Source organism: Planktothrix mougeotii LEGE 06226, from assembly GCF_015207485.1.
GTDB lineage: Bacteria > Cyanobacteriota > Cyanobacteriia > Cyanobacteriales > Microcoleaceae > Planktothrix.
On the sequence record NZ_JADEWU010000036.1, the window covers coordinates 1 to 52,550 of the forward strand.

Here is a 52,550-nt window from a genome sequence, read left to right on the forward strand (position 1 = left end):
CTTGTTGTCTCCTCCTAGCTGCTGTAATTAATTCAGCTTTTGTTTTAATGGGACGAGTAAATTTTTCATCCGTTAGGGCAAATAATACTTCCCAGGCGGCATCTTCGTTTTCTTGACCACAATCTTGAATTACCTGTTCAATGGAATGTTTAATTAATTCGGCTTTGGGATTAATTCCTAATTTTTGATAAGTCGATAAGGTGGTAATTCCATGTTCTCCTTCTTCCTGAAGTTGAGCACCCACAACTTGCAATTCAATGGGTCTAACTTCCTGACGTTCATCTGCTAAATCGGTGACTAAGGCATTAATTAAAGCGGGTTCTAATTTTAATTTAGCCCGTTGGGTTAATCGGTCAATTACTGTTTTTGCTTCGGCTAAAGTAAAATCCCGCAAATGATAGCGTATTTTCTTATCCAGAATGTTATTATTAATGGCTTCTAAATTTAATAAATAATCACATTCCAAAAGATAGTGCAGATAATCTTCCCGGATAGAAAAAATAATTTTGACAAAAGGTAAATCCAAACAAACTTTCAAAAAATCATAAAATATTTTTCTTCTAGTTTGATGATGAGAGACAAAAAAGAATTCTTCAAATTGATCAAAAATCAAAACCGTTAGTAAATTTCGATCCGCATTTTTATTCAGTTGTTTTAGAACAAAAGAAGACGAATTAAGAATGAAAGAATTAGCTGTTTCCGCATTTTTTTGGCAGAAATTTGTCGGTTTAGTTGAGGATTGAGCAATCACATTATACCAGAGTTTTTTAATTGATTCATCAGGATATTTGAAGGCATCACAATTCAGTAAAACATTGGCTAAACTGCGTTCTAATTCCCTAGCCCAATCCGTATAACCCTGAATTACAACGGGTAAACAACCTCTAGCACTAATCGCCGTATTCTTCAAAGCCGGAACTAAACCTGCATTCACTAAAGAACTTTTGCCCACCCCAGAACGCCCATGAACAATAATCAATTTGTGATCATCTCGACTTAATCGATTCAGCAAATTTTGAATATCCTGTTGGCGACAGGATGCCATCATTTCTTCCGCAATAGTTACGATATTTTCCCCTTTAAGACTAGAGGGATTAATTGCTTGTTTAGGCGGTTGAAGTTGGGCAGCCCCAATAAACGCTCGGAACCCATATTGATGCTCAAGTTCCCGTTGCTTTTTCTTGATTCTAAATGCTTGGCGATACCGACCTTGATGATAGTAAATATTCCGTAATTCTCCCAAAATATCCAGATACAACTGCGGATTATATTGAGGTTTTGTTTGCTCTAAAGCTAATTCTAATTCTTGCCGCGCCTGTAGCCATTCTCCCTGCTGTTGATAACAGCGTGCTAATAATAATAAACATTGTCCTCGACTCGCTGTTCGATTCAATTCGGGTAAAATTGTTAACGCCAATTGCGCTAAAGCAAGGGCTTGATTCCATTGCGACCGTCGTAACGCCACCTCTGCCATAAACCCATAATCTTGAGCGAGTTGGCTAGCAGTTCCATAAATCAGGTGCATTTTTAACCCAGAGATGGCTAATTCTTGTAACTCCTTCCATAATTGTAAACGTTGTAAAACTTCTCCTAAATGGGAGAGAACTCCTGCTGCTAAATCCGGTCGTCCAGCTTGTTCAAAAATTTGCTGACTTTGCTCAAAATAATTTTGGGCTTCTAGTAATAACGTGTGTTTTATCCCTGGATTTCTTGTGGCTTGAATCCAATAAGTTAAGGCAATATGAAAGAGAACAATTCCCTGACGGTTGACCGTGAACCAACACCCTACATCTTTTTGGATACATTCATGCTGTAGAAAAGCTAAACTTTGTTGATAATGTTGGCGAGCTTTTTCGCTGTGGTCATTAGCATCGCAATCTTGAGCGAAAATAAACTGACGAAACGCTTCTAAAGCTGGGTCTAATTCATAACCTCGATTTTGTAAATCTTGCCAATGGAGTTCAAGTTCTCGGCGACGATTAGAATTGATGGCAAAGTCAGAAGGATAACTCCGAGAAACGGAAGATTGAAAAGCTTGTTCTGTTTCCGGTTCCCAAGCTTTGATTTTGAGTTCTGCCAAGGTAAAAAGGGTATTGGCTTGTAATTTTAAATAATCTAATAACTCCGCCGTTGTTAATTGAAATTTAATCGTTGCAGCTGCCCAACTTTTAAAATCCGGTGCTAGACGAATTAACTGTGTCGCAATATCATCCGTAATCCATAAAATTACGGGGAAATTAAATTGTTTGCGAAATTCATCCCGAACCTGATTTGCTGAACTCAGAAGAGCATCGAGATTTTCAACGGTTTCTAACCCGAAAATCATCAATGCTGAAGGGGAATGGGTTTGAACGTATTCTGATAAGGTTGTATACAGGGTTGACGTTTGAGGAGAGAGGATAAGAAGTTCAATGGCAATTTCAGAATCAGCTTGTACAGCCTGAAGCACTTGTTGTCTGAGTTGACTAGAATTGCATCGCACTAAGACTAAGGAAAATTGCCCTTGAGATAGGGAAACCGAGCGTACTAATCGATGCAAACCTTGTTGATTCACTGATGCTACTGCTTGAGAATCCAATAATTTATTCATAGGAAGATTGCACACTGAGGGTAAAAATACTATATTGACGCTCAATCCTTAATTCTGTCGAAGTTTGGGTTTCTCCTCCCGAATTTTTTGCTTCCTATAAAACCCAAATTAACGAGTTAAGGAAACAATCGGTTAAGGAGGTGATTATCCATCAAAGCTCTGGGGGGTTTACTGGTAATATTATTAGGATTAAAACCCAGAAATACCCTAGAGTATTTCACCCTAGAAACCTAAAATTGCCCATCTCTGAAATTAGGTTTCTCTACATCCCGAAACTAGAGAGTTTGAAAAAATGATTGAGTGCATGGAAGTAATCTATACTTCATTATACTTTATTCCTATGAGTCTACTGTAGCGTAAATCATCACAATTGGAAAGAAAAAAACAAAAAAAGCTACATTAAGTTAAAATTAAACTAAAATTGGCCAGTTAGGTCGCTTTTGGGAAGGTAATTAAAGCCCTCTATGCTGACAATTTGAGCAAAAGTATATCATTATGAAAGACAAGAAGATATTGAGTATAAATTCAACTTTCCTTTACAATATTAAAAAAATATTAAAAAAAGTTATCAAAACAGAGATTCTGTTCTTCTCCCCAAAATGAATCAAGGAATGGGGCTCAAAAAATCACCTTTATCGAGACAGGAAGTACCGGGGAGTGGGATGTTAACCGTTGAAGGTGTTTACCCTGACACACCCTACACCCCCCCTAGCCTCTGACCCCCTAGGCTTGTTTCCAAATTTCTTGAATATCGGCGGGAAGCCACCCTGTAATTTCTTCAATACGTTCTTTAGAAAGTTCAGCTTTTGTTGCAGAAAAGACAGCTTTAATCACGGTTTCTGCATGGGTTGTTGGAGGTAAACCCCCTTCATTGGCCACACGAACTAAAAATTTTTCTGAATCAATTCCTGATAAACCAGGCCCTTTTAAAGGCGGACGAATCCGGCTTAAAAAACCGACAATCGGATTTGTATCTTCCCATAACTCAGCAATTTCCATTTGGAGTCTTTTATTAGAAGTTGGCATCACTTCTTTATGTAATTCTTCAGCAACATGGTCGGCGGTTTCTGTACTCATAACATCCCGCATCACCCGAAAGACAACTTCTGTAATATCTCTGGCATCATAGAGATCAGAAAGACCTCCTTCAGTCATAACTTTTTCTAAAAAGGGCTGATGTTTTTCTGAAATTTCAACATTCGCATCCGGTTGTTTTTGTTGAGCTTGTTGTGTCGTCATACTTTAACCTCTTTTAAAAGTTTAACTGTATTTAAGACAGTAGAGGAAAAACTGTAGAAGCGAATCTTTCAAAAGATAGGTGTATTAAATTTTTTTTTACAATTTTTATATCGTGCTACGCTGGGTCTGTTGCTCGGTTTTTCATCCCACCGTTAAGCAAAGCTGTAACTATAGTCCCTTCAAACCGAGATTATAGATAAATTCTCCTTAAGACATTGCTGTGTTCAGATTAATTTAAACGTTTAACAGCCTCTGATCAAATCATCGGAGGCTGTTAAACTTGGGCGTTTTTACTTTTAGGATTGAATATTTTAATCCCCTTTTATCAGAGGATTATTTACAAAGTTATTATACTGTTGGAATGTTTAATCCTTTCGGATTGCTTCAATTATAAGCATTAAAACTTGGGATTCCCCAGATTTCTTAATAAAAACTTTACCTTTTACTTAAGTTTACAATTACTTCAAACCCCTATGGATAATAGGGTGACAGGAGAATTAGCATAACTAATTCAATGATTTCAAAGCAGCAATCCAAGTGCTTTTTTTTCGTCAGATTTCCGTATTTTCTCGTAGTGTCCTCTCTTTGAATGCTACGGACATAGGATTGCGGAGCAAAAGTAAGCTTGAACCCGCACTCGGAAGTTAGGGTGTCTGAGGTGTCCGTGTTATCTACCGGAGGAGGGGGTGAAACCCTTGATAGATGGGCAACAGAAAGAAGCTGAACCAGAAAATGTAACAGAAAATCAATCCTGTAGAGGTATTCCTAAAACTTTATAAACATAGAATAATCAAGTTAAATCAAATTGATTGGCATTAATTGGTGAGTACCTTTCTTTACAATAGGCGCTTACCATTTCTTAGGGAAATAACTACAATTAATAAATATAATAAATAATGGGGCAACCCAAGAGTTGAGGTTCATGACCTAATGGAATTGAGTAGGATTTCAACTCCATAAAAAACCCTGGTTTGCCCTTTAAACAACTAACTTTGAAAGTTCAGGACTTAGGCTTCCCCATGTTCTGGGTAAAAATGACGAGTGCCTAACACTCTGCAAATAAACACTCGTCTTGCTACCACAATGAACATACGAAAGGATTGATTCATTATTTCATTTCTACAAGGTGGAAGACATCCCCCTAGAGTAACGATTTTCTGTTACATTTTTTGGTTCAATTTCCAATCAGGTCAAGATAAAATACGGGCAAAAATTATTCTGATGTCAACTCAGGAATAGTGTTCAATCTCAAACCCATAGGACTTACGCAAAAACCCGATTTCTGAACCCAAAATTAAGTTTATTGTTCGATTTAAAATAGCATATCTGAGATTAATATCAGAGAAAAACTTTATTTAAAGCAGCTTAATTGAGATTCGTTCCGTTGAGTTTGGCTCCTGTTAAATTCATTCTTAAAAGAATAGTTTCTATTAAAATTGAATCAGTAAATTTTCATCTTGCTGAAAGTTTCTATCAAGAGATAGAGGTAATTCTCAACTGATATTTTTATATTTAAAGATGATAAATAAAAATAAAAAATAGGAGAATGACAATGGGTTGGTTAAGCCGATTATTTGGTCGTCATGAAGAAGAAAAAGCTAAAACTACTCAACCTGTACAAAATGTTCAGGCGAGTGCTCCCGCAACAACAGCAACTGCTACAATTCCCCCTGAACGGATGGGTTTAGATGGCAAATATGATCAAAGTGGTTTAGCAAAACGAGTGGCTTATGCGTTTGATCAAGATTCTGAATTAGATGATATGGATAGCGTTTGGGTTGCTCAAACTGATAGTACAGTTGTGTTAAAAGGGAAGGTTCCCAGTCAACAACTGTTGAGTAGAATGGTGACAGTTGCTAAAGGTGTTAATGGAGCAACGTCAGTGGATACTAGCCAATTAACGGTTGGTTAATTCTTAATTTTTAAATTCCCAAAAGCAGCCAGGTTGAAGTAATACTTTAATCTTGTTGCTTTTCGTTTAAAAACAATTCGTTATTTTATGACTTCAGGAAGATTTTTATTGCTTTCCTCGCTGGTAATCTGGATTTGTCCAGGTAAAAAAAGAGATTAAACCGTGATTAATACGAGTTTATTCAAGGGTGCAAAACTCCGTAATCTGCAAAAAATTTCATTTTATAAAATTCTGAGCCAAAAACTATTCCCCTTAGTTTTATCTCGTTCATTCATTTTTTTAAGTCTACTTCAGGGTTTAGCATTGGTTGAGTTGATTACATTTTTGGCTTTAAATCATAATCAACCTAATGTGGGTTCAGAACAACCTATAACTGTTAAAATCGTATCCACTCCTGAACCTCAAAATCCTGTTAAAATCTCGAATTTTAAAACAGATGAATTATTTTTAACCCCTAATTCCTTGGGTGTGATTGCAATTGGATTAGCAGAAGGGACACGAACCGTTGAGGGAGGATTTACACCTGAATATTTTGGACATCGAGATTTTGGAAATGCTGCGTTAAATTTAGGAACTTTTGCTTATCAACATCAAGCTTCATCGCCTTTAGAAGCTGATTTAAAACAAATTAAAAAATTAAGAAAATCCACAGAGCGACTTCAGCAGGAAGCTAAAATTAAAAATTTGCAACTAGGATTATTTGAACTGTTAGCAGGGATTGATTTAATTAACCAATCTCCCGCAGCCGGGAAAGTTTATCTTTCGTCTCTTCAAGATTGTAAAACCCAATATCCCTTAGAATATGATGCTGTATTATGCGCTCGAATTCAATCCTATCGAAATCCCCATACAGGTGAGATAGAAGCGGCAGGATTTAACCATGATTTAGAACAGTTAAAACAAGATCAACAACGACGACTTCAGAGGATTTCTATTGTCCTATCTCAACACAATCTTAAACCCGATCAAAATTAAAATCCTTTCTAGTAAAAAGGTAACAAATGGCAGTATTATAGAGGCTGTCACCCGTGAATGATGAATTGAGTAGGACATGACTGAACCTAAAACTGAAAAGTTAACTCGTGCTTTAAATCAACTCATTGAGGAACATGGAATTAGAAGTGTTGTTCATTCTTTGACGGATCATTGTTTTAATGAAGCTGAATTTCTGCGTCAAGATCGCAGTACAGACCTGGCTCAAAATTGGCAAGAGATTGCTGAGGGATTACAACGGATCATTGATCAGTGGGAATCCTAAATTTTAAGAGACTAAAGGTATTTTAAAATCAAGCTTTTCAACATATCAAAGGGTGGTTTTATTCCTTAAACCACCCTTAATTTTAAATTAAACTTTAATGTTCTTCTCAGCCAATTTAACTCGGTTTATGAAAAAGTTTTAATCTAAATTTCATCTTCCATTTAGATAAGAATGCTAATCTAAACAATGGCGATCGCAGTTCAGAAGGAGTTAGCTCAAAGGCATATTCACTCGGTTGATGATAACTTTCAATAACTCCCATTTTATCGGTAATCATTCGCGCCATTGACTCCGCATCACTCAACCAAAACTGTTCCTCTATCCCTAAATCAGAATCATCCATTGTTACCTCCACTAAAAATTATTTGTTCTTCTTAATATAACTTTTATGAGTTAAATTTGATACCCTGACTATTAACTATTGTTTGCGTTCTCAACATTTATCTTGAATAAATTCAACGATTTTTGATAAAATATTGACATCTGTTAATAGTATTTTCCCTGATATACAATGTAACTTTTATTACCATTTAAACTTAAGCAACACTTGAGGGGGGTTTTTCCGCTTTTCTAAATCGACAAAATGTGACACTTTAAACAGAAGACTCAAAAACTCATACGGAATAAAAACTCAATCCGGTGAAATAATATAACTATATTTGCTCTCTCTTCCTTTCTTAAGCTAATAATATGACCAGTTCCCAACCTGTTTTTTTAGATATTACCCAGCATTGGGCACGTCCTTTTATTCAACGGTTACAAGCTCAAGGGTTAATTAATGGGTTTAAAGATAACACCTTTCGCCCAGATCAAAACCTAACTCGTGGGGAATTTGCGACTCTTCTAAAAGCTGCATTTCCTACTCCTGCTAAACGTCAATATATCCAATTTAGTGATGTTACAAAGGATTTTTGGGCGGCAAAAGCCATTCAAACGGCTTACGAATCTGGGTTTATTTCCGGCTTCCCTGATGGACGGTTTTATCCTCAAAATCCGGTGACTCGTTTACAAGTTTTATTAGCATTAGTATCAGGTTTAAACTTAGCCAAAGGTGATCATTTAAACTTAGAAGATCTTTATACTGATGCAGATATAATTCCGGGTTATGCAACTCAATCGGTAATAACCGCAACTCGTTCTCAATTGGTAGTTAATCATCCTAATCCTGAAGCCTTAAACCCTAATTTAAACGCAACGCGGGGAGAAGTCGCTGCGATTATTTATCAAGCTTTAGTATTACTCAAAAAAGCTGATCCGATTATTTGCCAATATCTTGTAGAATTATCAAAACCGGGAATTATCCGCACCGGAACTCATCTTTCTGTCAATGGTCGAAAATGGAAGTTACCCTGGAGTCAGTGGAGTTCAGGAATTGCGACAAATACCGGAATTAGTGATAAGGGAATTATGCAAGTTTTAGGGATTAATCCCTTAAATACAACGGATGAAAACTCGCAAACTGTCAGTTGGTTTTCTTCAACTCCCTATAAATTCAAAACAACTTGGGATGCAGAATGTCGCTATTTGAAAATTAATCAATTAGCAGAATTATCAGGATGGGATTTAGAAATACAAGATCAAACCCTCAATATTATTTCTAAATTGGGAACTGTCCCAGCTTTAACCTTTGAAGAACGCTCAAATAGTTCTCAAATGATGGTAACATTAAATCAACCCACACCTTGGGAACTTTATCAACAAAATACCCAATGGGAAGTTGTGGTTGATGCGGTCACTTCTGCGACTGTTGCTAAACCTTTTCAAGAACAATCTCAACCCACACCCACTTCAGGAACTTCTGAACAACAAAATGAAGGCGAAACCGCAGGAACAACTCAAAAACCCTCTCGACCTATTGTTAAAAATATTAATAATCAAACGGTAATTCAAGGAACTTTACCCGATGGTTATGGCGTGAAAGTTTCTACCTTAAATAATCCTAATCGAATTTTAATTGAACTCCGACAAGATGGGTTAATTGAACGGGATATTACTTGGACAAAAGGATTGCGTTGGCGACAACAATATATAACCTTAAATAATAGTCGTTTTCCGGTAGTTTGGTTAACCTTAAATCCGGGTTCAAGTTTAAATTTACGTCCGATTTGGGCTAATCTAACGGGAATGAAAGGGATTGACAGTTTACTCAAAACCGTAGATAATTGTCAATGTTTAGCAGCAATTAATGGAGGCTATTTTAACCGCAACAATCTCTTACCATTAGGGGCAATTCGGCGAGATGGGAAATGGTTTTCAGGGCCGATTTTAAATCGAGGAGCGATCGCTTGGAATGATGCAGGACAAACTAAAATTGCCCGTTTCAGTTTAAAAGAAACCTTAATTTCATCATCGGGACAACGGTTAGATTGTGAATTACTCAATACAGGTTATGTCAAAGCTGGAATCGCTCGATATACTCCCGAATGGGGCGAAAGTTATACCCCCTTAACGGCGAATGAAATTGTTATTCTTGTGGAAAATAATATTGTTAAACAACAAATTGAATCAACAAATACTACCTCTGGGATTGCAATTCCTAAAAATGGTTATTTGTTAACATTGCGATCGTTTCGTAGCGCCTTAAGTTCGTTTTCTGTGGGAACATCTATTACGATAGAATCCCAAACTACACCCTCGGATTTTAATTTATTTCCCCATATTTTAGGAGGGGGGCCATTATTATTACAAAACGGACAAGTCGTAGTTGATGCGGTTGCTGAAGGGTTTAATATTTGGTTTGCGGATCAATCTGCTATCCGTAGCAGCGTCGGAATTACCGCCAAGGGAGAATGGTTAATTGCCACCGTCCATAACCGTGTGGGGGGTGTGGGTGCTAAATTAACAGAAATGGCGCTGTTGATGCAGCAATTAGGGGCAACAGAAGCGTTAAATTTAGACGGAGGAAGTTCCACCAGTTTAGTTTTAGGAGGTCAACTGTTAAATCGAATTCCCGATACAGCCGCCCCAGTTCACAATGGTTTAGGGGTATTTCGCCGATGAAAAAGGATTTTAGGTTTGGTTACGGGTTTAACAGTGATAGTTTCTTCGATATTGTATCTCGACTAAATCCAGTTATTTTCTCAATGTAAGCTGTGTCTATAGTGCTACGCGCTAACTTTAGGACGTTTTTATAATGACCGTGTAGAGACGCGCCATGGCGCGTCTCTACATTATGTCCTAACAATAGCGCGTAGTGCTATAGCATTGTTGATTGTAATTTGCTTTATTAAAATGGTCAAGCATAAGGTTAAGGAAGAAGTTAAGCAACAAGTTAAGGAAAAGGAAGAGGATTAAAACGGCTATTATTTTGCCAATGGTCGGTCATAAAATCATCAATATCTTCTTGAAGCATATCAACAGAAAATAAGAAAAGACTTGTACAAACATCATTGGGGGACATCCTGCGAGGATATCGGTCATTCTCATAAGTTTTGGCAAAGATTTTAACTCTCCAGACCAAACCATTAGGAACATCAGCAATCATTTTATCTGGGACTAGCCCCATGTGAATAAATCCAGGTTGATTATCAAATTTCGCTTCAATAGAAACCTTTTCACTGCCATTAACAGTTACAAAACTACTCCTAACCGTTAATTCTTCTCCATTCCAAGCTGAATGTTGAGGTCGAGCAAAAGTTGTGTATTGGACTGCATAAATTGAAAGTAACCAAACTTTTCTATTATTTTTGGACTGTAATTCCTCAATAATTTCATCACAGAATAACAAAAATACTAAACTAGCAGTACCAGAGTTTGCTAAATGATTACTTCTCCAGTAAGCGGCTGCCCAAGTTCGGGGAGGATAAGGTTTTCTGAAAGGATTAAGAGTGTTCTGCATTATCTCTTCAGTTTGGGCTTTAAATTTAGCAGTAACTTCTTTGATTCGGCTATCATCTTCTGTCAAATTTTTATGATTGATTGCCTCCCCCATTTCAGTTCGATAAGCATCTCGTTCTCTTTTTGCGATCATATCTTGAATTTCATCTGTATAAACATTAGAAAATAAGGTAAAACGATAATCTTTTGGGGTAGTATCTTCCTTAAGATTTGGATATCTCCAATAACTATTAACTATATTTATTATTCGAGTCACGGTATCCGTCAGTGGAGGATTAGTCAGACAGGGACGGGTTAAATAACAATCATCAGATTTCAGGTCTTTGAGCCATTGAATATCAGCACCGGATTTATCAAGAAATTCCCTGACAACTTTTAGACCTTCTTGATTATTAGGATAAGCTGATTTGAAGCTATCAACTGCTATTTGCATCTCCTGGGCAAGAAAGTCAATTATTCTCATTTCACCTTCACCGGGAATATTGAGAACAATTAACTCAGCACCAATAGCTCTAGCTCGTCCCGTCAAACTACCAACAATACCAGCTAGATTATTCATTGAATTAACGGCAATTTGTTGAAGATTTCCTTTCAGCGCAACGTTAGGAAGTTTCTTGACTTTTGGAGGGCTATCCATCTCATATAAAGCAGCAGTAATGGATGGATATATTTGACTATTTATTAATTGAATATAATCGCCGTTGGCATCCCTACCAAGACTCAATAAAAGTTCACGAGTTGCCGCGAGGATTCCTTTAGTATTTTTGAAGTTCCCCTCATAAACATTATTCCAAAGTTGAACATTTCCCCAATGTTGTATTGGATTACCAAATACAATATAAGAGCCTTCTTTAAAACTTGCTGAACAGAAGATTTTGGGTTGATAAACAAAATCATTGCCATCAGCTTGTTGATATTTTTCCAGGTAGGTATCAGGAGTACACATAACAGAATAGAATCTAACCCCCGCAGCTTTAGCCAAGTTTTTCCACATCTCTTGAAGTCTAAATTTAATCTTTGAAAGAATGTATGGATGCAACAATAAAACCCCAGCTTTATCAGCTTTAATGATTTTAAGAACAACATCAACATAAGCTACTTCCGCATCAGGATTATCATCTAGGTTGGCTAATTCTTGTTCAGCTTCTTCTAAATCTACTCGTAGGATTTCAGCCAAACTCTGAATATTATCCAGGGCTGAACTAAGTTTATGACATTTCTCATGCAGCCTAGTAATTATTCCGTCTTGTTCAAGAGTCTCAAACTTGAACCATTGCCATAACATCCAACCGGGTTTGGCACGCCGTTCTTCTGCCTCATGAACTACACCAATTAGAACTTTACCTGTATGATTACCGAGTGCGGGTTTATTACCTTTAAAACAAGAGAGGGGAATCACTAAATCATAATCAGCAAAACGTTTATCTAATTCAAATTTAGGATGGTAGGAAGCGGTTCCTTTTGCCACCCATTCTTGAAATAATGCAGCACAGAATTGAACTGTTATTGGATGCTCAGGATTATTTGGATCAATATCAATTGGATTCCCAGGGTCAGTCTCAGTAGCTTCTAACAGGTATAGAAGACTTTTAGACATTTTGGCATGACAATCTCCAGAGTTCCAATGAACACCATTTACTCCATCATCTTGGGGATTCCCATCCCGATCTTGACGTTCATCATCAACAATAATGTATTTCATCTCCCGATAAAACATTCGATTGCATTCGGTATGTAAGATACTTCCATAAATAATTCGTTTCCAATCTTCGCTAAAATAATCTCTTCCGATTGTCCTGTTAGGAGTAAATAAAAATCTTCCATGTGTCCTTGAATTAGATGCTAAATCTAAGAAATAGGGCTCTTGAACCCCAGGAATTTCAAATGGGTCTAATAAACTTGGGTCTTTAGTTGTCTTGGGAATTTCCCCAATAATAAATTCTTTATAGGGGTACAAAGCCCCCAAGAGTGTATTCCTAAGAACTACTGGTGGTGCAGAAAAACTCTTTGTAATACAGATCCAAACAGAGAAAGTTGAAACTGTTTCTATCTGACCTTCACTGCCATCTTCTTTGAATTTTGTGTTCTTAAATACTGTTGGCATAATTCTCCTTAATAATTAAACTTAATAATTAAAATGGTGGTGCGTCATCATCAGTAAAGTGCTTGAACAAATCCCAGGTAGCTTTCTGAATAGCTTTATCAGAGATTTCTATTGGATTATTAACATCAGTTAGGTCAAACATTAGAGCAACTTCTTCATCATTGTTAATATTAAATGCCCAAAGATTAACATAACCTCTGCATAGTTCTCTAAGCATCTCTTTGGAAAATTCGATAATAAAATCTCTCATTTGCTTCTCATTCATATCATAGGTCGAGGCAAACCCGATACTTGGTCTACCACTAGGTTTAACTCCAAAAATATAGACAAGGTTCCCGAATTTCACTTTCTTATCGCTCCATTTGAGAGTAATTAAAATCAAACCAGCAATTAAGGAAATATAAGGGGCATAAGCCATCAAAACAGCCCAAGCTCCACCAAATAAAGTTCCGGTTGCTGACCCAACTGTCGGCACAAGTTGAGGTAAGGTTTTTAGAACTCCTGCTACTAAATATGGACTAGCACTGGCCCAGGCTGAACCAATAGCTTTACAGACTACTCATGTTACTGTATAGGTTAGCTCGGTGTTGTCGAAAATGGTAGCATCACTTAGGCTTCAATAGACAACCTAATATGAAGCCGATCTTCAAAGCACCGGGTTTTAAACCCATTTCGCCGATAAAAAACCCCAAGGTAGAGATAACTATGTTAAGCTATAGCACTAATATAGATTGCCAGTTTCTATCTCTCCTAGATCCGATGTTGATTTAAAAACTAGGATCAAAATTAGGAATAGAAAACTTTTTCTTTTCCAATCTTTAATGATAACTGCTAAATTCTTAATTGCGGACTCCTGCCATGATCACTCCGGGTGAATTGAATTACTACTATAAAGTTTTAGATCTTAAGCCTGGTGCCTCCTTAGAATTGGTGGATCAGGCTTATAAAGACTTGGCATTTATTTGGCATCCCGATCGCATTCCTGAAGAAAATCAACGATTAAGAAAAATCGCTGAGGAAAAACTCAAGGAAATTAATCAAGCACGGGAGAAATTACGTTCTTTATTGCGTCGTTCTTCATCGAATTCAACTCAACGCTCATCAACAGTTCAGCGTTCAGAATCCTATCCTAAATCCTCCTCTAATGGTGCAGGATATTCAACTTCTCAAACCTATCAACGTCCCGCTTCTTCTTATCAATCTCAGACCTATAAAACCAATGTAAAAACCTCTGAAAATGGCAATTTTAAGCGTCCCCCAACCCCAGTTAATTCTCAACCAAAAACACCTCCTTCTCCTCCACCTCCTCCCCCTAAACCCACAGAATTAAGTGGATTAAGCTTTAAAGGAGAAGACTTAAAAGAACGGGATTTTTCCAGTCGAAATTTAAGCGGTGCAGACTTCAGTGAAGCCAATTTAAGTGATGCGTTTCTGCATAAAGTCAACTTAAGTGGTGCCTGTTTATATAAAGCGAATCTATTTCGGGCTAATTTTTTACAAGCCAATTTAACCTATGCTAATTTACAAGAAGCTAATTTAATTGGGGCGGATTTAAGCGGGGCGGATTTAAGATGTGCTAATTTAACGGGGGCAAAAGTAGGAATAGGCGATAAAATTATGGTAAAATTAACAGGAGCTAAATTACAAGGTGCTATTTTACCAGATGGCAGTGTTCATCCTCAATAAGAATTTAACGATTAATAGGAATAACAGGACGTTGACCCTTTTGAAACTGTTTCCAAGCGGTTTTTACTTCGGTTGGGGCAGGATAATTTCGATCATAAATTACAATTACATTCGTTAAATTTCGCCCAGGATTAAGATAAATATCTCCGTGATAAGCTAACCCTTCTGATGCACCGCCATCTAAATTCATCGCTTCATAACATCCAATGGCTTTCATCACTTCCGCTTCTTGTTGCAACGTTAAACTCGCTAAAAAGGAAACTAAAAAGAGTTCTTTTCCGGTTTGAGAAAAGCCAATAGCGGTGCGATATCCTTTGTCTAAAACATGAGGATCATTAAACCCTTCTGTTTTGGGTGCTAACCAAATTTTACCTTGTTTAATTAACCGGGGGCCACAAGTTAAAGAAAACCAATGTTGATTCCATTCGGGTTTTCCTTCAAGTCTAGCGGTGATCATTTCCGGGCGATTTCCAGCTTTTAACCCTAACGTTGTCCCAAAATTTTCCCAACGACTATATTTTAAAAATTTGCCTTCCCCAACTAAATTTCCCATGACTCGTTTTTGATTATCTTTACTAAAAAAAGTGCCATTCGCAACGACCGCCGCCGGATACCGTTTGACAAAATTAGTAAAGGATTCATCACCGTAAGATTTTTGACTACTATTAGCTTGAGGCGCGTTATTGGCGAGTCCCATCGTGATTATATTTTCAGGATCAGTTAAATTAATAATAGTTTGATAAAAGGAAATTCCAAACAGATTTTTTTGCAAAATTTGTACAGGTTGTATGGAATTTAAGTTAAGGTTAGGAGAAGGAGAGTTTGGAATAATCAGGGGTTGGGATGTTGGAAGATTAAAAGTAGGCGTTTTAACAATAGTAGGGGGAGAAATTGCAGGTTGGGGTGTTGGAGAATTAACCGCAAATCGTTGTGAAAAATAGGTTTGTTTAATTTGGTTAATAAATTGTAACGTGCGATCGCGATTTTCAGCAATAGAGAAAAAACCTTTTAAACCCTTGAAAATTAAGAAACCCATGAATAATAAAAAGGTACGTCGCACCATCGTTTGACACCCTTTTTGTTTTTTAGCATTAGGCATATTTTTGAATCAGGTTTGAAAGTTACACCAGAACCCTATAATTTAATTATAAGGCTAAAAACAAAAATTCCCTTGATTTCTTTTGAAGTTTTAGATCCTCTCTAACTTTTCTTGGGAATGGTTTTTACCTACATTTGACCCCCCTACAGGGATCTTGTCTCTACGGTAGCAAGGACTAATCAAAAATGAACTCAACCCGTCGCCAATTTCTACAACAATTTCTCACAACAACGGCTACAACATTGATTTTACCGCCGATTTTTGATCAAATTTCTCAAGGTGAAACTTCCAACTCTTTAGAAAAAATTTATTCAGTTTCACCGACCGGAAATGATAATAATTCTGGCACATTAGACCAACCTTGGGCAACAATTCAAAAAGCAGCCAATACCCTCAAAGCGGGAGATAAAGTTTATATTCGAGGAGGAAAATATAACATTAATCAACCGATTCGTCCTCAATTTTCAGGACTTCCGAATCAGTGGATTATTTATGCTGGATACCCTGGAGAACAGGTAATCATTGATGCGGATGAGATTTTTGTAGAACCTCCAACGGGTTCCCCTCCCTATCCCCATGATCAAGGCGCGTTTTTAATTATTGATAAAAGTTATATTCTGATTCAGAATTTAACGGTGATAAATTCCCATAATGCCGGATTTACCGTTAGAAATAGTCACCATATTAACTTCTATAATAATACCACAATTAACACCTATTCTTCTGGGATTGCAATTTGGAATAACTGTTATGAACATCAAGTGATCGGAAATACGGTTATTAATGCTAATCGACTTAATCTCAGAATTCAACATCCTAATGTACCTCCTCGGCGACAAGCACCCCATGAAGCCATTACATTAGCAGGGGTGAAGGATTTTGAAGTCGCTTATAATCTCGTTTGTTATAGTGAAAAAGAAGGAATTGATTGTAAAGAAACCTGTGTGAATGGTCGAGTCCATCACAATTATACCCATCATTTAAAACGCCAGGGACTTTATGCCGATTCTTGGTTTGGAGTTTTAGAAAATATTGAGTTTGATCATAATATTGTTGAGGAATGTGAGACGGGGATTGCAATTTCCGCAGAAGATGGCCCCAGGATAGAAAATATTAAAATTCATCATAATTTAGTTTATAATAATCGAGCATCAGGGATTTTTATATCCCGATGGGGAAAGGATAGACTGAAAAAGAATATCCAAATTTATAATAATACTATTGTTCTTAATGGTTATGGAAAAATTGATAAACCTCAACCTTATTGGTTAACCGGAGGAATATATCTTTATTCAACTCAGGTTGAAGATTTGGTGATTGAGAATAATATTTTGAGTGAAAATAAATATTTTCAAATTGGATTTAGTCGAGATTTTCAGGAAAATGATTTTACCTTAAAAAATATCAAAATTGACAATAATTTAATCTTTCAATCTCAATCTGTGACCTATCCAGTTTATTTAGAAGAGTGGGCAAAAGATTATGTTTATAGTACAAAAGGTAATAATTTTATTGAAGCAAACCCTAATTTTCAAGATTCGCCTTCAGCTAATTTCTATTTACAACCGAATTCCCCTGCAATTACAGACGGAAATCCCCCTTATTTGGGGGCGTTTCCACCTGAACCCGAAAAAACGTTTTGGTGGTTGGTTGATTTCCCACCTCAATTTCAAATTTAAACTTGATTAGGATTGATTCAATATAATATCAATTTGTTTCTGAACTCCATCTAATTGTTGACGTTGTTGATCAATCCAAGCTTTTTCTGCTTCCCGTTGTTCTGGGGTTTCTTGTTCATATCGGTTTTGTTTTTCTAAAATATCATTGTAGAAAGTAATCATTTTTGTTGTTGTAGTCAAAGCAAAATCAAAGCATTCAGTAAATCTTGAAGCCATATTGTCTAATATAATTTTCTTGATATCATTAACAAAATTATTAAATTTCTCTCTTTTAATCAAAGAAGATCCTTCTTTTAAAAATGAGTCCCAAGTTGGTTTTATCCACTCTTGCATAAGATTACTACTTTGACCTTTTATGTTAATTAAATAGTTTTTTTCATAAAAATATAAACTAGGATTAATTGCAATATTAGCTTGCTTTTTGAAATCAAGTAAATCTATTATATTTAAGATATAATCAAAGCCTAAATCAGATATGACTTCACTTAAAAGATCTAAATTAGTATTGATTAGGCTGATCATCTTATTATTGATAACTTTTATTGCCTTATCTAACCCTTGAATCATACCATCTTTATCTGAATAACCCAAGTCTTTCTTATATGTTCCGCTTTTACTATCTTTAAACCACGTTTCCTTAAGCTGTTCACATTGATTTAACCATGAATTTTTAATTTCTGGAATTACTTCTGTCTGACATTTTTTCTGTAAATCCCGAATTCTAAAATCAATCGCTGTTAGTTTTCCTATTTCTTCCCACAGTTCAGACTTAGGGACAGAAATAATTCTAGGTTTACTATTCCAGACATCTTCAGCATGATCTAAATCTTTATAACTAACTGCCATTAACTCTTTTAATCTGGCTGCGGACTGTCTTAACTCCTCAGTACAGGATTGAATCGACTGATTTAACTTTGTTGCAGATTGTTTTAACTCGGAAGATTCACTTGGATTATTTTGTACAGAAACCGTTGATTCAGTAATAGACTCGAAGACTTTTAAAAATTCATTCATTGCAGCCAACCTCAATAAAGCATACAGTTCTACTGTACAAGATTAAGGATACAATTCCCTCATGTAGTAATAAATTATAACCTTTTGATCAGTATTTATACGGTTTAAGAAAAACAAATTTTCATATATATCAATTAATTTTCCCTAAAAATACTTAAATCATTGAAACAAAAATTTTACAACTTAAAATTTTAGCAATATTTGTTAAATTTTAGAGGATTATGAGTTTACAATAATTAAAGAGTTAGGTCAAAAATGATGTCTTTTTTCAGTCCTTCCATGCAATTTGTATTTCCCCCTGCAATTCAAGAAGGTTTAGCCAAGGGTGTCTATGAGTTAGTTTCTTCCAACTCAGGAGTCCCTTTAAGTATGGTTAGATGGGCGAAAGGAACAGCCAATGCGGGTCAGTTTGCAGGTCACGCCATTGGTACAATCATGAATGATAGTCCCCTAGCACCCATAACCGCACCTGTGGAAGTGGGTATGGGTTTAGCCCAAATGTATCAGGTTCATCGAGGATTTCAGAAAACCTATCAAGGAATTAACCAGTTACAAGCCAGTTTGGGAGTTCTACAATCAACAACTGCGGTTATTGGTGCGGGTGTGGCGGTAACGGGTGTTCTTACTGCGGTGAATTTATATCAAACTTTAAAGTTAAGAGAAGATATCAAACAACTGAAATTAACCGTAACGGGAGGATTTATTGATCTCAAATCAGCCTTAAAAGATCAGGGAGACAGTATTATTAAACGTATTGATGAAGTTGCAGAAGATATTAAATATAATAGCCATCGATTAATTTTAATACAAGCTTATGGCAAATTCATCATAGCCTTAGATCGGTTTAAATTAGCGATGAAATTTGAAGACATTAATGATAGAAATAATCAAATTCAAGGAGTTTTAAATACTCTCTATGATACTTTAGCTGACTACTCTAACCCCCATTTATTAGAAAATACCTGTGCTGCGGGTCAACTGCGTCGAATGGAATGCGCTTGGGCGATTGAACAAGCTATTATTGCCGCTTATCAAGCTCAAAATCAATTAACAGCAGTTAATGAACACCTGGAACAACTTCAAAATAAAATTCATCAAGAGTTAATAAATATTATTAATCAATGTAGTTCAGAGGAAGAACTTGATTTTCTCTTTCCTGAAATCGCCCGCATTAAAATTCATGATTGTACCGCCTTAAAATCTTGGCAAAATCATACCAATTGGTTTAAAAGTTTATCGGCTGATGAGCGAGAACAATTAGCAATGTTAGAACCTGGAACATCAGAAGCGGTTAATTTAGAATTACCGCAAAATGACTTAGCTGTAAAACCCTTAGAAATGCAAATCTATGAAGAATTAAAACAAAAATCTCACTATTCGGCTTTACGAGATCAATTAAAACTTATCGTTAAACCGGAATTACGCCGAGATTATGAATCTTATATTTTTAATAAAGCGATCGCCACAGGTTTAAATGGATTAGCCCCTAAAAATTGGGAAGAAGTACCCGATTTAACCGTTGCTAATCTTTACCATTATTTTCAAGTTCAAGCTTGAATTTTAATAATGATAAAAGTAATATTTCATGGTAGGGGTGGCGTCCCTCCCAACCCAGACCCTAGAGGGTTTGGAAACCAAAATTATATCAGTGCTTCGGGTTAATCTCCCACATTATCTCTCACCTAGACCCTAGAGGGTTTGGAAACCAAAATTATATCAGTGCTTCGGGTTAATCTCCCACATTATCTCTCACCCAGACCCTAGAGGGTTTGGAAACCAAACCCCTACAGTTATTTTTTAGTTGATTGATTTTTTAACCTAAATAAGCTTGTTTGACTCGTTCATCAGTTAATAGCTCAGAAGCTTTTCCAGTTAACGTTAAACAACCCGCTTCTAAAACATAACCTCGGTCGGCAATTTCTAAGGCTAAATTGGCATTTTGTTCGACTAATAAAATTGTAACACCGGATTGATTCAGTTGACGAATCACAGAGAAAATTTCTCGAACAATTTGGGGTGCTAATCCTAAACTGGGTTCATCTAATAATAATAACTGAGGGCGACTCATCACCGCACGGGCGATCGCTAACATTTGTTGTTCACCACCGCTTAGGGTTCCTGCTAATTGATGTTTTCGTTCTGCTAACCGGGGAAAGGTGATAAATTGTTTTTCAATATCTGCTTTAATTCCTAAGCGATCGCTGCGGCTATAAGCTCCTAATTCTAAATTGGTTAATATGGTTTGTCGAGATAGAATTCTCCGACCTTCTGGACTTTGGGCGATACCCATTTTCACCCCTTGATCAGGGCGGAAATTCGTGATATCTTTTCCTTGATAAATTATTTTTCCACGATCAGGATTAATTAAGCGCGAAATCGTTTTTAACGTGGTACTTTTACCTGCCCCATTTGCGCCAATTAAGGTGACAATTTCTCCTTGATTGACTACAAGATTAATGTCTTTTAAAGCTTGAATAGAACCATAATTAACAGATACATTCACTAATGCTAACATAATTTATTCATCTCCTAAATAAGCTTCGATGACCGCAGGATTATTTCTCACAATTTCCGGTTCTCCTAATGCAATTAATTTGCCAAAATCTAAAACCGCAATGCGATCGCACAACCCCATCACTAAAGGAACATGATGTTCAATTAAAATGACCGTTAACTGAAATTGTTTAGCAATTTGTCGAATTAAATCACTCAGTTCTTTTTTCTCGCTGGGGTTCATTCCCGCCGCAGGTTCATCTAATAATAACAATTTCGGTTCTAAGGCTAACGCACGAGCAATTTCTAAGCGTCTTTGGTCGCCATAGGCAAAATTACAAGCCTTTTGTTCAACTCGATCTGTTAATCCAAATATGGCTAATAATTCTCTAGCTTTCTCATAGTTTTTTTGTTCAATTTTAACCGCTTGGGGTAAACCAAAAATCCCTGAGATCAGATTAGATTTGTTGTGAATATGACGAGCGATCGCTACATTTTCTAAAGCCGATAAATTACCAAATAACCGTAGATTTTGAAAAGTTCTGGCTATTCCTTGTTCTGCAATTTGATAAGGTTTTAATTGAGTTATGGGATTATTTTGATAAATCAATGAACCTTTAGAAGGCGGAATTAACCCAGTAATTAAATTAAATAATGTGGTTTTTCCGGCTCCATTGGGGCCAATTAAACCGAATATTTCTTGATTTTGAACGGTAAAAGATACCTGATCAACCGCTAATAAACCGCCGAAATATCGGGTTAAACCTTGTACTTCTAAAATGGGTTGTACTGTTGATGAACTCATCGGTTAACCTTTAATGGATTGTTTGTTTAAAATTCCCCGAAACGGATTTTTTCGAGCGATTTTATTTAATAATTCCGGGGTAATTAAGCCTTGAGGATAAAAAATTGAACCCAAAACCAATAACACCCCAAAAATAATTAAACGACCATCCCGTAAAAATTGAGCTAACCATAGAGGTAAACTACTCATTCCCCCCATTCCCCGTAATACTTCCGGTAAGGCGGTGAGAATAATTCCCCCTAAAACTGGCCCCCAAAAGGTTCTTGACCCTCCAATTAACACAAAAGCTAAATAAATAATACTACTATCAAAGGTTCCTTGACGCGCATTCCAAGTATTGAGAAAATGGGCACTAATGGTTCCCACTAATCCGGCTAAAATTGCCCCTAAAGTAAAGGATAATGCTTTATAATAAGTGGGGTTAATTCCCATCGAATCGGCGGCTAATTCATCTTCTCGAATGGCACTAAACGCTCGTCCGGCTTTAATTTTTTCTAAGCGGTATAAAAAGACCATGCTCAGAATTAACAAGGGAATGGCTACCCATAAATATTCTAAGGGAGTTGCAAAGGGTTGAGGAATTCCAAAAATACCAACCGCCCCTCCGGTTATCTCTAAATTTAACGCTAAAACCCTTAAAATTTCGACAAAAGCAATAGTTGAAATTGCTAAATAAATCCCCCGTAATCTCAGCACCGGAATTCCTAATGCTATGGCTAAAACACCAGAAACTAGAGCCGTTATGATGAGTTCTAACACCAGAAATGGAAAAGGAAAAATAGTCCCCGTGAATTTAAAAACTTGAGTTGATAAAATCGCAGCAATATAACCCCCTAACGCATAAAATCCAGGGGTCGCTAAGGAAAGTTGACCCGCCATTAAGGGTAAATAAACAGATAACCCAAGAACCGCTCCAAATAGCATGGAAACGATTAAAAATCCATAGGTGTTGAAAAAATTAATCATAAATTTTAATTAATATTTCATCCTTTAATGTTTGCTACTAATAATTGTTCGGATAGCCAATTACTTTTTCCTATCCCCTATTTCCTATTTTCTTTTCCCTTCTGTTCCCTGTTCCCTGTTCCCTGTTCAATTATACCTTTTGAATCCGTTTACGTCCTAACAATCCTTCCGGTCGAACTAATAGCATAATAAACAGAATAGCAAAAGAAATTGCCTCTCGATACCCGGAAAAATCAGGAGGAACAAAGGCTTCTGCTAATCCTAATAATAACCCTCCAATTACCGCCCCCGGAATACTCCCTAACCCTCCTAAAACAATCACTCCTAACCCTTTTAACCCAAAACCAATCCCAAAATATGGCCCCGCAATACTAACACTAGACCCGACTAAGGTTCCTGCTAATCCTGCTAAAATTCCACTGACAAAAAAGGTTAATGTAATAAATTGTTCGGGGTTAATTCCTAATAAACTAGCGGTGGTTTCATCTTCGGCGACGGCTTGTAACGCTTTGCCAATTTTCGTTCCATTCACCAGATAGGTTAACAAAGCAACGATGACCGCACAAACTCCAAAAATAATCACTTGTACGGTTCTAATCATAATCGGTCGAGTCGCAGTTCCAAAATTAATAGCGGCGGGAATATTCCCATAAATATTATCAGGAAAGGTATAAATTTCTGCCCCAACTAAATATTGAATGACGTTGACAATTACCACCGCAGCCCCTAAACTAGAAACAAGGGTTAATAAGGGATCAGCCCCTCGAACTCTTAAGGGTTTAAAAGCTAATCGTTCTAACAGAATAGAGGCTAATCCCGCTAGAATACAGCCTAAAATTAAGGCTAGAAAAAAAGGCAATTGAAAGGGTAATTTTCCATTGGCTAATAATCCATTAAACCCAAAAACTCCCCCGGATAACGTATAGGTAAAATAAGCTCCCAAGGTAAAAATAGCCCCATGAGCAAAATTAATCACCCCTAAAATTGAAAAAACCAGGGTATATCCTAATGCAAAAATAGCGTAAACACTACCAATTGATAGACCATTTAAAAATAATTGCAAAAACAAATTCAAATCCATAGTTAGTTTTTTCTCTCGTTGTCTCGTTGCTATAGGTTCTACCTAGCAATGCTGTATTGCAGGCTCCGCCTGCTGGTTTATTATAGGAGGTAGAACCTCCTGAATGATGTTCCCTGGTAGAACCAGGGGAACGAGGATATCAGCGTTATTTTAAATAGGTGAATTTGCCATTTTTTCCCGTTTCATCCATTTTAATTTGGGCAACATAAAATTTTTCTTGTACGACTTCCCCTTCAGGCGTAAAGGAAATATTGCCTAAAACTGTTTCATATTTTCCTGATAAAATGGCTTGATTTAATTGTTCTCTTAGTTGTTCTAAAGATAAACTACTAATTTTATTTTTCTGGTCAACCGCTTTTAACGCTTCTACAAACACTTGAATTCCGGCGAAGGCTTGGGCGGTAAATTGAGGCGGTTCTTTTTTATTTTCAGCTACATAGGTTTCTCGGAAAGTTTTATTAATGGGATTATCAATTTCAGGACTATAAGCTTGAGCAATAATCACCCCATCACATTCTTTTTGACAGACGGGTAAAATATTAGAGGTATTTAAACCATTTCCGCCAATAATTAATCCTTGATAACCGAGTTGTCGTAACTGTTTAATTAAGTTTCCGCCATCAGCAGCGAGTCCAGAAATAATAATTAAATCAGGATTTAAGTTAATAGCAGCAGTGGCTTGGTTTTGAAAATCGGTGTCGGTGGTTTGGAATTTTTGAACGGTGACTAACTCTAGGTTTAAATCTTTAACGGTTTGTTGAAAGGTTTCTGTTTCTGATTTACTAAACGCATCATTTTGAGCATAGAAAACCGCAACTTTTTTTAAGTTGGGATTGAGTTTTAAAGCAGCTTGCACTGCGTTAGGAGCAACCACCGCAACGGGAGCAGAAACCCGTGCAATATAATCCCCAATTTGTGGAATTTTTTTCGCCGTATTAGAAGGGCCTAAAACCGGGACTTTTGCTCGTTCTGCAATGGGGTCAGCGGCAAACGCTTGTTGAGATAAAGAAGGGCCTAAAATTCCCACAACTTTCTCTTGAGTAATTAAAGTATTAAAGGCATTAATCGCGCTTTGTTCATCGCCTCCGCCATCTTGTAGTGCTAATTTAATTGGGGTTCCATTGACACCCCCTTGTTGATTAAAATACTGTTCTGCCATTTTCGCGCCAATCACTTGTTCTTGTCCTAATAATGCGGCGTTACTGGTTTGGGCAAGAACAACTCCGAGGGGAATTCCATTAGCATTTTGACTGGTGGTTGTAGTTGAATTGGGACTCGAAGTTGTGTTAGTTCCAGAAGGTTGAGAGGAATTACAGGCTACTACTAAAGAAAAGGTAATTCCTGATAAAAATAGAGGAATAAATTGGCGTCTTTTAATCATTAGGGTGCAAACCACACAAGGAATAAGCGATCTTGCACCCAGAATTCAACTCTTGAGTACAAGGGGGATGGCTGCCCATTATACAACTGTCTGGGAACGGAGACAAGTGAATTTCAAAAAAGCGATCACAACCCAGAAATATGACAATTTGATAGTCAAATCAATTTGAATGGCTGATTAAACTCATGATTTGATTTTTGGCAGCTTTTGAAACCTCTTATTCTGCGGTTTAATCCTGACTAGGAAGGTGAATTAAAGTCTGAAGCAAGAAGCTTTCGCTCTTTGACTATTTGTTGATAACAAATATGAGAAAAATAAAAAAGCCAGGTTACAATTCCCATCAGTTTACTGCCATCTTCTAATAAAAAAAACCAGTTACTTTTAGATCCATTATAATCAATATTAAGAGGTAAAATATCTATAAAAACAGAGACCCCGAAAAGAAGTAAAGCCGTTCCTAAAATCTGAAATTGAGTAGAGTTTAAGATGATATTTATATAGTAAATTAAGAGTAAAAAAAGTAAAGCAAACTCAACACCTAGAATAACATTTTCATGGACTTTCAAAAAGTAAGGAAGTAGCGCCTCATGTAACATCAAGAAATCATCCAACATGAACCAAAACGAAATTACCCCGGATAAGCCAATAAAATTTTTAAACTTTTTATCTTTGTTCTTAATCGGTGACAGAATAAAAAATGAAAAAATACAAATCACCCCACTACTACCCCAGGTAAAAACACTTAAATTTGAGATAAATCCCGTAAAAGGAGATAGGTTAGCAATCGCAAAAATATCTCTTGTTAATAGGGGAACAGGAATACGATTCTGCAACCCAGCCCCAATTAAAATGCTCAGGAAAGGAACATAGAACTTCAGCAAATTTAAAAAAGCTTGATTCCGTTTTTGGGGAGAAATATCCCTGGTCAACCCATGAGCAGGAACACTTTGTCGTCCTCTGAAACTCAAAAATTTATTAAAAAAGGGTACATAGGATTTGAGTAACGTTAATGTCGTTTGGGTCGGGATAATTTTTCTAAAATTAGACACAGTAAAATCTCCTGTCATGACAATAGCAGCAACGGAGGAAAGTGTTATAAAGGGTTCTCGAAAAGTAGAGATGCGTGTTTGCTGGTTGTACTCTGGCTTTGGAAGATCAACCTGATCTTAATCTTCTGTTTAACTGGTTTTAACTATTCTGAGGTTAATTTCTATAACAGAAAAGATAAATCCCTCTGTAGATAGAGATTGGGACTTTAACGCTAATATTTTAATTTGATGTACAAAATTTTATTTTTCTTGTTTTTTTGACAAAGTAATATTTATTTGATAAAAATAAAATGTTTACTTTCAGATCATAAATTTATAAAAATTACTAGGTATAACGGGGAAGGGGAGGCGGGAAGAAGTAAATTTATGTAAAAATATGATCGTTGTTTTAAAAAATATGCTTTAAAATAGAAATTATGCTAAGTTAACAGTCCTGTTAACAGCCTAAACCCACATCCCCAACTGCTACTGTTTATTAAAAGACTGATGAAATTTTACAACAATTTTATCGGTCTAGCATTATTGTACAATTCATTTTAGTGCCAGGGGGAAATATGGGTATAGGCAAGGTAATTTTAGGAGGATTAGCCGTTTTCGGTGTGACTACATTTTTAGGAATGCAATGGATTAACTCTCAACAAGAACAAATCATTACTCAAATCCAAACTCAAATCTCTGAACTTGAATCTAAAAAAGTGTCAGATCTGAATACTTTAAAAGTTGCAAAAAATCAACTCGCTGCGGTAAGTGAGCGTTTAGAGCATACACCCAAATTGCCAATTTTTCCTGAACCTTTCCAACTGCAAAACCTGCGATCAAAAGCAGAAAAACTTGAAACACAATTAAAACCTCAAACCCAGGCGTTAGAGAATTTAGAAACGGCTCAAAAGTTAGCCATGTCAGCTTCTGTTCTCGTTCAAAATCCTCCCCATCCAGCCCAGGTTTGGTTAGATGCTCAACAACAATGGCAACAAGTAATTGATTTATTAAAGGCAATTCCTAAAACCACCTATGTCTATCCTGAAGCTCAAAAAAAATTGATTAGTTATCAGCAAAATTATGCTATAATTCGTTATCGAGCAGAACAAGCTAATCAAGCCGTTCAACTGAATAACAAAGCTCTCAAACAAATAGAACTTGGTCAATATCAACAAGCCCTTCACAACTTAAACCAAGCCACAAAATTAAATCCAGGGTTAATCGAATCCTATTTGAATCGAGGGGCTGTTTATGCCCGATTAAACAGTCATCAATCGGCGATCGCTAATTTTAATCAAGCCCTTAAAATTAATCCTGAAAGTTCCGAAGCCTATTTATTGAGAGGAGAGCAATATTTAGGAAATAAAGATTATAGTCTCGCCCTATGGGATTATACTCAGGTGATTAAATTGAATCCCAATCATACCAATGCTTATTTAGATCGAGGCTACATTTATCGCGAATTAAATGAAACCGAAAAAGCGATCGCTGACTTTAAAAAAGCCTCGGAATTATTAGGAAATAGTGGAGATGCTAAGACGCAACAATTAACCCTAATTATTCAAGAATTAGAAGCTTCTCGCCCGGTCATTATTGTAGAAGAAGATGACGATGATGATGACTACAAGTTAAGACGGAAGAGAAATACTTCTTCTACAAGTTCAAGTCGGAGTCGAAGTCGGAGAAGACGATAATACACTTAAAACCCACAATTAGGGTTAATAGACAGTCGCCAAGTCCGGTTAAAACCTGAACCAAAGGTATCATAACTGTGACCTAATCGATAGGGAAAATGTCCCAAGGGAACCGTTTTAGGATCACCTTTCTCGTAGGTCATATCACGAGGATCAATGCGCCAACCTACCGCTTGTTCAAATTGTTCATAATGGTCTTCGAGTTTCTCCGAAGAATGACGGATGGATTTTAAAATTTTACCTTGAACACTTAAACCAAACCGCCCCTTAGAGTATTTTACCCATAGCTGATCAACCCCCTGGAGTTCAGAACAGGGAATTTCAGAAATTACCAACGGCGCTGGAACATGAGGAGAATTTTCAATTGGAATCCGGTACTTTTCAAACAATTCTAAGGTTTTTAAGTCTGCTTTAATCCATTGACCCGTCGCTAACGCATCAATAACAGCACAGTATTTGACTCGATGGGTAATTGAGGCGACCCCATTCCAAACCCCCCCACTGACCCCGTTTCCGGTGGTAGCAGGTAAATGTCCATCGGGGGCTCGATGGGAAAAATTCAGTTGATCATATTTTAGCCACTGACCCCCCCGACGCCAACCGACGCGATCGCCAAATTTCTCCGCCATCTCTGGGGTATAGTTACCAATTATTCCTCCTAAAGATGTCCAAATTTTTTCCTGTTGACTAAACCCAAACCGACCATCACTATAATAATTCCACAATCGATTTATGGTTTGTAAATCCTCACAAGCTAAACTTTCTACATCCCTTTGACTTAACCAACCTTCGGCTTGTCGGTTACTCAGTTTAAGTAAAATTCTAAAGGTTTCTTGATCCGCTTCTTTCCAGCGATACTCTGCTAATAATTGTTTGAGTTGTTGATAGTTTATATTGGCATTTGATGTTAGGTTAAAAACCGGATCGGGTTTAGGGGGGGGAGACAAGAATTGACAAGCCTGAAGACCCCAGGAAAACATAAGTACAATCCACGAATATCGCCAAACGGAAGATTTTTTTAACATATTTTCTAACTTTTTATCAACTATTTAATATAGCAATCCTATCTGATTTGTAAAAAATAACTGTAGGGGTTGGGGAACCCAGATCCCCAGAGGGTTTAGCAGGACATCACCCCTACAATAAAATATTACAATCTATTTAGGGTTGCTGTATAATGTAAATTATATGACAAATATCGACATTTTTAGATAAGAAAATTAATAAAAATCAGGGTTTAAATAGCTGGAATCATGATATTATCAAGAATAAGATTCAGGAGGTATTGAGTCAAGAATTATGTCTTTTTTCAGAAAAGGATTGATCTTTTTCCTGACCTGCTTAGTCGGTTTTACTGTTACCATTACCCATCATTTTCACTTTTCTCCGGTTTCCGCAACGGAAATAACCATTATTGCTCAAGTTCCAACTGTTAATTTAAGTCAACTGCCAGCAGAAGCCCGGAATACTTTAAAATTAATTGATCAAGGAGGCCCTTTCCCTTACCCTGAAAAAGATGGCTCAACTTTCTTTAACCGAGAAAGATTATTACCCAATAAACCCAATGGCTATTATCGGGAATATACTATACCGACTCCAGGGGAAAGAAGTCGGGGAGCAAGGCGCTTTGTTGTCGGTATTCAGGGGGAAATTTATTACACCAGCAACCATTATCAAAGTTTTTTTAGGGTTTTAAGACAATGAATCAAATATTAAACCTGATACAAGGTGAAAGTCAACCGAATATTTATCAGTTTCCCTTAGATATTTCGCCAGAAGAATTATCTCAATTTTGTCAAGAGTATGGCTGTGAGTTATTTTATTTTGACGGGGGTACAATTAACAATAAATCTGATTTTCTAAAAACAGCCAGCACGGTAATGAATTTACCTGAATATTTTGGCTATAATTGGGATGCTTGGGAAGATTGTCTAACTGATCTCAGTTGGTTTGAAGCTTCATCTTATTTGATTGTTTATGATCAATGGCAAAATTTCGCTGAGAATTATCCTGATGATTGGCAAATCTTAAATGATATTTTTTCAGAAGCGATCGCCTATTGGCTAAAAAGAAATAAGCGATTTTATGTATTATTAACCAGTCCTTAATTCTCCTCATCCCCTCGTTGCTAGGTGGAACCTAGCAATGCTATTTTGCAGGCTCCGCCTGCTGTTTTAACAAGAAAAACAACTCAAAAAAAGCTGTGCCAGTTGTGTAAGTCTCGGAGTTCTTAGAATGCGATCGCACCGTCATATCATCTCATATATGCCAAATAAGGTATATACTAAGATATGACTGATAAACCCATTCGCTGGATAGGATCATCCCTAGAAGATTTATCAAGTTTTCCAGAGTCAGCCCGTCGTAAAGCAGGTTTTCAACTTCGTGCTATTCAAAGTGGAGAGACACCTTCCGATTTTAAACCAATGTCTATTGTTGGTTTAGGAGTTGAAGAAATCCGTATTCGAGTTGATGATGCTTATCGCATCTTCTATGTTGCCCGGTTTGAGGAAGCTATTTATGTACTCCATGCCTTCCAAAAGAAGACTCAAAAAACCTCAAAAAGAGATATAGAAATTGGACAAAAGCGTTATCAACAAATGTTGCAATACCGACAGTTTCATAAAGAAGGAATGGACAAATGAGCCAGAATCAAGTTCCCGAAATTATTCAAGGTCACACTAATGTATTTGAAGATTTAGGCTTCGCGCCTGAAGAAGCTCTCAATCTCAAAATTCGTGCTGATCTCATGTTAACAATTAAACATTTCATTCAGGCAAAAGGATGGACTCAAAAGCAAGCGGCTGTATTTTTTGGTGAAACCCAACCTCGCATTAGTGATTTGATGAATGGCGATATCGAAAGATTTAGTATTGATAAATTAGTAATAATGATAGCTAAAGCAGGGATGGATATTCGTGTTGAAGTCAATATAAAAGCAGCCTAAAAGTTCTGTTGTCAATCCAGTCACCCCTTTAGACGTACAATAGAAGTAATAAACCAAAACACTAACACGGGGAAAGAATTGTCAAAATATCCTGACATTTTCCCCCATTTGTTGTGCTGTATCTTAATTGGAGACTTTAAACGGTGGTTGCACAATATCCTGACACTTACGAAGCCAAAACGCAAGAGATTGCTAAACAACTACTTGCAGCGACCCAAGAGAAAAAACGCTCATTGTTTGGTCAGTTACAAGACCAAATGCGCTTCGATGATAAACTCATGGACTGGGCAATGTCAAACCCCGGTTTACGAGTGCAATTGTTCCATTTTATTGATTGTTTACCCGCATTGCGAAGTAAACCTGAAATTGCAGCCCATTTACAAGAATATCTAACAACAGAAGAAGTTGAACTTCCTGATGTTCTCAAAAAATTACTCAATTTTGCTAACCCTGACTCCCTCCCCGGACAACTAGCGGCGACAACGGTAGCGCCTGCGGTAGAAACCTTAGCCCAAAAATATATTGCAGGTGCTAATATTCCTAAAGTCATTAAAACTTTAGAACAGTTACGCAAAGATAAAATGGCGTTTACGGTTGATTTATTAGGGGAAGCTGTTATTACTGAAACAGAGGCGCAATCTTATCTCAATAATTATTTAGAATTGATGGAAAGTCTCAGCGATGCGGCTAAAAAATGGTCAACTATTCCCCAAATTGATGAAGCTGATGGACAGCCTATTCCTAAAGTTCAAGTTTCCGTTAAATTAACCGCATTTTATTCTCAATTTGACCCCTTAGATGCAAAAGGAAGTGAAGAAAAAGTTGGTGAACGTATCCGAATTTTATTGCGTCGGGCGAAAGAATTGGGGGCGGCGGTGCATTTTGATATGGAACAATACGCCTATAAAGATTTAACCTTCAGCATTTTAAAAAATCTGTTGATGGAAGAAGAATTCCGCAACCGCACGGATATTGGCATGACGGTGCAAGCTTATTTACGAGAGTCTCAAAAAGATTTAGAAGGCATTATAGAATGGGTGAAATTGCGGGGTTATCCTGTTAGTGTCCGCTTGGTTAAAGGGGCGTATTGGGATCAAGAAACCATTAAATCTATGCAGAACGACTGGCCCCAACCCGTTTATAATGATAAAGCTGCAACGGACGCTAATTTTGAACGGTTAACCCAATTGATGTTAGAAAATCATCAATATATTTATTCGGCTATTGGTAGCCATAACGTCCGTTCACAAGCGAGAGCGATCGCCATTGCAGAAACCTTAAATGTACCTCGCCGTGCCTTTGAAATGCAGGTTTTATATGGCATGGGCGACCAACTTGCTAAAGCTTTAGTGCAGAAAGGATATCGGGTGAGAATGTATTGCCCCTATGGAGATTTATTACCCGGAATGTCCTATTTAATTCGGCGGTTATTAGAAAATACAGCCAATAGTTCTTTTGTGCGTCAAAGTTCAGAAAATCGCCCTATTGAAGAGTTATTATCTCCCCCCAAAGATAACCCAAATAGCAATATTTTTGAGACTTGGAAACCTGTATTTCCCAATGCAGCCGATACGGATTTTTCTAATGCTGCATTACGGGATAAAGGGTTACGGGCGTTAGAAATTGTACGTCAACAATTAGGACAAACCTATCAACCATTCATTAATGGTCAATATATCAATACCGCCCAAATGATAGACTCCTTAAACCCCTCTAACCCTTCAGAAATTGTGGGGAAAGTTGGGTTAATTAGCGTTGAACAAGCGGAAACCGCCATTCAAGCCGCGAAAGCTGCCTTTCCAGCATGGCGGCATACTCCAGTCCGACAACGGGCAGGTGTGCTACGCAAAGCCGCCGAACTATTTGAACAACGACGGGCGGAGTTATGCGCGTGGATGGCGTTTGAAGTCGGAAAACCCCTACATCAAGGGGATGCGGAAGTGTCCGAGGCGATTGATTTCTGTCGCTATTATGCCGATGAAATGGAACGGTTAGATCAGGGCTACCAGTATGATACTGCTGGAGAAACCAACCGTTATAACTATCAGCCGCGTGGCATTTCGGTGATTATTTCCCCCTGGAATTTCCCCCTGGCCATTCCCGTTGGCATGACGGTCGCATCTTTAGTCACGGGGAATTGCACGTTATTGAAGCCTGCGGAAGTGTCATCGGTGATCGCGGCTAAAATTACCGAAGTGTTAGTGGATGCAGGTGTGCCACCCGGAGTGTTCCAATTTGTCCCCGGAAAAGGTTCAACGGTGGGTTCCTACATGGTACAACACCCGGACGTTCACATGATTACCTTCACGGGTTCCCAGGAGGTGGGATGCCGGATTTATGCTGAAGCGGCACTACTCAAACCCGGACAAAAACACCTGAAACGGGTGATTGCGGAAATGGGGGGCAAAAACGCCATTATCGTTGATGAAAGTGCCGACCTTGACCAAGCAGTGGCAGGTGTGGTGTATTCTGCCTTTGGGTATACGGGTCAAAAATGTTCCGCCTGTTCCCGTGTGGTGGTGTTAGAACCTGTTTATGAGGCGTTTATCAAGCGGTTAACAGAGGCGGTGCGGTCTTTAAATGTGGGAAATGCGGTGTTACCCAGTACGCAGGTTGGCCCGGTGATTGATGCTAATGCTCAACAGAAGATTAAAGAATATATTGAGATTGGCAAACAAGAAGCAGAATTAGCGATCCAAGTTGCTGCACCGGAAACAGGTTATTTTGTGGGGCCAACGGTTTTTATTAATGTTTTACCGACGGCAAAAATCGCCCAAGAGGAAATTTTTGGCCCCGTTTTAGCAGTGATTAAAGCTCAAAATTTTGAGGAAGCGTTGGATATTGCCAATGGCACTAATTTTGCATTAACGGGGGGTTTATATTCCAGAACGCCGTCCCATATTCAGAAGGCAAAAGCTGAATTTGAAGTGGGAAATTTGTATATTAACCGAGGCATTACGGGGGCAATTGTTTCCCGTCAACCCTTCGGTGGATTTAAACTTTCGGGTGTGGGTTCTAAGGCGGGTGGCCCCGATTATTTATTACAATTCTTAGAACCCCGTCACATCACAGAAAACATTCAACGTCAAGGTTTTGCCCCCATTGAAGGGGTTGAATAACTGCACTTTAATCCTCTCTGTAGGGGCGGGGTTTCCCCGTCCTGACTATAGTGTGGTAGAAGGCGATCGCTTTTTTTAAAGGGCGATCGCGCTATAATCATAAAAAAACGAGGAAACCCTAATGAGACAAGTGATCATTAATAACTGTAAAGACTTGACGATAGATTAAATAAATGATAAAATTAAAAATTGTAGGTATCGACTACGAAGAACAGATCGTTTACTACAAATATTTTCTGACTCATGCCGAATATGATAAAGGCAAGTGGAAAAATGACCCTTACTATTGATAAAACTGTTTATAGCAATTTGTTAGCTGAAGTCACTCCTCAAGTGATTGAAACGGAGGAGGAGTATGATCGTATTTTAGCCATTGTTGAACGATTAACCTTTGCTAAAACTCGCACCCCTGAAGAACGAGCGTTATTAAAATTGCTGGTTCAGTTAGTTGAAACCTACGAATCAGAACAGTATCCCATCGATGAGTCTACACCCTACGAGATCTTACAACATTTGATGGAAATGAGTGGAACTTGTGAAAGCGATTTAGTTGGTGCTATTGGCTCAAGTGATGTTGTCTCTGAAGTTGTTAATGGTAAACGTTCTATTAGTAAGGTGCAAGCAAAAGCAATGGCTGATTATTTTCAAGTTTCGATCAACTTATTTATTTAATTAAATTTTAATTCAATCTTTAGTAGCCCTGAAGTGTGAAAACAAGGGAGCGATCGCGCTAGAATTAATATAAGATTATTGAGGAATTGAAAGAATATGAACCATAAACTCATCGATTCTTTAGTTCAAATTATTTCTTCATTAACACCAGAAGAAAGACAAAACCTAGACAAACAATTAGCGAGTCAACAACCCCCAATTCAAAAGTCTTTTATTTCTATTAAAGATGATCCTTGTGTGGGAATGTGGAAAGATCGAGAGGATTTACAGAATGGTAGTGAACCTAATACTCAAGAATGGCTTCATGCAGTTGCTAACAATCCCGCCTTTGACTTTCTAAAAAACCCTGAAGAAGATATTTACACCATTACTGATGGAAAGCCGTTTTATGACTAAAGGTAAAGTTGTATTAGTGCCTTTTCCATTTGATGATTTATCTGCAACAAAAGTCCGTCCTGCGGTTTGTCTTACCAATCCGATTGGGCAGTATAATCATATTATTCTAGCGTTAATTACCAGTACAATTCCAACTCATATAACAGAAACAGATATTGTACTAAATACTGATCACTCTGATTTTACGGCTTCTGGGTTACGCAAATCTTCAACACTAAAGCTAGATTTCTTGGTTACAGTTCGCTCATCTATTATCTTGCGTGAACTGGGTCAGTTGTCAGAAAATACACAGGATGAAATTAGCCGAAAACTTTGTAAGTTGCTGTCTGAATAACAAACAAGATATTTTGTAGATGCGTACAACGCGATCGCGCTATAATCCTAAAAAAGGAGGAAATTCTAATGAGACAAGTGATCATTTATCCGGGTGAAGGTGGCTATTGGGTAGTTGAATGTCCGAGTTTACCAGGCTGTATTAGTCAAGGAAAAACCAAAGAAGAAGCGTTAACAAATATTAAGGAAGCGATTGAACTTTATATTGAAGTGTGTCAAGAAAAAGGGCAACCTCTGCCAGAAGATCCCTTTGAAATTATGGTAGTAGCGGTATGAGTAAATTACCGATCATTTCTGGTCGAGAATGCGTGAGAGCATTGGAAAAAGCAGGTTTTTATATTGTGCGTCAGAGGGGAAGTCATATTTCAATGTTTCGAGATGATCCTGTAGCTCAGTTGGTTGTCCCTAATCATCAAGAACTTGATAAAGGAACCTTACGATCTATTATTAGATCTTCAGGTTTAACAGTGGATGAATTTATTAGCTTGTTATAAATTAAATATTAATTAGTGCTCGCTCTTTATTGAGAAGGGGCGATCGCATTCCAACACAGGAACCAATCAGAAAAGCGATCGCTCTTTTAAAAAGGGCGATCGCACTTTACTAACTATCTTTATTAAAGTGCGCTAGAATTCTGGAATATCTAAAATATTTGCTTGTGATAGTAACTTTCGTTCCTCAACTCGCTCTGGACGATTTATCTGTAACAATTTTACTGTCACTCGTCCAATCGCAGTTAACGGGATAATTTCACCTTTTTCTAATTTAAAATGGTCACGCCAGCGATCGCAACGAGGGTTATACAATCTTACAATTTCTCCATTCATGGGATCGATTGAAGCCAGATCGCTTCCTTTATATTTATTGCAGATTGTACAAGCCAACGCCAAATTATTTTCGTTCGTTTGTCCACCGTGCTTTTCCGCAATGATATGATCGATTTCATGGGGTACAAACACAGAAATTTCTGGCATCAAACAATACTCACAAGCAAAATTAGCACGATTACAAACCAAGCGTTTGAGAGCAGCAGAAACATAAGCCTTGCTCATGCTTTCGCTTCCTTAAGTTTCAGCAATGCTTTAGCCTTAGCTACCCGCACCAAATGTTCAATATATTCATATTGTTGCCATGATCGTTCCTCTTCAGCCGTCAACCCAATGGTTCTATTTTTTTCCAGCAAATTGTTAATATGGTGTTGTAATGTTTCCGACGGCTTCAACGCCAAAATTTCCTCTGGAGTGGGAAGATTTGCCAAGAATTCTAATACATCTGCCAACCCAGAAAATCCAGATTGAGCATCTGCACTCCACTCTCGCAAACCCAGTTCTAAAATTTGTGTTAACTGCTCTTGCAATGGATTTAACCGCATTGCCAATTCATCTGGAACTTCAACTTTAATCTGCATGATCGAACTTTGCAACACTTAAAGAGATTTGTGTTAATCGTAGCACTAATTTTTTAAATTGAGGTCACAAATGTTAGCCATAACGTAATATTATTATAGCATCTTAGTAAATTTTATAAGCTGCGATCGCATTCCAACACATGAACCAGTCAGAAAAGCGATCGCTCTACACCTAACAAAATTAATATTAGAATATCAAATATCTCCAATATTACTATCAGGATCATCATTACTATCAGGATCATCGACGAATAAAGCTGCAAAACCGCCAGGATCATCATTACTATCAGGATCATCGACGAATAAAGCTGCAAAACTGGCTATAGCCGTAGTTACAGATACCAGAAATTTTCCCCCTAATTCTAGGATTACATTGAATGGAAATAAAACCCTTAATAAAATAGCTCCTAGCTCATTAAAAAAGCCTCTTACAAAAGCAAGAATAGATTCCTTAGCAACTTTTTCAGGAAACTTATCGCTCATAATTACGCCTTAATATTATTATCGAACCTGTTTGAGTTTTGCATTTAATCACTGTATCAAAACTATCTGGTGATTTTTGTAAAAATCGATAATGTTTTGAATAAAAGCTATTTTTACCAAACTCTTTAATATATTAAAATATAACTCTGGCTTTGATCAGCCGTATAAATACGGAAATTTTTATGTTATCAGAAATCCGTGTAAATACATACATTTGCTAATACAGGTTGTATTAAAAGTTAAATCCTAAATTTACTTGACGTTTTAAGATTTTATAAATAAAATATAAATTGGCTTATGTTGATGATTAACCAGGGGTTCGATTATGAATGCTTTTATAAAATCTGATTTAAAATCTCTAAAAGACGAACAACTCAAAAATATTTTTAATAACCTTAATCTGATCAATATTAATATTTTTCCTACTGAGAGGCAGAAAATGATAGATACAATCTACAGTTTTCTGCAAAACCATACTAAGTCTGTAAAAGGTCTTAAAAAGGTTGATGATCAAGACATTATTGATTGTTGGCAGGGCTACATAACCTCTATTTTACAAAAAACACAGGAAAAAGATAATAATTTAAAGAGACAAAAAAACCTGATATTAGCAGAAATTTATAAGATTGATACAGCCCCAGAAATCAGTAATCAATTAGCCGCGATCTCACGCAGTATTTTACTGTTTGTATTTCAATCATTAGGAGAAAAAGAGAAACAACAATTAATCAAAAAAATTCAAGAGGAAACCTCAGTAAAATTCCATTTTAAGCTAACGGATAAAATATTAAATAAAGCTATGATAGAAGCTATTTTAGGTGGTGCTGCCCCTGTGGTTTTAGGTGCTGCACTACCAATAGTCGCTGGTTTGTTATTTAACTATTTAGTAACGGGTTTCTTATTTACTGTTGTACTACCAACCATTTTAGGTGTATTAGGCATAAATTTGGCTGCATTTCTAGGGGGTTTAGGAGTTGTAGCAGGCCCGATTGGATGGGGAATTGCTGGAGGTGTTGGTTTGGTTGCAACATTATTAGCAGGTTCTAAGTTTTTTAAGCAAAGGGATGAAGTGTTATTGGTGATGACAATACTTTTTATCTATACTAACATATCTCAAAATAAATTACCTAGATTATCAGGAAATCAACAGTATGTATGATCAGCTTTTAAAACAATTTCCTCAACTGAATTATTTAGGAGAGGTAACGATTAACTTTGCTAGTGGTATTGCTAGAAATACTGCTACTCAGGAAGTTATTGCTCACGCCGAGCAAATCTTAGCTTGTAGTGATGTAGCCACCTATGCAGAAATTGTATTATCGTCTGCTGGGACTGTTATTGTTAACTCGATTGATATCAAAAAAACTTTAACCCTTGTTAAACAGATTCATAGTTTATCTGCGATTAATATTGCTTTAGCAGGCGTTAATTTAGGCGTTAATTTAGTCGGTTATTATCTAATTAGCTCCAAGTTAGACAACCTTGACAAGCAATTATTTACTGTTCAGAATCAGATCGAAAGCTTAATTAAAAATGAACAGCGTAAACTTTTATCCGAGAGTAAACTCTTAATCAAACATTCATTAAGCTTGATTCAGCTTTTAGAAGATTATGGGTTTAGTGAAAATACAGCTTTAAGTATAGAACTATTATTAGATAAACAGGAAAATCATCTAAAAGAATTAATTAGCCTTCATAACAATCAGGAGCAAATCAGCTTATCCTTAGATCAGATTTACATTATCTACTCAGCTTATATCAATTTATTCAAAGCTTATCTAACAGCGATTTACTTAAAACAGCAAAATCTAACTAGACAAAAAAATCGGATTCAAGAATCTCATGAAATCAATAAGCTTTTATCATCTAAAGCTATTCTCTTTTTTATTTATCAAGAATGTTTATTTAATCCTCGAAGAATTTTAACTGAGTCAGAAATACAAGAAGTTATTAATCTGTATCAATTTTATACTCAGAGTTATAATGATAATCTCAAAAATCATTATGATTTTTTAATAACAACTCCTTTAGATAAGTATCAAGATTTTCAGCAAAAAACCAACAATGCTTATCAGCCTATGATTTGGATTAAGCATTGAGTTATTGCACAAACAGAATAACGATTAACCTTTAAGTTGATTCACCCCTTAACTGACTCTTTGTTTATACCCCTATGTTAAAATATTGCTACAGTTGAGTAATTAGCTTTTCTATGCAAACAATTTATCGTATTAACGCCAATGAACTCGATCAAAACTTTTTAGAAGGATTAAAAGCTACGTTTCGAGATAAAGAAATTGAGATTATTGTTTCTGAAGTTGATGAAACGGCTTATTTAATGGCTTCTCCTGCAAACCAAGAAAAATTATTGCAAGCGGTAGAGAATATTAATTCTCAGCAAAATCTTGTTGAGGTTAGCTTAGATAGTCTATGAAAAGGAGAGTTATGTTTGAAGCCTCTGCCTTTGAAGACTTCAATCAGTGGGCTTCTTTAGATAAAAAAATGTATGCAAAAATTATTGAGTTAATCAAAGATATTGATCGCTCTCCTTTTAGGGGTTTAGGAAAACCAGAACCTCTAAAACATGAATTAAGTGGATTTTGGTCAAGATGAATTAATGATGAACACCGTTTAGTTTATAAAGTAACAAACGAAGAAATTATTATAGCTTCTTGTAAGTACCATTATGAATCCTGAAGAATGCTGTTCTTGTCAACAAACTTTAATGTAAAGCCCAGCGTCTTCAGAATATATTAATAATTCAAGAGAATTTTTCCTCCACACCCGCTCAACATAGAAAATACCTATTCTACGACCTTTCGACGATGTAATCCTGAACTTTTCTATCCTTTTCTAGCCTGACTTGCTAAGAAAGATTGTATCCTGTCAGAGGAAGAATTTAAAAACTCCTGAACTTATCCCTATCGACGGTTTGACGGTTATAGAAGACACTTAAGGTATAGATGGATAGATGAAATTGGGTTTATTGGAGGGGCAAGACCATGATGAGAACCGTTTTAGTGGTTGAAGACAATATTATTAATTGGAAAGTCTTTGAACGAATTTTAACAAGACGGGGTGGGTTAGTGGCTAAACACACCGAAGATGTGGAAACCGTGATGCAAATGGCGGTTAATAAACAAGCTGATCTAATTTTAATGGATGTGTCTTTAACGAATAGTTATTACGACGGGAAAGCCGTTGATGGGATTAAAATTACCCAAATGTTAAAAGCCAACCCAGAAACAGCAAAACTACCCGTTATTTTAGTCACTGCCCATGCGACAACAGGTGATCGAGAAAACTTTTTAGCTCAAAGTGGTGCTGATGATTATATTCCTAAACCTGTTGTTGATCATAAAGCCTTTGTCGAACAAATTAAATCTAAATTACCTGTAGACGATTAAAGGTGATGTTAATTTTTTAACCCCTAAACGTTGTCAACATCATGATCTTACCAGAGTGCATTATTCTTCAACATGAAGCAGCAAACCCGACAACTTCTGGCGAACGTTTAGTCGAACTTGCTCAACAAAATATAGAATTAGCGCGACTGGTTGCCAATAATTCTAATGCCCCCCCAGAGGTGTTAAAAGCCTTGGGAATGAGTGTGGACGTGGCAACTCGCCATCTGGTTGCGACTAATCCCAATACCCCTGGAGAAACCTTAATTGAATTACTCAATGAGTTTCCTAAACCTATTTTGAGTAATCCTCAGTTTTCGATTTTATGTTCAACAGATTCCCCATTATTACATCAAATTCCCCTCTCAACAATTCGTCTTTTGGTTCAGTTTAAGACAGCCCCAGATAGTTTTTTTAAATGGGCGGCTAACCATCCAAATCCCAATGTTTTAGCTGTATTAAAACTTTCATCAAATCCTCATTGATTCACTGAGAAATCAGGGAAGCCTGAATTTCCTCCATCTCCCCCTTAATTTAATCCCGTCAGTCCTCAATTTCACACTAAATTAGTGGTATTGAAAGGTTAAATATAGAATTTTGTACCTCTAATAATCCTTGTTTTTTATCCTTCATCTTCCCTCTAAATTTAACACCATTCTTATGAATCCTAATCACACAAAGGGGTAGTATTATGATGTCAGGGTTTAATGAATCTGTAAAAAAAGAATTAATTGATCGAGCAGAACTCTATCACAATGGGTCTGAAGATAGCAATTATTTAGATCAGTTATTTCAACTAGAGTTACTCCCTGATTTTATTATTGATGGATTAAATCTTAACGGAAGAGTCAATAATATTCGCTATTTAAAACCATCACTAAGCTTGTTGGAAGCATCTCTTAAAAAATTAGCAAAAAAAAATAATTTTGGGGATATCTTAGAAATTGCTACTGATTGTAATAAACCTGGACTATTAGGGAAACAACTATCAGAATGTTCCCATGAAACTCGTCTATTATTAGCGGCTCATTCCCAGACCCCAAGGGTAATTTTACAGGGGTTATTATATGATATTGAAGCCCAAATTCGGACAATTGCTGCTCAATCTTTAGCTCAAACTTCAGAAGGAGTAGGACATTTAATTGCCTATTATGCTAAAACTTCTCCTCCGGTGATTCGTGCGATTATTTTATTACATTCTCAAACGTCTCCATCACTCTTATCAACAATAATAGAAAATGTTAAATATTCTAATTCTTGGTTGGTGAAATATGCGATCGCTCAACACCCCAATACCCCCATTTCTGTCTTAAAAACCCTAGCTATTGATCCTCATCCTCAAGTTCAGGAAGTAGCTAAACTTCAATTACAAGGGTATTCAAAATCATCGATCATTCCTGCTTAAACTATTATAGCAGAATATCATTAATTATCCCAGGACTTCAAGATGATAGAAAGCAGTCTAGTGTAGAGACGTGCCATGGCACGTCTCTACGTGAAATTTGATGATGATCAACGGTTTAAAAGTTGTAATTCCTCTCGAATAGATAAGGGTTGATATCCTAAATTAAACGCTTTAGAACTTTCTAAAGAAACATCCGGGGGACGGGGTGCAGACATTTTAATCTCTGCTTGAGAACAAGGTTTAATCAAATCAGCAGGAAGCTCTAAAATCTCAGCCATGAGTTTGCCAAATTCATAACGAGAGAGACGTTCTTTCCCGCCTAAATGAAGAATTCCTTGAGTTGTTTTTAAGGCTAATAATAATCCTTTAGCTGCCGTTGTTCCACTCACGGGAGTTCTAAATTCATCGACAAATAACTTTAACTCTTTTCCGTCTTTTAGAGCTTGAATAAACGGTTGAATAAAACTGGTTGCATGGGAAGGAACATTCCCAAACATTAACGGCATTCTGCAAATTGCTGTTCTGGGGTATCGTTCTAACATTCCCTGTTCAGCTAATACTTTTTGCTCTCCATAATAACTTACTGGAGAAACCGAATCAGTTTCCCGATAGGGTGCATTTAACCCATTAAAAACTAAATCTGTTGATGTAAATACACAAGGAATATTTAAGTCTGCACAGAAGTTAGCAATTAGAAGGGAAACTGCAACATTAATTTGATGGGATAGTTCAGGATATTGTTGACAAAAATTGGGTTGAGATTGAGCCGCAGCATGAATCACTGCATCCGGTTGTATCTCTTGAAATAGAATTTTAAGAGCTTGTTCATCTGTTAAATTGGATTGAATTAAATTAATATTATCAATATTAATAACTTTAGAATGGGTAATCCCATAAACTTGCCATTGAGTTTGAGCCAGTTGGCAAAGATGCCATCCCAAAAAACCGCTTGCTCCTGTAATTAATAGTTTATTCATGACAGGTTAAATTAAAATTGAATGAATTAATATTATTGGCTTTAGGATAAAAGTGCGATCGCTTTCTTCCCCTTCTGATTCATTAGACTCACATTCTGATGATCCTATTTTACATTATTTTTTATGAACAAGATCCCTTGAATCAGCCAACTCGGATAAAATTGAAAGTTAAGAATAACCCGAAATCCCATTCAGTCAACCGAAATAGAAATCGTTATTTTAATGATTAATCCCCATGAACGAATTAACCCTAACTTGGACAGAAGCGGGTCACTCCTGTACCCAAACCCTAAATGATCAATACCCCAGCCAACATCCCGGAATTGTTCGCATTGGACGAGATCCAACACGCTGCGATATTGTATTATCCCATCCAACGGTATCAGGATTACATATTGAAATTTATTTTAATCAAGCTAAACATAATTTTTATTTAAAAAATTTACGAGACACAAATCCTCCTTTAATTAATCATCAAAAGTTAATAACGGGTGAAGTTCTTTTAACCCTTGGGAACCAGATCCAATTAGGACAGCAACAACTGGAAGTCAGCGCCGTTTCTTTAGACCCTTTTTTAATTCCCCCAACCCAATTATTTTCCCCGAATGAACCAAACTCTCAAGCAATTATTTATCCAAATCCTGTACAATATGGTTTACAGTGTTCCAAATGCGATCGCGTTTCCTCTTATCAACAGTTAAATTCAGGGTGCCCTTGGTGTGGAACGTCGTTAGCCTCAGCAATTAGCGTGGTTTTATCCACTGAACATTAAACTATAACCCTCGAAATCAAAACTAAAAAACGGATGCAAATTCGACTGAGTTGGCAAAACTTAGAAACAGGAGAATGGCGAACCCCAATTCTAACGCCTCCCATTGCATTAGGACGGGTTTTTGAACGAATGCCTTCTACGGTTAATGGAGAACGGGTTTCTCGTCTTGTTTTAAATGGCGAAAGAGTGTCCCGTTTTCATGGGTTAATTACCTGGGAAAACGGAACCTTAATGTTAACGGATACGGGAAGCCGCAATGGAATTTTAGTCAATGGAATTCCTCAAACCCGTTGTCTGCTTCAAGATGGAGATCTCTTACAAATTGCTCACTATAATATTACCCTTTCTTTAGTCACCAATTCTTTTAATAATCTCCCTCAAAACCAATCTCAAATACCCTTTTCTCCCCCTACGAAATTACCTGATCCTGATCTCTCAGCCCCCACAGTTTCATCGGCAAATCGAGAAAGTTTTCCGCCTCCATCTTTTGTAAATTCCTTACAAATTTCTGTACAACAATTACAAACCCTAGGATTACAAATTGATGAAATCGATTATCTCACAATTGGGGCAGGATTAGGAAGTTTTATCTGGGTAGATTTATTAAGAATTTCTGGAGTTAAATCGAATCAAATTATGGCATTAGGGATAGATAATAAACCCTATACCCATTATCAACAATTGTGTTTAAATTCTCAAATTCCTCCCCAGGAACGGTTACGCTCAAACTCTGATTCTTGTCCCGATAATATTTGGGGATGGCCGAGTTATGCCTTACGGGAAGCTTATACAGAAGCCGGACAAGGGCAATTTTTAACAGCTTTAAAGCTGCTTTGGCAAGTGTTTGCAGAACCCACCTTTGCCGAAACCTATACCCCCCGTTCAGGAAATGTTTTTAATTCAATTGATCGCGAAGCAAATCGAATTCAGTGGTCACAAATGTATCGTTATGGACGAGTCAAAAGTATTCGGAAACTGACCGATGGCCGTTATGCGATCGCCTATTCCCGTTCCACCGAAAATCGTCGAAATCATGGCTTTATCCTCGCTAGATATGTTCAGATTGCCACGGGCTATCCAGCTATTCAATTTCTCCAGGATTTACAAACTTATCGAGAACAAACAAAAGATTTTAAAACTGTTGTGAATGCCTATGAAAATCATGACTATATTTATGAGCATTTAGAACAATCAGGGGGTACCGTAATTATTAGGGGTCGTGGGATTGTTGCCTCTCGAATTTTACAGCGACTTTATGAAGCCAGACAGAAAAATTCTCAAATCCAAATTCTTCATTTAATGCGATCGCCAAAAGCCCAAGGAAATCAATTTGAAAAGGCAAAACGAACCGTTGAAAATCATTTTGAATTTCAACCTTTTAACTGGCCAAAAGCATCTTGGGGAGGTGACTTACGCCAACAATTAGAAGCCGCTAACCCTCAAGATCGGTTAAAGCTTTTAGAACAGTGGGGAGGAACAACTACAGCCCGCCGAAAAGATTGGCGAAATATTATTAATCAAGGACTGCGCCAAGGGTGGTATCGGATTACATTTGGAACCGTTGAACGAGTGGAACCTACGCCTAACGGTCGCACGTTAACCACCATTCGAGAACAGGGGTTAAATGCTAACCTTCAGTTGGAAGCCGATTTTATTATTGATGCTACCGGATTAGATGCAAAAGTCAATACAAATCCTTTATTAAATGATTTAGTAACCCATTACAATCTCCCCTTAAATGCTTTGGGACGCTTGAGTGTTACCAATGATTTTGAATTAGTAGAAATGCGAAATTCTAAGGATTCTGAAGATCGGTTAGGAGGTCGTATTTATGCCGCCGGGGCAATAACGTTAGGAGGGCCCTATGCGGCAGTCGATAGCTTTTTAGGGTTACAATATGCTGCCTTAGTTTCTGTTGAAAATTTAGCGTCTCTTTCAACACCGGGCTTACGCAAATTGACGGGATGGCGCTCCCTGTGGCAATGGTTGAAATGGGTTAATAATCAGCCCCCTAATTAATAAAAAAACACGCCCAACAAATGAAGGGCGCTTGCCAGGGTGCATCTACTTATGATTTTTAGTATAGCTCAAGGATGGGTGTAACCCCCCAGGTCGCTTAACAAACTGTAATCTTTTGAGGAAGACAGGGTAATACAATCTTTATTTTAGAGAAGATGAGGGCCAAAATCCCCGGAAGTGACATGAATCACAAGATAGTTTCCGAAAAATCACCTACGCAACGTTAATCAATCACCACTCTAATTTGACAAATAGGGGATGATAAAAGTGTCGAGTTCAATCTCTAACCATGATGCCTAACCTTAATCTTTTACCCGGTGCGATTATAGAAATGCTGGCAACCACAGCCCATACCCATTCCTTAACCCAAGCTGACCGCTATGGATTGATGGCTGCAATTTTAGACGAATCCTTATCCGACGAAGAACGCCGATGTATTGATCGGATGTTGAGATCGCTCCTTCGGGGAAAAATTGAAATTGTTAATGAAGTCTCTGCACTTGCCTAAATTCCACCTGAAATCAACAATAGAGCTATGTTTTGTGAACTCGACAAACCCAGAACATGGCTCTAATTTTTTAAGCTCAAAAAATCTTTCCATTCCTGTTCGGTGTTCCCTGCTATAGAATTAAACAGACCCTCATTGCGACTGAATATGTTTCCGAGTTTTCTACCCCAGTCTGTACAAAGGTTAACTGAAGCAACTTCTATTGCTTTTGCTCAAAATCTCAAATGTAAGGCAATTTCTACCCCTCTACGAGAGCAACCGATTCAAACAATCTATATTCATCAAGGAACGGGAGGAACCCCCATTTTATTAATTCATGGGTTTGATAGTTCTTCTTTTGAATATCGGCGATTATTGCCGTTGTTAGCCACAGAACAAGAAACTTGGAGCTTAGATATTTTAGGTTTTGGATTCACAGAACGGGGCGCCGAATTTCAGTTTAAGCGCTCGGAAATTATGACGCATTTATATTCCTTTTGGGAAACTTTAATTAATCAACCTGTTATTTTAGTCGGGGCATCAATGGGGGGTGCAGTTGCGTTAGATTTTGCCTTATGGTATCCCGGCATCGTGAAATCTATTGTATTATTAGATAGTGCTGGAATGAAACCAGGGCCAGTGATGGGTAAATTTTTATTACCTCCCTTTGATTATTTAGCGACAGAATTTTTGAGAAATCCTAAAGTTCGTCAAGCCATTAGTGAAAGTGCTTATTTTGATAAAAGCTTTGCGTCTTTAGATGCTCAACTTTGTGCTGCTTTACATTTAGAAGCGATGGGCTGGAATCAAGCCTTAATTCGCTTTAGCAAAACGGGAGGATATGGAAAGTTTGGTAAGGAGTTAAATGATATTCAACAACCGACCTTGATTTTATGGGGAGATAATGATAAAATATTAGGAACGGCTGATGCTTATAAATTTGAAAAAGCCATTCCCCATTCTCAATTAATTTGGATTAAAAATTCGGGTCATGTTCCCCATTTAGAACAACCCCAAATTACTGCACAACATATTTTAGATTTTGCCAGAAAGTCAACTCCCTAGGTATAGGTTAGGCTTCCCTCACCGGAGAGCCTACCTCTGGCAACTGAAGGGAGAGCAACAGTAGCTAAAAAGCTAATCTTCTGTCAGTTGTTCGATGTTGTAGGGTAGAGATATAATCTGAAAACAATCATGGAGGTGCGATCATGGTTATTACCCAAACCAGCCCACCAAACCTTACTCCAGAGACAAAAACCACTGGTTTCACTCCCGACGAGTATCGGGCAATTGAGGAAACTTCCGAAGAACGTCACGAATACTTTAATAGAGAAATAATCACGATGTCGGGAGGTTCGGAAGTTCACAGTGCGATCGCGAGTAACTTGTTAATTTACCTAGGTTTTTTGCTCAGGGATACGGATTTTCGTTTGTATAATAGCGATTTGCGTGTTTGGATTCCCGAATATTCTTGCGGAACTTATACTGATTTGATGGTTGTTGATGGTCAACCCGAATTGAACAGCAATCGTACCGATGAAATCCTCAATCCTATTTTTATTGTTGAAGTCCTATCGCCTTCTACTGAGGCTTATGATCGGGGTGATAAGTTTAGAAAATATCGCTCTATTGGCAGTTTTAGAGAATATCTGCTGGTCAGCCAGACGGAACCCTATATTGAGCAATATTACAATCTTGAACACAACAGCAATGATCGCTGGCAATGGCAGGTTTATGATCGTTTGGATCAGTCAATTCGCCTCCATAGCTTAAATGTGGAATTTCCGGTGGCTGAAGTCTATCGTCGCATTACTTTTTAAATTAAACCGTAGAAAAGAAACACACCAAAAACCCGATCAAATTCTACAATTTTATCATTTGATTCATAGAATCTTCTAACTCTTTTAATAATGTATCAACATCTTTTCCAATCTGTTCAAAACAATCAGGGGGAGTGGGATTAGATTCAAAATAAATTAATTTGACACGATCAAAACCAATTCCAATCAAAATCACTTCTTTTTCCGGTTGATATCCATCTACAATTCCTAAGAGTTCTTGCAAACGATTTTCAACACTTACATTGAGTTGTTCAATAGCAGATTTCGGACAAGGAACAAAATGGGGGGTGGGTTTGAGATCAATTCCTAGGGTATCGGGTTGTTCACCCCACTGTAAACGCAAACCCCAAGCTAAAGCTGCTAATTCCGGGCGATGAGCTTCCACAAACCGATCTAACTGACTTTGCCAACTTGGTTTTTCTAAACTGGGTTGATTGCTATCAAGTTTAATCATTGTTTTACGACTGACTTTCACTAAGATTATATTTTATCAGTTATCAGTAGAGACGTGCCAAAAGCCTTACGGCATGGCGACCCCATGGCACGTCTGTACAAGTTATCAGTCATCAGTAGCAAGTTTTGAGACAAAGGGTTAATAAAATCAGTATTTTTGAGGAATAGCCAATGCAAATGATAACTCAGTATCCTTAAAAATACGGTTAGCTCAAAAAATGATGTATATTAAATCACGTTTAAAACATAATTATTATCCTCAAGCATAATTTAATTTGTGGAACTTTTGATCGCAGCAACTCATCTTTAAACTTTTGTCTATCCCTCTCTAGCTGAGGATTTAACCGAATTTTAATTATTTATATTTTTAATCAAGTGGGATTAAATATTTTCCTGATTAATAGGATAAATCTCGAATAAATGGTATAGGCATTCTGAGTCTTTGAGAGGAAAATTTGATCATGAGTCTTGACACTTTTAATTCAGGAAATTTATTCTTCAGTTTGTTTTCGGTTAGTGTTCCCGATCCTCAACCCTTATCTTCTTCCTTGGGGTTTAATCTTCCTCTGGGAAGAAATTCAACTCCTGAAATCAATTCTTTACCCACCGCTAATGCTGATTTAATTATGGGTACAATCTTTCAGGATAATATTTTTGCTTTAGGTGGAAATGATACGGTTTATGGTTTAGAAGGGAATGATATTTTAGGAGGAAATCAACAAGCAGATCAAATTTTTGGTAATCAAGGAAATGATAGCCTTTATGGAGGTCAAGATAGAGATACTTTAGCAGGGGGTCAAGATTCTGATCTGATTTTTGGGGATCAAGGTGATGATCTTTTATTGGGCGATCGCGGTGCAGATACATTATTTGGAAATCAGGATAACGATAGAATTTATGGGGGAAAAGAGAATGATTTCGTTACGGGTGGAGATGGTGACGATCAATTATTCGGTGATTTAGGAGATGATATTCTTTATGGAGATTTGGGTGCAGATATGGTAACGGGTGGAGAGGGAAATGATCTATTTTATATGGGTAAAACGATGGGAGGATTTACTATAACTGAGGCTGATATTATTGAAGATTTTACGTTAAATCAAGATTCTATTGGATTATTAGAAAATTTGACCTTTAGTGATTTGAATATTGCTCAGGGAACTGGAAACTATGCAAATGATACGATTATTCAAGATAAAAATTCTAATGAATATTTGGCAATTCTCAAAAATGTAAATAGCAATAGTCTCAGTTCGGATGATTTTATTTTTAACGGTTCTGATCCTACACCATCACCAACCCCTGACCCCACCCCAATACCTACACCCTCACCAACCCCATCACCAACTCCAATACCAACGCCGAGTCCCACACCAGCACCTCTGAGTGTCTTAGGGTTTAGTGCGGCTAACTTTAGTGTTAATGAAAATGGCACACCTCAAGTCGATGTGAGTGTAACTCGGACAGGAAATAGTGTGGGAAATGTGGGAGTTACAGTTAACCTTAATAATGGTACAGCAACCGCACCCGATGACTATAATAATAGTCCCATTTCTATTAATTTTGCTGATGGAGATACAACCCCAAAAATTGTTACAATTCCCATTGTTGATGACTCCTTAGTTGAAGGAGATGAAACCCTTGATCTAAGTTTTAGTAATATTATTGGGGATGCTATATTAGGAACTCAATCGACTGCAACCTTAACAATTTTAGACAATGATGTCTTAACAAACCCTGGAACCTTAGCGTTTAGTATTGGTAATATTGATATTAATGAAAATGCGGGAACCGCTACCGTTACTGTTAATAGAACGGGTGGAACCGATGGAATTGTTGGGATTAATTATACCACCAGTGATGGAAATGCGATCGCCGGAAATGACTATACTCCAACATCAGGAACATTAACCTTTGCTGCGGGACAGACCAATCAAACCTTTACGGTGAATATTATTGATGATACTTTAGTTGAAGGCAATGAAACCTTTAATTTAAGTTTGAGTAATATTACCGGAGGAGCAATATTAGGAACACTTACTACTTCTACTATCACAATTGTCGAAAATGATCTAGCAAATTCGGGTATTATTGCCTTTAGTAGTGAGAATTTTAGTATTAATGAAAATGGTACACCTATTAACACCATTACGATTAACCGCACGGGAGGAAGTAGCGGATTAGTTACAGCACAAATTACCCCAACGGATGGAACTGCAACGGCTGTTTCAGATTATAACAATACTCCCTTAACGGTTACATTTGTTGATGGAGATATTGCCTCAAAAACAATTACAATTCCGGTGATTGACGATACAGTTTTTGAACCGACAGAAACCCTTAATTTAGGTTTAACTCTAACCGCAGGAACAGCAACATTAGGAACCCAAAACACGGCTACCTTACAAATTGTTGATAATGATCCCAGTGATAATCTCCTCTTAAATAGTGCCACCTATTTAGGAACAACGGGAAGTGATAGTGCAGCATCGGTGGAAATTTCGCCCGTTGATAATAATATTATTGTGGCAGGCAATTTTAACGGGGTGGGAGAAATTCAACGGTTACAAAATGGCAATACAGCCCCCTTATCAAATACCCCATTAGGTGGAGTTGTTAATGATTTAGATGTGGATCGAGATAGTGGGGAAATTGTCGCCGTTGGGGATTTTGGAATTAAAGTTTATAACCCTACTGCTAATACAGTTTTATGGTCACAACCGGGTACATTTAATCGAGTTGCGATCGCTAATGATGGTACAGTTGCCACCTTAAATAATAGTACCGATACCGTAACATTATGGAGCCCAACGGGAACCTTATTAACCAGTACCATCTTAACAGGAACTAATGTTAATCCGGCGGATATTGCGATTGATCCAATGACAAAACAAGTCTTTGTTACGGGATATAATCAAGTTAGCAGTATCTTACAAACTCCCTTTTTACGAGGGTTTGATTCTTCGCTCAATTTATTATGGAAAACCTGGGATTTTACGGCGGCTGAAGTCACCGGACAAAATTTAGGTGCAGATACACGGGGAGAACGCATTACTATTGGTCAAGATGGCGGACTTTATTTCCTAGGAAAAACCGACGGCGGAAATAACGTTTTTCAACGTAATGGTCAAACTATTACTGAAACCTTAGCCACTTTGGTTAATATAGATTCTTTTAATAATTTCTCCGGTGCGGGTGCAGGATCTTTCACGTTCCATAGCAAGATTAATCCCAATACGGGAACAATAGATCAAGGTCAATTTATTGTCACCCGTACTAGCACAGGAGCAAATAGTTTTACACCCAATTCCATCACGGCTGATGAATTTGGTAATGTATATATAGGAGGTTCTTCCGCGTTTCAATTGCAAAATCGTCCGACTAAAACCATTAATAGTCAACCTGTTGGTGCTTATACCTTGGGAGAAATGGCCGTGTTAGGATTATCGGCTGATTATACTGTCCGAAAATTCTGGACTCCCTTAACCCAAACAGGTGATGCAGATGGCGCTAAAGGAACTATAAATGGTTTTACCGTTGCGAAGGGTCAAGCGGTGATTTTGGGGACGGTAACACAAGCCTCTGTTCCCACAACAGTTAATGCTATTAATCCTAATCCATTAGGGGGAAATGATGCTTATTTAGCTACTTGGTCAGTTTAGTTCAGAAACCGGGTTTCTCTATAAAACTTGATGGAGACTCACAGATAACGGTTAGAAACCCGGTTTCTTAGACTCCACCAACAGAAACCCTCAGAAACCGGGTTTCTCTATAAAACTTGATGGAGACTCACAGATAACGGTTAGAAACCCGGTTTCTTAGACTCCACCAACAGAAACCCTCAGAAACCGGGTTTCTCTATAAAACTTGATGGAGACTCACAGATAACGGTTAGAAACCCGGTTTCTTAGACTCCACCAACAGAAACCCTCAGAAACCGGGTTTCTCCATAAAACTTGATGGAGACT

General features: G+C 37.3%; 51 protein-coding genes and 1 pseudogene. 32 read left to right on the forward strand and 20 right to left on the reverse strand.

The genetic code is table 11. The features are described from left to right. The 3 genes from IQ236_RS15445 to IQ236_RS28350 all read right to left on the reverse strand — a co-directional run. Positions 1 to 2,590, reverse strand: a 2,590-nt coding sequence (locus IQ236_RS15445) for an nSTAND1 domain-containing NTPase (protein ID WP_228041665.1), incomplete at its 3' end; no start/stop codon positions are given. A 723-nt stretch (positions 2,591 to 3,313) separates the two neighbouring features. Continuing rightward, a complete protein-coding gene (locus tag IQ236_RS15450; RefSeq protein ID WP_193870064.1) occupies positions 3,314 to 3,829 on the reverse strand; it encodes a DUF2267 domain-containing protein in 516 nt (171 codons plus the stop codon). Between the two features lie 1,365 nt (positions 3,830 to 5,194). Beyond that, positions 5,195 to 5,266, reverse strand: coding sequence for a hypothetical protein (locus tag IQ236_RS28350; protein ID WP_193870146.1), 72 nt, complete (start codon positions 5,264 to 5,266; stop codon positions 5,195 to 5,197). A 115-nt stretch (positions 5,267 to 5,381) separates the two neighbouring features. Here IQ236_RS28350 and IQ236_RS15460 point away from each other — a divergent pair, with 115 nt between their 5' ends. The 3 genes from IQ236_RS15460 (at position 5,382) to IQ236_RS15470 (ending at position 6,999) form a co-directional block, all read left to right on the forward strand. Next, the gene (locus IQ236_RS15460) at positions 5,382 to 5,741 is read left to right on the forward strand and encodes a BON domain-containing protein (protein WP_193870065.1); all 360 of its coding nucleotides are present in this window, start codon (positions 5,382 to 5,384) and stop codon (positions 5,739 to 5,741) included. Between the two features lie 162 nt (positions 5,742 to 5,903). Next, positions 5,904 to 6,716: a hypothetical protein gene (locus IQ236_RS15465; protein WP_193870067.1), complete on the forward strand. Its 813-nt coding sequence runs from the start codon at positions 5,904 to 5,906 to the stop codon at positions 6,714 to 6,716. A gap of 76 nt (positions 6,717 to 6,792) precedes the next feature. Continuing rightward, positions 6,793 to 6,999, forward strand: coding sequence for a hypothetical protein (locus IQ236_RS15470; RefSeq protein WP_190516690.1), 207 nt, complete (start codon positions 6,793 to 6,795; stop codon positions 6,997 to 6,999). 115 nt (positions 7,000 to 7,114) lie between these two features. Here IQ236_RS15470 and IQ236_RS15475 read toward each other — a convergent pair whose 3' ends face one another. After that, a complete protein-coding gene (locus IQ236_RS15475; RefSeq protein WP_193870069.1) occupies positions 7,115 to 7,342 on the reverse strand; it encodes a hypothetical protein in 228 nt (75 codons plus the stop codon). A 347-nt stretch (positions 7,343 to 7,689) separates the two neighbouring features. On the opposite strand from IQ236_RS15475, the gene IQ236_RS15480 reads away from it, so the two are divergent. Beyond that, positions 7,690 to 9,999: a phosphodiester glycosidase family protein gene (locus IQ236_RS15480; RefSeq protein ID WP_193870070.1), complete on the forward strand. Its 2,310-nt coding sequence runs from the start codon at positions 7,690 to 7,692 to the stop codon at positions 9,997 to 9,999. A 271-nt stretch (positions 10,000 to 10,270) separates the two neighbouring features. Here the strand turns inward: IQ236_RS15480 and IQ236_RS15485 are convergent, their stop codons facing one another. Further along, a complete protein-coding gene (locus tag IQ236_RS15485) occupies positions 10,271 to 12,940 on the reverse strand; it encodes a hypothetical protein (RefSeq protein WP_193870072.1) in 2,670 nt (889 codons plus the stop codon). A gap of 28 nt (positions 12,941 to 12,968) precedes the next feature. Next, positions 12,969 to 13,415, reverse strand: a complete 447-nt coding sequence (locus IQ236_RS15490; RefSeq protein WP_193870074.1) for a hypothetical protein — start codon at positions 13,413 to 13,415, stop codon at positions 12,969 to 12,971. A gap of 383 nt (positions 13,416 to 13,798) precedes the next feature. Between IQ236_RS15490 and IQ236_RS15495 the strand changes: the two genes are divergently transcribed. Then, the gene (locus IQ236_RS15495; RefSeq protein WP_193870076.1) at positions 13,799 to 14,626 is read left to right on the forward strand and encodes a pentapeptide repeat-containing protein; all 828 of its coding nucleotides are present in this window, start codon (positions 13,799 to 13,801) and stop codon (positions 14,624 to 14,626) included. Positions 14,627 to 14,630: 4 nt separating this feature from the next. Here the strand turns inward: IQ236_RS15495 and IQ236_RS15500 are convergent, their stop codons facing one another. Continuing rightward, positions 14,631 to 15,725 (reverse strand): phosphodiester glycosidase family protein, encoded by a 1,095-nt coding sequence (locus IQ236_RS15500; RefSeq protein ID WP_193870078.1) that lies wholly within the window; start codon positions 15,723 to 15,725, stop codon positions 14,631 to 14,633. Positions 15,726 to 15,910: 185 nt separating this feature from the next. Here IQ236_RS15500 and IQ236_RS15505 point away from each other — a divergent pair, with 185 nt between their 5' ends. Further along, positions 15,911 to 17,404 (forward strand): right-handed parallel beta-helix repeat-containing protein, encoded by a 1,494-nt coding sequence (locus tag IQ236_RS15505; protein ID WP_193870080.1) that lies wholly within the window; start codon positions 15,911 to 15,913, stop codon positions 17,402 to 17,404. A 6-nt stretch (positions 17,405 to 17,410) separates the two neighbouring features. Here the strand turns inward: IQ236_RS15505 and IQ236_RS15510 are convergent, their stop codons facing one another. Then, on the reverse strand, positions 17,411 to 18,418 hold the full coding sequence (locus IQ236_RS15510; protein WP_193870082.1) for a hypothetical protein: 1,008 nt from the start codon (positions 18,416 to 18,418) through the stop codon (positions 17,411 to 17,413). 255 nt (positions 18,419 to 18,673) lie between these two features. On the opposite strand from IQ236_RS15510, the gene IQ236_RS15515 reads away from it, so the two are divergent. After that, the gene (locus tag IQ236_RS15515) at positions 18,674 to 19,975 is read left to right on the forward strand and encodes a hypothetical protein (RefSeq protein ID WP_228041666.1); all 1,302 of its coding nucleotides are present in this window, start codon (positions 18,674 to 18,676) and stop codon (positions 19,973 to 19,975) included. Between the two features lie 256 nt (positions 19,976 to 20,231). Here IQ236_RS15515 and IQ236_RS15520 read toward each other — a convergent pair whose 3' ends face one another. From IQ236_RS15520 to IQ236_RS15545, 6 genes are all read right to left on the reverse strand, one after another. After that, positions 20,232 to 20,933: an ABC transporter ATP-binding protein gene (locus tag IQ236_RS15520; RefSeq protein ID WP_193870083.1), complete on the reverse strand. Its 702-nt coding sequence runs from the start codon at positions 20,931 to 20,933 to the stop codon at positions 20,232 to 20,234. 3 nt (positions 20,934 to 20,936) lie between these two features. Beyond that, positions 20,937 to 21,716: an ABC transporter ATP-binding protein gene (locus tag IQ236_RS15525; RefSeq protein ID WP_193870085.1), complete on the reverse strand. Its 780-nt coding sequence runs from the start codon at positions 21,714 to 21,716 to the stop codon at positions 20,937 to 20,939. Between the two features lie 3 nt (positions 21,717 to 21,719). Further along, positions 21,720 to 22,682 (reverse strand): branched-chain amino acid ABC transporter permease, encoded by a 963-nt coding sequence (locus IQ236_RS15530; protein WP_193870087.1) that lies wholly within the window; start codon positions 22,680 to 22,682, stop codon positions 21,720 to 21,722. A gap of 130 nt (positions 22,683 to 22,812) precedes the next feature. Then, positions 22,813 to 23,763 carry a branched-chain amino acid ABC transporter permease gene (locus tag IQ236_RS15535; protein ID WP_193870088.1) on the reverse strand — a complete coding sequence of 317 codons (951 nt, stop codon included), beginning with the start codon at positions 23,761 to 23,763 and terminating at the stop codon, positions 22,813 to 22,815. Positions 23,764 to 23,908: 145 nt separating this feature from the next. Then, on the reverse strand, positions 23,909 to 25,144 hold the full coding sequence (locus IQ236_RS15540) for an ABC transporter substrate-binding protein (RefSeq protein WP_193870090.1): 1,236 nt from the start codon (positions 25,142 to 25,144) through the stop codon (positions 23,909 to 23,911). A 239-nt stretch (positions 25,145 to 25,383) separates the two neighbouring features. Continuing rightward, positions 25,384 to 26,073, reverse strand: coding sequence for a hypothetical protein (locus tag IQ236_RS15545; RefSeq protein WP_193870092.1), 690 nt, complete (start codon positions 26,071 to 26,073; stop codon positions 25,384 to 25,386). A gap of 674 nt (positions 26,074 to 26,747) precedes the next feature. Between IQ236_RS15545 and IQ236_RS15550 the strand changes: the two genes are divergently transcribed. Continuing rightward, positions 26,748 to 27,866 (forward strand): tetratricopeptide repeat protein, encoded by a 1,119-nt coding sequence (locus IQ236_RS15550; RefSeq protein ID WP_193870093.1) that lies wholly within the window; start codon positions 26,748 to 26,750, stop codon positions 27,864 to 27,866. A gap of 5 nt (positions 27,867 to 27,871) precedes the next feature. Here IQ236_RS15550 and IQ236_RS15555 read toward each other — a convergent pair whose 3' ends face one another. Continuing rightward, positions 27,872 to 28,846, reverse strand: coding sequence for a GUN4 domain-containing protein (locus IQ236_RS15555; RefSeq protein ID WP_193870095.1), 975 nt, complete (start codon positions 28,844 to 28,846; stop codon positions 27,872 to 27,874). A gap of 319 nt (positions 28,847 to 29,165) precedes the next feature. On the opposite strand from IQ236_RS15555, the gene IQ236_RS15560 reads away from it, so the two are divergent. The 11 genes from IQ236_RS15560 to IQ236_RS15610 all read left to right on the forward strand — a co-directional run bounded on the left by IQ236_RS15560 (position 29,166) and on the right by IQ236_RS15610 (position 35,827). After that, positions 29,166 to 29,570, forward strand: a complete 405-nt coding sequence (locus IQ236_RS15560) for a ribonuclease domain-containing protein (RefSeq protein WP_193870097.1) — start codon at positions 29,166 to 29,168, stop codon at positions 29,568 to 29,570. Continuing rightward, positions 29,567 to 29,974, forward strand: coding sequence for a barstar family protein (locus IQ236_RS15565; protein WP_193870098.1), 408 nt, complete (start codon positions 29,567 to 29,569; stop codon positions 29,972 to 29,974). The genes IQ236_RS15560 and IQ236_RS15565 overlap by 4 nt, the downstream gene beginning before the upstream one ends. Positions 29,975 to 30,157: 183 nt before the next feature. Further along, the gene (locus IQ236_RS15570; RefSeq protein WP_193870100.1) at positions 30,158 to 30,511 is read left to right on the forward strand and encodes a type II toxin-antitoxin system RelE/ParE family toxin; all 354 of its coding nucleotides are present in this window, start codon (positions 30,158 to 30,160) and stop codon (positions 30,509 to 30,511) included. Next, positions 30,508 to 30,813 carry a helix-turn-helix domain-containing protein gene (locus IQ236_RS15575; protein WP_193870103.1) on the forward strand — a complete coding sequence of 102 codons (306 nt, stop codon included), beginning with the start codon at positions 30,508 to 30,510 and terminating at the stop codon, positions 30,811 to 30,813. Before IQ236_RS15570 ends, IQ236_RS15575 begins: the two co-directional genes overlap by 4 nt. Before the next feature lie 143 nt (positions 30,814 to 30,956). Continuing rightward, positions 30,957 to 33,932, forward strand: coding sequence for an L-glutamate gamma-semialdehyde dehydrogenase (gene pruA, locus IQ236_RS15580; RefSeq protein WP_193870105.1), 2,976 nt, complete (start codon positions 30,957 to 30,959; stop codon positions 33,930 to 33,932). A gap of 173 nt (positions 33,933 to 34,105) precedes the next feature. Continuing rightward, positions 34,106 to 34,222 carry a type II toxin-antitoxin system HigB family toxin gene (locus IQ236_RS15585; RefSeq protein ID WP_228041667.1) on the forward strand — a complete coding sequence of 39 codons (117 nt, stop codon included), beginning with the start codon at positions 34,106 to 34,108 and terminating at the stop codon, positions 34,220 to 34,222. Next, entirely contained in the window at positions 34,206 to 34,604 is a 399-nt protein-coding gene (locus tag IQ236_RS15590; protein WP_193870106.1) for a helix-turn-helix domain-containing protein, read from the forward strand. Before IQ236_RS15585 ends, IQ236_RS15590 begins: the two co-directional genes overlap by 17 nt. 96 nt (positions 34,605 to 34,700) lie before the next feature. Continuing rightward, the gene (locus tag IQ236_RS15595) at positions 34,701 to 35,000 is read left to right on the forward strand and encodes a hypothetical protein (RefSeq protein WP_193870108.1); all 300 of its coding nucleotides are present in this window, start codon (positions 34,701 to 34,703) and stop codon (positions 34,998 to 35,000) included. Then, entirely contained in the window at positions 34,993 to 35,334 is a 342-nt protein-coding gene (locus IQ236_RS15600) for a type II toxin-antitoxin system PemK/MazF family toxin (RefSeq protein ID WP_193870110.1), read from the forward strand. Before IQ236_RS15595 ends, IQ236_RS15600 begins: the two co-directional genes overlap by 8 nt. A gap of 68 nt (positions 35,335 to 35,402) precedes the next feature. Then, a complete protein-coding gene (locus tag IQ236_RS15605; RefSeq protein ID WP_193870111.1) occupies positions 35,403 to 35,609 on the forward strand; it encodes a type II toxin-antitoxin system HicB family antitoxin in 207 nt (68 codons plus the stop codon). Beyond that, positions 35,606 to 35,827 carry a type II toxin-antitoxin system HicA family toxin gene (locus IQ236_RS15610; protein WP_193870114.1) on the forward strand — a complete coding sequence of 74 codons (222 nt, stop codon included), beginning with the start codon at positions 35,606 to 35,608 and terminating at the stop codon, positions 35,825 to 35,827. The genes IQ236_RS15605 and IQ236_RS15610 overlap by 4 nt, the downstream gene beginning before the upstream one ends. Before the next feature lie 132 nt (positions 35,828 to 35,959). Here IQ236_RS15610 and IQ236_RS15615 read toward each other — a convergent pair whose 3' ends face one another. From IQ236_RS15615 to IQ236_RS15625, 3 genes are all read right to left on the reverse strand, one after another. After that, complete coding sequence (locus tag IQ236_RS15615) at positions 35,960 to 36,385, reverse strand: HNH endonuclease (protein WP_193870116.1); 426 nt, start codon at positions 36,383 to 36,385, stop codon at positions 35,960 to 35,962. Beyond that, positions 36,382 to 36,741 carry a hypothetical protein gene (locus IQ236_RS15620; protein WP_193870118.1) on the reverse strand — a complete coding sequence of 120 codons (360 nt, stop codon included), beginning with the start codon at positions 36,739 to 36,741 and terminating at the stop codon, positions 36,382 to 36,384. Before IQ236_RS15620 ends, IQ236_RS15615 begins: the two co-directional genes overlap by 4 nt. 195 nt (positions 36,742 to 36,936) lie before the next feature. Further along, positions 36,937 to 37,224: a hypothetical protein gene (locus IQ236_RS15625; RefSeq protein ID WP_193870120.1), complete on the reverse strand. Its 288-nt coding sequence runs from the start codon at positions 37,222 to 37,224 to the stop codon at positions 36,937 to 36,939. Positions 37,225 to 37,549: 325 nt separating this feature from the next. Here IQ236_RS15625 and IQ236_RS15630 point away from each other — a divergent pair, with 325 nt between their 5' ends. The 7 genes and pseudogenes from IQ236_RS15630 to IQ236_RS15660 all read left to right on the forward strand — a co-directional run bounded on the left by IQ236_RS15630 (position 37,550) and on the right by IQ236_RS15660 (position 42,033). Further along, positions 37,550 to 38,383: a YjgN family protein gene (locus IQ236_RS15630; RefSeq protein WP_193870122.1), complete on the forward strand. Its 834-nt coding sequence runs from the start codon at positions 37,550 to 37,552 to the stop codon at positions 38,381 to 38,383. Next, a complete protein-coding gene (locus IQ236_RS15635) occupies positions 38,376 to 39,323 on the forward strand; it encodes a hypothetical protein (protein ID WP_193870124.1) in 948 nt (315 codons plus the stop codon). Before IQ236_RS15630 ends, IQ236_RS15635 begins: the two co-directional genes overlap by 8 nt. A 113-nt stretch (positions 39,324 to 39,436) precedes the next feature. Beyond that, positions 39,437 to 39,658 carry a hypothetical protein gene (locus IQ236_RS15640; RefSeq protein WP_193870126.1) on the forward strand — a complete coding sequence of 74 codons (222 nt, stop codon included), beginning with the start codon at positions 39,437 to 39,439 and terminating at the stop codon, positions 39,656 to 39,658. 11 nt (positions 39,659 to 39,669) lie between these two features. Beyond that, a pseudogene (locus tag IQ236_RS15645) lies at positions 39,670 to 39,921 on the forward strand (Txe/YoeB family addiction module toxin). 308 nt (positions 39,922 to 40,229) lie between these two features. Continuing rightward, the gene (locus IQ236_RS15650; RefSeq protein ID WP_072716897.1) at positions 40,230 to 40,631 is read left to right on the forward strand and encodes a response regulator; all 402 of its coding nucleotides are present in this window, start codon (positions 40,230 to 40,232) and stop codon (positions 40,629 to 40,631) included. Positions 40,632 to 40,672: 41 nt separating this feature from the next. Then, complete coding sequence (locus IQ236_RS15655) at positions 40,673 to 41,113, forward strand: variant leucine-rich repeat-containing protein (RefSeq protein ID WP_193870128.1); 441 nt, start codon at positions 40,673 to 40,675, stop codon at positions 41,111 to 41,113. A 206-nt stretch (positions 41,114 to 41,319) separates the two neighbouring features. Next, positions 41,320 to 42,033, forward strand: coding sequence for a hypothetical protein (locus IQ236_RS15660; protein WP_193870130.1), 714 nt, complete (start codon positions 41,320 to 41,322; stop codon positions 42,031 to 42,033). A gap of 107 nt (positions 42,034 to 42,140) precedes the next feature. Here IQ236_RS15660 and IQ236_RS15665 read toward each other — a convergent pair whose 3' ends face one another. Further along, complete coding sequence (locus IQ236_RS15665) at positions 42,141 to 43,010, reverse strand: SDR family oxidoreductase (protein WP_193870132.1); 870 nt, start codon at positions 43,008 to 43,010, stop codon at positions 42,141 to 42,143. Between the two features lie 235 nt (positions 43,011 to 43,245). On the opposite strand from IQ236_RS15665, the gene IQ236_RS15670 reads away from it, so the two are divergent. The 5 genes from IQ236_RS15670 to IQ236_RS15690 all read left to right on the forward strand — a co-directional run bounded on the left by IQ236_RS15670 (position 43,246) and on the right by IQ236_RS15690 (position 48,108). Continuing rightward, positions 43,246 to 43,782: an FHA domain-containing protein gene (locus IQ236_RS15670; RefSeq protein ID WP_193870135.1), complete on the forward strand. Its 537-nt coding sequence runs from the start codon at positions 43,246 to 43,248 to the stop codon at positions 43,780 to 43,782. 33 nt (positions 43,783 to 43,815) lie between these two features. Continuing rightward, a complete protein-coding gene (locus IQ236_RS15675) occupies positions 43,816 to 45,801 on the forward strand; it encodes an FHA domain-containing protein (protein WP_193870137.1) in 1,986 nt (661 codons plus the stop codon). Between the two features lie 292 nt (positions 45,802 to 46,093). Continuing rightward, positions 46,094 to 46,309: a hypothetical protein gene (locus IQ236_RS15680; protein WP_193870149.1), complete on the forward strand. Its 216-nt coding sequence runs from the start codon at positions 46,094 to 46,096 to the stop codon at positions 46,307 to 46,309. Between the two features lie 147 nt (positions 46,310 to 46,456). Next, positions 46,457 to 47,353, forward strand: coding sequence for an alpha/beta fold hydrolase (locus IQ236_RS15685; protein WP_193870139.1), 897 nt, complete (start codon positions 46,457 to 46,459; stop codon positions 47,351 to 47,353). A 143-nt stretch (positions 47,354 to 47,496) separates the two neighbouring features. Next, on the forward strand, positions 47,497 to 48,108 hold the full coding sequence (locus IQ236_RS15690) for a Uma2 family endonuclease (RefSeq protein ID WP_193870140.1): 612 nt from the start codon (positions 47,497 to 47,499) through the stop codon (positions 48,106 to 48,108). A gap of 43 nt (positions 48,109 to 48,151) precedes the next feature. On the opposite strand, the gene ccmS is transcribed toward IQ236_RS15690, so the two are convergent. Continuing rightward, on the reverse strand, positions 48,152 to 48,583 hold the full coding sequence (ccmS, locus tag IQ236_RS15695; RefSeq protein ID WP_193870142.1) for a beta-carboxysome assembly chaperone CcmS: 432 nt from the start codon (positions 48,581 to 48,583) through the stop codon (positions 48,152 to 48,154). Between the two features lie 460 nt (positions 48,584 to 49,043). Here ccmS and IQ236_RS15700 point away from each other — a divergent pair, with 460 nt between their 5' ends. Then, on the forward strand, positions 49,044 to 52,244 hold the full coding sequence (locus tag IQ236_RS15700; RefSeq protein WP_193870144.1) for a Calx-beta domain-containing protein: 3,201 nt from the start codon (positions 49,044 to 49,046) through the stop codon (positions 52,242 to 52,244). Positions 52,245 to 52,550 lie beyond the last annotated feature (306 nt).

Bases quoted from the DNA above. Each gene is read 5' to 3' on its own strand.
- IQ236_RS15560 (WP_193870097.1), top strand. From the start codon at position 29,166: ATGTCTTTTTTCAGAAAAGGATTGATCTTTTTCCTGACCTGCTTAGTC.
- IQ236_RS15485 (WP_193870072.1), bottom strand. From the start codon at position 12,940: ATGCCAACAGTATTTAAGAACACAAAATTCAAAGAAGATGGCAGTGAA.
- IQ236_RS15505 (WP_193870080.1), top strand. From the start codon at position 15,911: ATGAACTCAACCCGTCGCCAATTTCTACAACAATTTCTCACAACAACG.
- IQ236_RS15570 (WP_193870100.1), top strand. From the start codon at position 30,158: ATGACTGATAAACCCATTCGCTGGATAGGATCATCCCTAGAAGATTTA.
- IQ236_RS15530 (WP_193870087.1), bottom strand. From the start codon at position 22,682: ATGATTAATTTTTTCAACACCTATGGATTTTTAATCGTTTCCATGCTA.
- IQ236_RS15500 (WP_193870078.1), bottom strand. From the start codon at position 15,725: ATGCCTAATGCTAAAAAACAAAAAGGGTGTCAAACGATGGTGCGACGT.
- IQ236_RS15610 (WP_193870114.1), top strand. From the start codon at position 35,606: ATGAGTAAATTACCGATCATTTCTGGTCGAGAATGCGTGAGAGCATTG.
- IQ236_RS15625 (WP_193870120.1), bottom strand. From the start codon at position 37,224: ATGAGCGATAAGTTTCCTGAAAAAGTTGCTAAGGAATCTATTCTTGCT.
- IQ236_RS15520 (WP_193870083.1), bottom strand. From the start codon at position 20,933: ATGTTAGCATTAGTGAATGTATCTGTTAATTATGGTTCTATTCAAGCT.
- IQ236_RS15680 (WP_193870149.1), top strand. From the start codon at position 46,094: ATGCCTAACCTTAATCTTTTACCCGGTGCGATTATAGAAATGCTGGCA.
- IQ236_RS15470 (WP_190516690.1), top strand. From the start codon at position 6,793: ATGACTGAACCTAAAACTGAAAAGTTAACTCGTGCTTTAAATCAACTC.
- IQ236_RS15595 (WP_193870108.1), top strand. From the start codon at position 34,701: ATGAACCATAAACTCATCGATTCTTTAGTTCAAATTATTTCTTCATTA.
- ccmS (WP_193870142.1), bottom strand. From the start codon at position 48,583: ATGATTAAACTTGATAGCAATCAACCCAGTTTAGAAAAACCAAGTTGG.
- IQ236_RS15675 (WP_193870137.1), top strand. From the start codon at position 43,816: ATGCAAATTCGACTGAGTTGGCAAAACTTAGAAACAGGAGAATGGCGA.
- IQ236_RS15600 (WP_193870110.1), top strand. From the start codon at position 34,993: ATGACTAAAGGTAAAGTTGTATTAGTGCCTTTTCCATTTGATGATTTA.
- IQ236_RS15535 (WP_193870088.1), bottom strand. From the start codon at position 23,763: ATGGATTTGAATTTGTTTTTGCAATTATTTTTAAATGGTCTATCAATT.
- IQ236_RS15525 (WP_193870085.1), bottom strand. From the start codon at position 21,716: ATGAGTTCATCAACAGTACAACCCATTTTAGAAGTACAAGGTTTAACC.
- IQ236_RS15540 (WP_193870090.1), bottom strand. From the start codon at position 25,144: ATGATTAAAAGACGCCAATTTATTCCTCTATTTTTATCAGGAATTACC.
- IQ236_RS15555 (WP_193870095.1), bottom strand. From the start codon at position 28,846: ATGTTTTCCTGGGGTCTTCAGGCTTGTCAATTCTTGTCTCCCCCCCCT.
- IQ236_RS15460 (WP_193870065.1), top strand. From the start codon at position 5,382: ATGGGTTGGTTAAGCCGATTATTTGGTCGTCATGAAGAAGAAAAAGCT.
- IQ236_RS15630 (WP_193870122.1), top strand. From the start codon at position 37,550: ATGAATGCTTTTATAAAATCTGATTTAAAATCTCTAAAAGACGAACAA.
- IQ236_RS15690 (WP_193870140.1), top strand. From the start codon at position 47,497: ATGGTTATTACCCAAACCAGCCCACCAAACCTTACTCCAGAGACAAAA.
- IQ236_RS15590 (WP_193870106.1), top strand. From the start codon at position 34,206: ATGACCCTTACTATTGATAAAACTGTTTATAGCAATTTGTTAGCTGAA.
- IQ236_RS15670 (WP_193870135.1), top strand. From the start codon at position 43,246: ATGAACGAATTAACCCTAACTTGGACAGAAGCGGGTCACTCCTGTACC.
- IQ236_RS15585 (WP_228041667.1), top strand. From the start codon at position 34,106: ATGATAAAATTAAAAATTGTAGGTATCGACTACGAAGAACAGATCGTT.
- IQ236_RS15495 (WP_193870076.1), top strand. From the start codon at position 13,799: ATGATCACTCCGGGTGAATTGAATTACTACTATAAAGTTTTAGATCTT.
- IQ236_RS15480 (WP_193870070.1), top strand. From the start codon at position 7,690: ATGACCAGTTCCCAACCTGTTTTTTTAGATATTACCCAGCATTGGGCA.
- IQ236_RS15635 (WP_193870124.1), top strand. From the start codon at position 38,376: ATGTATGATCAGCTTTTAAAACAATTTCCTCAACTGAATTATTTAGGA.
- IQ236_RS15665 (WP_193870132.1), bottom strand. From the start codon at position 43,010: ATGAATAAACTATTAATTACAGGAGCAAGCGGTTTTTTGGGATGGCAT.
- IQ236_RS15450 (WP_193870064.1), bottom strand. From the start codon at position 3,829: ATGACGACACAACAAGCTCAACAAAAACAACCGGATGCGAATGTTGAA.
- IQ236_RS15615 (WP_193870116.1), bottom strand. From the start codon at position 36,385: ATGAGCAAGGCTTATGTTTCTGCTGCTCTCAAACGCTTGGTTTGTAAT.
- IQ236_RS15515 (WP_228041666.1), top strand. From the start codon at position 18,674: ATGATGTCTTTTTTCAGTCCTTCCATGCAATTTGTATTTCCCCCTGCA.
- IQ236_RS15685 (WP_193870139.1), top strand. From the start codon at position 46,457: ATGTTTCCGAGTTTTCTACCCCAGTCTGTACAAAGGTTAACTGAAGCA.
- IQ236_RS15565 (WP_193870098.1), top strand. From the start codon at position 29,567: ATGAATCAAATATTAAACCTGATACAAGGTGAAAGTCAACCGAATATT.
- IQ236_RS15510 (WP_193870082.1), bottom strand. From the start codon at position 18,418: ATGAATGAATTTTTAAAAGTCTTCGAGTCTATTACTGAATCAACGGTT.
- IQ236_RS15640 (WP_193870126.1), top strand. From the start codon at position 39,437: ATGCAAACAATTTATCGTATTAACGCCAATGAACTCGATCAAAACTTT.
- IQ236_RS15660 (WP_193870130.1), top strand. From the start codon at position 41,320: ATGATGTCAGGGTTTAATGAATCTGTAAAAAAAGAATTAATTGATCGA.
- IQ236_RS15550 (WP_193870093.1), top strand. From the start codon at position 26,748: ATGGGTATAGGCAAGGTAATTTTAGGAGGATTAGCCGTTTTCGGTGTG.
- IQ236_RS15655 (WP_193870128.1), top strand. From the start codon at position 40,673: ATGATCTTACCAGAGTGCATTATTCTTCAACATGAAGCAGCAAACCCG.
- IQ236_RS15475 (WP_193870069.1), bottom strand. From the start codon at position 7,342: ATGGATGATTCTGATTTAGGGATAGAGGAACAGTTTTGGTTGAGTGAT.
- IQ236_RS15605 (WP_193870111.1), top strand. From the start codon at position 35,403: ATGAGACAAGTGATCATTTATCCGGGTGAAGGTGGCTATTGGGTAGTT.
- IQ236_RS15650 (WP_072716897.1), top strand. From the start codon at position 40,230: ATGAGAACCGTTTTAGTGGTTGAAGACAATATTATTAATTGGAAAGTC.
- IQ236_RS15575 (WP_193870103.1), top strand. From the start codon at position 30,508: ATGAGCCAGAATCAAGTTCCCGAAATTATTCAAGGTCACACTAATGTA.
- IQ236_RS15620 (WP_193870118.1), bottom strand. From the start codon at position 36,741: ATGCAGATTAAAGTTGAAGTTCCAGATGAATTGGCAATGCGGTTAAAT.
- IQ236_RS15700 (WP_193870144.1), top strand. From the start codon at position 49,044: ATGAGTCTTGACACTTTTAATTCAGGAAATTTATTCTTCAGTTTGTTT.